52 protein-coding genes, 1 tRNA gene and 1 other RNA gene (1 of these 54 cut by a window edge) are annotated in these 56,113 nt (G+C 69.9%); 29 read left to right on the top strand and 25 right to left on the bottom strand.

The features are described from left to right. The 7 genes from GT007_RS14535 to GT007_RS14505 form a co-directional block, all read left to right on the top strand. Positions 1-276 carry the 3' end of an efflux transporter outer membrane subunit gene (locus GT007_RS14535; RefSeq protein WP_160122353.1) on the top strand. The gene continues 1,119 nt to the left of window position 1, outside the view, so only the last 276 of its 1,395 coding nucleotides appear in the window; the start codon falls outside the window, past its left edge; the stop codon is at positions 274-276. A 17-nt stretch (positions 277-293) separates the two neighbouring features. Then, entirely contained in the window at positions 294-1,574 is a 1,281-nt protein-coding gene (locus GT007_RS14530; protein ID WP_160122348.1) for an efflux RND transporter periplasmic adaptor subunit, read from the top strand. After that, complete coding sequence (locus GT007_RS14525; protein ID WP_160122347.1) at positions 1,571-4,741, top strand: efflux RND transporter permease subunit; 3,171 nt, start codon at positions 1,571-1,573, stop codon at positions 4,739-4,741. Before GT007_RS14530 ends, GT007_RS14525 begins: the two co-directional genes overlap by 4 nt. 1 nt (position 4,742) lies before the next feature. After that, on the top strand, positions 4,743-7,847 hold the full coding sequence (locus GT007_RS14520) for an efflux RND transporter permease subunit (protein WP_160122346.1): 3,105 nt from the start codon (positions 4,743-4,745) through the stop codon (positions 7,845-7,847). Between the two features lie 158 nt (positions 7,848-8,005). Next, positions 8,006-8,386: a hypothetical protein gene (locus GT007_RS22215; protein WP_201451926.1), complete on the top strand. Its 381-nt coding sequence runs from the start codon at positions 8,006-8,008 to the stop codon at positions 8,384-8,386. Positions 8,387-8,711: 325 nt separating this feature from the next. Then, positions 8,712-10,667 carry an acetate--CoA ligase gene (acs, locus tag GT007_RS14510; RefSeq protein WP_160122345.1) on the top strand — a complete coding sequence of 652 codons (1,956 nt, stop codon included), beginning with the start codon at positions 8,712-8,714 and terminating at the stop codon, positions 10,665-10,667. A gap of 230 nt (positions 10,668-10,897) precedes the next feature. Further along, on the top strand, positions 10,898-11,680 hold the full coding sequence (locus GT007_RS14505) for a GNAT family N-acetyltransferase (RefSeq protein ID WP_236571672.1): 783 nt from the start codon (positions 10,898-10,900) through the stop codon (positions 11,678-11,680). 315 nt (positions 11,681-11,995) lie between these two features. On the opposite strand, the gene GT007_RS14500 is transcribed toward GT007_RS14505, so the two are convergent. Both GT007_RS14500 and lysA read right to left on the bottom strand, forming a co-directional pair. Next, positions 11,996-14,536 carry a DUF4175 domain-containing protein gene (locus GT007_RS14500; RefSeq protein ID WP_160122344.1) on the bottom strand — a complete coding sequence of 847 codons (2,541 nt, stop codon included), beginning with the start codon at positions 14,534-14,536 and terminating at the stop codon, positions 11,996-11,998. After that, on the bottom strand, positions 14,533-15,873 hold the full coding sequence (lysA, locus tag GT007_RS14495; RefSeq protein WP_160122343.1) for a diaminopimelate decarboxylase: 1,341 nt from the start codon (positions 15,871-15,873) through the stop codon (positions 14,533-14,535). Before lysA ends, GT007_RS14500 begins: the two co-directional genes overlap by 4 nt. Positions 15,874-15,920: 47 nt before the next feature. Here lysA and GT007_RS14490 point away from each other — a divergent pair, with 47 nt between their 5' ends. Then, positions 15,921-16,751, top strand: coding sequence for a GNAT family N-acetyltransferase (locus GT007_RS14490; RefSeq protein ID WP_160122342.1), 831 nt, complete (start codon positions 15,921-15,923; stop codon positions 16,749-16,751). On the opposite strand, the gene GT007_RS14485 is transcribed toward GT007_RS14490, so the two are convergent. Next, a complete protein-coding gene (locus tag GT007_RS14485; RefSeq protein WP_160122341.1) occupies positions 16,748-17,461 on the bottom strand; it encodes a SapC family protein in 714 nt (237 codons plus the stop codon). The two genes, GT007_RS14490 and GT007_RS14485, sit on opposite strands and share 4 nt — an antisense overlap. A 312-nt stretch (positions 17,462-17,773) precedes the next feature. Here GT007_RS14485 and GT007_RS14480 point away from each other — a divergent pair, with 312 nt between their 5' ends. The 4 genes from GT007_RS14480 (at position 17,774) to GT007_RS14465 (ending at position 20,670) form a co-directional block, all read left to right on the top strand. Next, positions 17,774-18,211, top strand: a complete 438-nt coding sequence (locus tag GT007_RS14480; RefSeq protein ID WP_160122340.1) for a hypothetical protein — start codon at positions 17,774-17,776, stop codon at positions 18,209-18,211. 116 nt (positions 18,212-18,327) lie between these two features. Further along, the gene (locus GT007_RS14475) at positions 18,328-18,807 is read left to right on the top strand and encodes a hypothetical protein (protein ID WP_160122339.1); all 480 of its coding nucleotides are present in this window, start codon (positions 18,328-18,330) and stop codon (positions 18,805-18,807) included. A gap of 4 nt (positions 18,808-18,811) precedes the next feature. After that, positions 18,812-20,011, top strand: a complete 1,200-nt coding sequence (locus GT007_RS14470; protein ID WP_160122338.1) for a cupin domain-containing protein — start codon at positions 18,812-18,814, stop codon at positions 20,009-20,011. A gap of 89 nt (positions 20,012-20,100) precedes the next feature. After that, positions 20,101-20,670, top strand: a complete 570-nt coding sequence (locus GT007_RS14465; RefSeq protein WP_160122337.1) for a class I SAM-dependent methyltransferase — start codon at positions 20,101-20,103, stop codon at positions 20,668-20,670. A 197-nt stretch (positions 20,671-20,867) separates the two neighbouring features. Here GT007_RS14465 and ssrA read toward each other — a convergent pair. Together ssrA and GT007_RS14455 are read right to left on the bottom strand one after the other, a co-directional pair. Continuing rightward, positions 20,868-21,191, bottom strand: a transfer-messenger RNA (tmRNA) gene (gene ssrA / locus GT007_RS14460). A gap of 36 nt (positions 21,192-21,227) precedes the next feature. Next, positions 21,228-22,307: a YeeE/YedE thiosulfate transporter family protein gene (locus GT007_RS14455; RefSeq protein ID WP_160122336.1), complete on the bottom strand. Its 1,080-nt coding sequence runs from the start codon at positions 22,305-22,307 to the stop codon at positions 21,228-21,230. 107 nt (positions 22,308-22,414) lie between these two features. On the opposite strand from GT007_RS14455, the gene thyX reads away from it, so the two are divergent. The 3 genes from thyX to GT007_RS14440 are packed head-to-tail and all read left to right on the top strand — an operon-like array spanning position 22,415 to position 24,745. Next, on the top strand, positions 22,415-23,350 hold the full coding sequence (thyX, locus tag GT007_RS14450) for an FAD-dependent thymidylate synthase (protein WP_160122335.1): 936 nt from the start codon (positions 22,415-22,417) through the stop codon (positions 23,348-23,350). Then, entirely contained in the window at positions 23,343-23,915 is a 573-nt protein-coding gene (locus tag GT007_RS14445; RefSeq protein WP_160122334.1) for an HD domain-containing protein, read from the top strand. Before thyX ends, GT007_RS14445 begins: the two co-directional genes overlap by 8 nt. Then, positions 23,912-24,745, top strand: a complete 834-nt coding sequence (locus GT007_RS14440) for a ribokinase (RefSeq protein WP_160122333.1) — start codon at positions 23,912-23,914, stop codon at positions 24,743-24,745. The genes GT007_RS14445 and GT007_RS14440 overlap by 4 nt, the downstream gene beginning before the upstream one ends. Here the strand turns inward: GT007_RS14440 and GT007_RS14435 are convergent. Continuing rightward, positions 24,742-25,209: a hypothetical protein gene (locus tag GT007_RS14435; RefSeq protein WP_160122332.1), complete on the bottom strand. Its 468-nt coding sequence runs from the start codon at positions 25,207-25,209 to the stop codon at positions 24,742-24,744. The two genes, GT007_RS14440 and GT007_RS14435, sit on opposite strands and share 4 nt — an antisense overlap. Before the next feature lie 5 nt (positions 25,210-25,214). Beyond that, a complete protein-coding gene (locus tag GT007_RS22890; protein ID WP_160122331.1) occupies positions 25,215-25,997 on the bottom strand; it encodes a hypothetical protein in 783 nt (260 codons plus the stop codon). Between the two features lie 276 nt (positions 25,998-26,273). Here GT007_RS22890 and GT007_RS14425 point away from each other — a divergent pair, with 276 nt between their 5' ends. Further along, the gene (locus GT007_RS14425; protein ID WP_160122330.1) at positions 26,274-27,614 is read left to right on the top strand and encodes an MFS transporter; all 1,341 of its coding nucleotides are present in this window, start codon (positions 26,274-26,276) and stop codon (positions 27,612-27,614) included. A 60-nt stretch (positions 27,615-27,674) separates the two neighbouring features. Then, positions 27,675-28,385, top strand: a complete 711-nt coding sequence (locus GT007_RS14420; protein WP_160122329.1) for a BglII/BstYI family type II restriction endonuclease — start codon at positions 27,675-27,677, stop codon at positions 28,383-28,385. A gap of 6 nt (positions 28,386-28,391) precedes the next feature. Here GT007_RS14420 and GT007_RS14415 read toward each other — a convergent pair whose 3' ends face one another. The 4 genes from GT007_RS14415 to GT007_RS14400 form a co-directional block, all read right to left on the bottom strand. Next, positions 28,392-29,051: an MT-A70 family methyltransferase gene (locus tag GT007_RS14415; RefSeq protein ID WP_160122328.1), complete on the bottom strand. Its 660-nt coding sequence runs from the start codon at positions 29,049-29,051 to the stop codon at positions 28,392-28,394. A 264-nt stretch (positions 29,052-29,315) separates the two neighbouring features. After that, positions 29,316-30,176 carry an HpcH/HpaI aldolase/citrate lyase family protein gene (locus GT007_RS14410; protein WP_201451925.1) on the bottom strand — a complete coding sequence of 287 codons (861 nt, stop codon included), beginning with the start codon at positions 30,174-30,176 and terminating at the stop codon, positions 29,316-29,318. Continuing rightward, positions 30,173-31,051, bottom strand: a complete 879-nt coding sequence (locus GT007_RS14405) for a polysaccharide deacetylase family protein (protein WP_160122326.1) — start codon at positions 31,049-31,051, stop codon at positions 30,173-30,175. Before GT007_RS14405 ends, GT007_RS14410 begins: the two co-directional genes overlap by 4 nt. Further along, entirely contained in the window at positions 31,048-31,941 is an 894-nt protein-coding gene (locus GT007_RS14400; protein WP_160122325.1) for a polysaccharide deacetylase family protein, read from the bottom strand. The genes GT007_RS14405 and GT007_RS14400 overlap by 4 nt, the downstream gene beginning before the upstream one ends. A gap of 147 nt (positions 31,942-32,088) precedes the next feature. Here GT007_RS14400 and GT007_RS14395 point away from each other — a divergent pair, with 147 nt between their 5' ends. The 3 genes from GT007_RS14395 to GT007_RS14385 all read left to right on the top strand — a co-directional run bounded on the left by GT007_RS14395 (position 32,089) and on the right by GT007_RS14385 (position 34,899). Further along, positions 32,089-33,291: an aspartate aminotransferase family protein gene (locus GT007_RS14395; RefSeq protein WP_201451924.1), complete on the top strand. Its 1,203-nt coding sequence runs from the start codon at positions 32,089-32,091 to the stop codon at positions 33,289-33,291. A gap of 73 nt (positions 33,292-33,364) precedes the next feature. Beyond that, the gene (gene argF / locus GT007_RS14390; RefSeq protein ID WP_160122324.1) at positions 33,365-34,318 is read left to right on the top strand and encodes an ornithine carbamoyltransferase; all 954 of its coding nucleotides are present in this window, start codon (positions 33,365-33,367) and stop codon (positions 34,316-34,318) included. Between the two features lie 5 nt (positions 34,319-34,323). After that, entirely contained in the window at positions 34,324-34,899 is a 576-nt protein-coding gene (locus GT007_RS14385; protein WP_160122323.1) for an HDIG domain-containing metalloprotein, read from the top strand. Here GT007_RS14385 and GT007_RS14380 read toward each other — a convergent pair. Genes GT007_RS14380 through GT007_RS14370 form a run of 3 tightly spaced genes read right to left on the bottom strand, consistent with a single transcriptional unit; the run spans position 34,887 to position 37,882 of the window. Beyond that, a complete protein-coding gene (locus GT007_RS14380) occupies positions 34,887-35,393 on the bottom strand; it encodes a L,D-transpeptidase family protein (RefSeq protein ID WP_201451927.1) in 507 nt (168 codons plus the stop codon). The two genes, GT007_RS14385 and GT007_RS14380, sit on opposite strands and share 13 nt — an antisense overlap. 5 nt (positions 35,394-35,398) lie before the next feature. Beyond that, positions 35,399-35,863 carry a hypothetical protein gene (locus GT007_RS14375; RefSeq protein WP_160122321.1) on the bottom strand — a complete coding sequence of 155 codons (465 nt, stop codon included), beginning with the start codon at positions 35,861-35,863 and terminating at the stop codon, positions 35,399-35,401. Between the two features lie 33 nt (positions 35,864-35,896). After that, positions 35,897-37,882, bottom strand: a complete 1,986-nt coding sequence (locus GT007_RS14370; RefSeq protein ID WP_160122320.1) for a TonB-dependent receptor domain-containing protein — start codon at positions 37,880-37,882, stop codon at positions 35,897-35,899. A gap of 351 nt (positions 37,883-38,233) precedes the next feature. Between GT007_RS14370 and GT007_RS14365 the strand changes: the two genes are divergently transcribed. Then, positions 38,234-38,479: a DUF3297 family protein gene (locus tag GT007_RS14365; RefSeq protein ID WP_160122319.1), complete on the top strand. Its 246-nt coding sequence runs from the start codon at positions 38,234-38,236 to the stop codon at positions 38,477-38,479. 91 nt (positions 38,480-38,570) lie between these two features. On the opposite strand, the gene cysE is transcribed toward GT007_RS14365, so the two are convergent. Genes cysE through GT007_RS14350 form a run of 3 tightly spaced genes read right to left on the bottom strand, consistent with a single transcriptional unit; the run spans position 38,571 to position 41,187 of the window. Then, on the bottom strand, positions 38,571-39,215 hold the full coding sequence (cysE, locus tag GT007_RS14360; protein ID WP_160122318.1) for a serine O-acetyltransferase: 645 nt from the start codon (positions 39,213-39,215) through the stop codon (positions 38,571-38,573). Continuing rightward, positions 39,215-40,189, bottom strand: coding sequence for a cysteine synthase A (gene cysK / locus GT007_RS14355; RefSeq protein ID WP_160122317.1), 975 nt, complete (start codon positions 40,187-40,189; stop codon positions 39,215-39,217). Before cysK ends, cysE begins: the two co-directional genes overlap by 1 nt. Then, positions 40,177-41,187 (bottom strand): cysteine synthase A, encoded by a 1,011-nt coding sequence (locus GT007_RS14350; protein WP_160122316.1) that lies wholly within the window; start codon positions 41,185-41,187, stop codon positions 40,177-40,179. The genes cysK and GT007_RS14350 overlap by 13 nt, the downstream gene beginning before the upstream one ends. Positions 41,188-41,265: 78 nt before the next feature. Here GT007_RS14350 and GT007_RS14345 point away from each other — a divergent pair, with 78 nt between their 5' ends. Further along, a complete protein-coding gene (locus GT007_RS14345; protein WP_160122315.1) occupies positions 41,266-41,709 on the top strand; it encodes an RrF2 family transcriptional regulator in 444 nt (147 codons plus the stop codon). Between the two features lie 15 nt (positions 41,710-41,724). Here the strand turns inward: GT007_RS14345 and GT007_RS14340 are convergent, their stop codons facing one another. Continuing rightward, positions 41,725-42,354 carry a peroxiredoxin gene (locus GT007_RS14340; protein WP_160122314.1) on the bottom strand — a complete coding sequence of 210 codons (630 nt, stop codon included), beginning with the start codon at positions 42,352-42,354 and terminating at the stop codon, positions 41,725-41,727. Between the two features lie 99 nt (positions 42,355-42,453). Here GT007_RS14340 and GT007_RS14335 point away from each other — a divergent pair, with 99 nt between their 5' ends. After that, the gene (locus GT007_RS14335; protein WP_160122313.1) at positions 42,454-43,413 is read left to right on the top strand and encodes a Bug family tripartite tricarboxylate transporter substrate binding protein; all 960 of its coding nucleotides are present in this window, start codon (positions 42,454-42,456) and stop codon (positions 43,411-43,413) included. Here the strand turns inward: GT007_RS14335 and GT007_RS14330 are convergent. After that, a complete protein-coding gene (locus GT007_RS14330; protein WP_160122312.1) occupies positions 43,410-44,156 on the bottom strand; it encodes a sulfite exporter TauE/SafE family protein in 747 nt (248 codons plus the stop codon). The two genes, GT007_RS14335 and GT007_RS14330, sit on opposite strands and share 4 nt — an antisense overlap. 81 nt (positions 44,157-44,237) lie before the next feature. On the opposite strand from GT007_RS14330, the gene GT007_RS14325 reads away from it, so the two are divergent. After that, entirely contained in the window at positions 44,238-45,167 is a 930-nt protein-coding gene (locus tag GT007_RS14325; protein WP_160122311.1) for a LysR substrate-binding domain-containing protein, read from the top strand. 36 nt (positions 45,168-45,203) lie between these two features. On the opposite strand, the gene GT007_RS14320 is transcribed toward GT007_RS14325, so the two are convergent. Beyond that, complete coding sequence (locus GT007_RS14320; RefSeq protein WP_160122310.1) at positions 45,204-45,941, bottom strand: aspartate/glutamate racemase family protein; 738 nt, start codon at positions 45,939-45,941, stop codon at positions 45,204-45,206. A gap of 45 nt (positions 45,942-45,986) precedes the next feature. On the opposite strand from GT007_RS14320, the gene GT007_RS14315 reads away from it, so the two are divergent. Continuing rightward, positions 45,987-47,126: a M20/M25/M40 family metallo-hydrolase gene (locus GT007_RS14315; RefSeq protein ID WP_160122309.1), complete on the top strand. Its 1,140-nt coding sequence runs from the start codon at positions 45,987-45,989 to the stop codon at positions 47,124-47,126. Between the two features lie 22 nt (positions 47,127-47,148). Here the strand turns inward: GT007_RS14315 and arsC are convergent, their stop codons facing one another. Beyond that, a complete protein-coding gene (gene arsC, locus GT007_RS14310) occupies positions 47,149-47,493 on the bottom strand; it encodes an arsenate reductase (glutaredoxin) (protein WP_160122308.1) in 345 nt (114 codons plus the stop codon). Next, positions 47,490-48,185, bottom strand: coding sequence for a lipoyl(octanoyl) transferase LipB (lipB, locus tag GT007_RS14305; protein ID WP_160122307.1), 696 nt, complete (start codon positions 48,183-48,185; stop codon positions 47,490-47,492). Before lipB ends, arsC begins: the two co-directional genes overlap by 4 nt. Before the next feature lie 73 nt (positions 48,186-48,258). Between lipB and GT007_RS14300 the strand changes: the two genes are divergently transcribed. Together GT007_RS14300 and GT007_RS14295 are read left to right on the top strand one after the other, a co-directional pair. Continuing rightward, positions 48,259-48,341, top strand: a tRNA-Leu gene (locus GT007_RS14300). Between the two features lie 294 nt (positions 48,342-48,635). Continuing rightward, positions 48,636-50,915, top strand: a complete 2,280-nt coding sequence (locus GT007_RS14295; protein ID WP_160122306.1) for an NADP-dependent malic enzyme — start codon at positions 48,636-48,638, stop codon at positions 50,913-50,915. A 249-nt stretch (positions 50,916-51,164) separates the two neighbouring features. On the opposite strand, the gene holA is transcribed toward GT007_RS14295, so the two are convergent. The 3 genes from holA to leuS are packed head-to-tail and all read right to left on the bottom strand — an operon-like array spanning position 51,165 to position 55,268. Beyond that, positions 51,165-52,178, bottom strand: coding sequence for a DNA polymerase III subunit delta (gene holA / locus GT007_RS14290; RefSeq protein ID WP_160122305.1), 1,014 nt, complete (start codon positions 52,176-52,178; stop codon positions 51,165-51,167). Then, positions 52,165-52,683, bottom strand: a complete 519-nt coding sequence (gene lptE, locus GT007_RS14285) for an LPS assembly lipoprotein LptE (protein WP_160122304.1) — start codon at positions 52,681-52,683, stop codon at positions 52,165-52,167. Before lptE ends, holA begins: the two co-directional genes overlap by 14 nt. 2 nt (positions 52,684-52,685) lie before the next feature. Then, complete coding sequence (leuS, locus tag GT007_RS14280; RefSeq protein ID WP_160122303.1) at positions 52,686-55,268, bottom strand: leucine--tRNA ligase; 2,583 nt, start codon at positions 55,266-55,268, stop codon at positions 52,686-52,688. A 124-nt stretch (positions 55,269-55,392) separates the two neighbouring features. Between leuS and GT007_RS14275 the strand changes: the two genes are divergently transcribed. Together GT007_RS14275 and GT007_RS22210 are read left to right on the top strand one after the other, a co-directional pair. Further along, positions 55,393-55,860, top strand: a complete 468-nt coding sequence (locus GT007_RS14275; RefSeq protein WP_236571671.1) for a hypothetical protein — start codon at positions 55,393-55,395, stop codon at positions 55,858-55,860. A gap of 32 nt (positions 55,861-55,892) precedes the next feature. Continuing rightward, positions 55,893-56,113 (top strand): hypothetical protein (locus tag GT007_RS22210; protein WP_201451923.1); only part of this gene is annotated, 221 nt, incomplete at its 3' end.

Here is a 56,113-nt window from a genome sequence, read left to right as displayed (position 1 = left end):
GCCATCGTCGCCGCGCTGGTGGATACCGAGAACGCGATCGTCGCCCTGCGCGAAACCACGGACCAGGAAAGCCTGCAGGCCGCCGCCACCCGCAGCGCCCAGGCCGCGCAGACCATCGCGGAAAACCAGTTCCGCGTCGGCACCGTGCCGCTGATCAATGTGCTGAACACGCAGCAGACCCTGTTCTCGGCCAGGAACCAGCTGGTGCAGGTGCGGCTGGCGCGCTTCCAGGCGGCGGTGGGCCTGTTCCGCGCCCTGGGTGGAGGATGGTCGTAATGCCCGGAGATTCCCCGATGAGCGAAACCCCCGGCATGGCCGCCCCCCCGCCCCGCCGGAAGCGCCGCGCCTGGCCCTGGCTGCTGCTGATCCTGCTGGCGGCCGGCGGGGCCGGGGGCTGGTATTACTGGACACGGCTCGCCCAGCCCACCGCCGAGACCGCCCGGCGCGGCCAGGGCCGCCCGCCCATCCCCGTCGCCGCCGTGGCCGCCGCCCCGCGGGACATCCCCATCCGGCTGGCGGCGCTGGGCACGGTGCAGGCGCTGAACGCCGTCACCCTGCGCGCCCAGGTGGATGGCGTGCTGCTGGAAGTGGCCGTGACCGAGGGGCAGGAGGTGCGGGCCGGCACCGTGGTGGCGCGCATCGACCCGCGCACCTACGCCGCCGCCCTGGCCCAGGCCGAGGCCAAGCGCGCCCAGGACCAGGCCCTGCTGGCCAATGCCCGCATCGACCTGCAACGCTATGCCGAGCTCTCGCGCAGCGCCGGTGCCTCCCGCCAGCAGCTGGATACCCAGCGCGCCCTGGTCCAGCAGTATGAGGCGCAGATCCAGGCCGATGAGGCCGCCATCTCCTCCGCCCGCACGCAGCTGGATTTCACCACCATCCGCTCCCCGGTGGATGGCCGGGTGGGCCTCAGGCAGGTGGACCCGGGCAATGTGGTCCGGTCCTCCGACAGCACGGGCATCATGGTGGTGAACCAGATGCGGCCGATCACCGTGGCCTTCACCTTGCCGCAGCAGCAGCTGCGCCAGGTGCTGTCGGCGATGCAGCGCGGGCCGGTGGCGGTGCAGGTGGTGGGCCGCGACGGCGCCACCCAGGCCGAGGGCACGCTGCTGACCCCCGACAACCAGGTGGACACCACCACCGGCACGGTGCGCTTCAAGGCGACCTTCCCGAACGATGACGGATTGTTGTGGCCGGGTGCCTTCGTGAATGTGCGCCTTTCCGTGGGCCTGCTGCGCCAGGTGCTGACCATCCCGGTCGAGGCGGTGCAGCGCGGCCCGCAGGGGGCCTTCGCCTTCGTGCTGCAACCGGACAGCACGGTGCAGCAGCGCCCGTTGACGCTGGGCCTGCTGACGGAACGCCTGGCGGTGGTGGAGGACGGCTTGCAGGCGGGCGAGCAGGTCATCACCTCCGGCGCGTTGCGGCTGGATGCGGGCACGCGGGTGATCGTCAGCCCGCCCGCCGGGCAGAACCCGGGGCCGCGCGGCGGCGCCGCCCCGGACGGCGCGCCCCAGCCCGGCCAGGGCAGGCGGGAACGGCGCGGCGCCCCCAGCGCGCCCGCTCCCAGCCCGTGAACGTCTCCGCCCCCTTCATCGCCCGGCCTGTCGCCACCACGCTGCTGGCCATCGCCATGCTGCTGGGCGGCGTGCTGGGCTATATGCAGCTGCCGGTCTCCGCCCTGCCGGAGGTCGATTTCCCCACCATCGAGGTCACCACCCAGCTCCCCGGCGCCTCGCCGGAGACAGCGGCGGTGCAGATCACCGCCTCCCTGGAGCGCCAGCTGGGCCAGATCGCGGGGCTGACCTCGATGATCTCCTCCTCCGGGCCGGGCGTGTCGCGCATCACGCTGCAATTCGACCTGGGGCGGGACATCGACGACGCGGCGCAGGATGTGCAGGCGGCCATCAACGCGGCGCGCGGCACCCTGCCGCTGAACCTTCCCTATCCGCCCGTCTATTCCAAGGTGAACCCGGCGGACCCGCCGATCCTGACCCTGGCGCTGACATCGGACACGCTGCCGATCCATCGCCTGTCCGATGTGGCGGATACGCTGCTGGCGCAAAGGCTCAGCCAGGTATCGGGCGTGGGGCGGGTGTCGGTGCAGGGCAACATGCGCCCCGCCGTGCGCATCCAGGCGGACCCGCAGCGCCTGGCGGCCTATGGCCTGTCGATGGAGGATATCCGCAGCGCCGTGGTGGCCGCCAACCAGGCCGGCCCCAAGGGATCGCTGGACGGCGCGCGGCAGGCCAGCACCGTCATGGCCAACGACCAGATCACGGCGCCCGCCGATTTCGCCCATGTCATCATCGCCTGGCGCGGCGGCGCGCCAGTGCGGCTGTCCGATGTCGCCAATGTGATGGACGGGCTGGAGAACACGCTGAACGCCGCCTGGCTGGACGGCAACCGCGCCGTGCTGCTGGACGTGCAGCGCCAGCCCGGCGCCAACATCGTGGCCACCGTGGACCGGCTGCAGGACCAGCTGGCCACCCTGCAGAACGCCCTGCCCCCCGGCGTGCGCCTGACCGTGGTGGCCGACCGGACGGAGACCATCCGCGCCTCGGTGCATGAGGTGCAGTTCACCCTGGTGCTGTCGGTCGTGCTGGTGGTGATGGTGATCTACCTGTTCCTGCACAGCGCCCGTGCCACGCTGGTGCCCGCCGTGGCCCTGCCGCTGTCCATCATCGGCACCTTCGGCGTGATGTGGCTGTGCGGCTTCTCGATGGACAACCTGTCCCTGATGGCGCTCACCATCGCGACGGGCTTCATCGTGGACGACGCGATCGTGATGATCGAGAACATCGTCCGCCTGATCGAGAAGGGCGAGAAGCCGCTCGCCGCCGCCTTCAAGGGTGCCGCGCAGATCGGCTTCACTGTGGTGTCGCTGACCGTCTCGCTGATCGCGGTGTTCATCCCGCTGCTGTTCATGACGGGCGTGGTGGGGCGGCTGTTCCGCGAATTCGCGCTGACGCTCACCATTTCCGTCCTCGTTTCCATGGTGGTGTCGCTGACGCTGACGCCGATGATGACGGGGCTGCTGCTGCGCCCCTCGGCCGAGATGAAGCCCGGCCTGCTGCCCCGCATCGCGGAGCGCGGCTTCGACTGGCTGCGCGACCGCTACGCCACCACGCTCGACTTCGCGCTGCGCCACCAGGCGATGATGCTGCTGCTCACCTTCCTCACGCTCGGCGGCACGGTGTGGCTGTATGTGGCGATGCCCAAGGGCTTCCTGCCGGCGCAGGATACCGGCCTGCTGACCGTGACGACGGAGGTGGCGCAGGATGCCTCCTTCGCGCGCCTGATGGAGCGCCAGCAGGAGGTCGCGCGCATCGTGGGCCAGGACCCGGATGTGGTGCGCGTGACGGCGGTGGCGGGGGCGGGCGGCATCAACGCCGCGCAGAATCTCGGCAGCCTGACCGCCGTGCTGCGCCCGCGCGCGGAACGCACCGCCAACGCCCAGCAGATCGCGGACCGCCTCTCCGCGCGGCTGGCCGCCATCCCGGACATTTCGGCGCAGATCCAGTCCGTGCCAGACATCCGCATCGGCGCGCGGGCCAGCGGCACCGCCTTCCAGTACACGCTGAGCGATTCAGACCCCGCCCGGCTGGCCGAATGGACCCCGCGCCTGGTGGCCCGCCTGCATGAGGCGCCGGAGCTGCGCAACGTGTCGAGCGACCTGCGCGACCGCGGGCTGCGCCTGTCGGTGCAGGTGGACCGCGACCAGGCGGCGCGGCTGGGCGTGACCATGCAGGCGGTGGACGACGTGCTGTACGACAGCTTCGGCCAGCGCCAGATCTCCACCATCTATGGCCAGGCCAACCAGTACCGCGTGGTGCTGGAGGTGGACCCCGCCCTGCGGGACGACCCGGCGCTGATCGGCCTGCTGCGCGTGCCCGGTGCCGTCAGCGGCGCGGGCGGCGGGGCGGCGGCCACCACCGTCACGGCGGGTGCGACGGTCGCGGCCACCTCGGCCAGTTCCAGCGGCAACTACCAGGTGCCGCTGTCGGGCATCGCCACCATCACCCGCCAGGCGGGGCCGCTGACCGTGACGCGGCAGGACCAGTTCCCGGCCGTGACCCTGGGCTTCGACCTGGCGCCGGGCGTGTCGCTCAGCCACGCGGTGGCGGCGATCGAGCGCGCGGGCGCGGCACTGGGCATGCCCGAGACGATGAGCGGCGAATTCTCGGGCGATGCCGCGGAATTCGCGCGGTCGCTCGCCAGCGAGCCCTATCTGATCCTGGCGGCGGTGGTGGTGATCTATCTCGTGCTCGGCATGCTGTACGAAAGCGCGATCCATCCCATCACCATCCTCTCCACCTTGCCCTCGGCGGGCATCGGCGCGCTGCTGGCGCTGTGGTGGATGGGGCTCGACCTGTCGGTGGTGGGGCTGATCGGCATCGTGCTGCTGATGGGCATCGTGAAGAAGAACGCGATCATGATGATCGACTTCGCGCTGGAGGCGCAGCGCGACGAGGGCATGACCGCCTTCGACGCGATCCGCGAGGCCTGCGTGCTGCGCTTCCGCCCCATCATGATGACGACCATGGCCGCCCTGCTGGGCGCGGTGCCGCTGGTGCTGGGCAGCGGCCCGGGCAGCGAGCTGCGCCTGCCGCTGGGGGTCTCCGTCATCGGCGGGCTGCTGCTGAGCCAGATCATCACGCTGTACACCACGCCCGTGATCTATCTGGCGCTGGAACGGCTGCGGCCGGCACCGCGCCGCGCCCCGGTCCCGCGCGAGGGCTGAGATGTCCATCTCGGCCCCCTTCATCCTGCGGCCGGTGGCGACGACGATGCTGGCGATCGGCCTGGCGCTGCTGGGCATCGTCGCCTGGTTCGCCCTGCCGGTGGCGCCGCTGCCGCGCGTCGATCTGCCCACCATCGTGGTCAATGCCAGCCAGCCGGGGGCGGACCCGGCGGTGATGGCGGCCTCCGTCGCCGCACCGCTGGAACGGCGGCTGGGGGCCATCGCGGGGGTGACGGAACTCACCTCCACCTCATCGCTCGGCAGCACCTCCATCGTCGTGCAGTTCGACCTGAACCGCCCGGTGGCGGAGGCCGCGAAGGACGTGATGGCCGCGATCAACGCGGCGGGCACCGACCTGCCGGCGGGGCTGCCCAACCCGCCCACCTTCCGCCGCGCCAACCCGGCCGACGCGCCGGTGCTGATCATGGCCATCACCTCCGACCGGATGGAATCCTCGGCGGTCTATGACGCGGTGGACAGCATCGTCTCCCCGCGCATCGCCCGCGTGCCGGGCGTGGCCCAGGTGGTGGTGACGGGGGCCGAGCAGCCCGCCGTGCGCGTGCAGGTGGACCCGGCGGCGGCGGCCTCGGCCGGGGTGTCGCTGGAAAACATCCGCGCCACCATCGTGGGCGCCAATGTCACCCAGCCCGCCGGCCTGTTCGAGACCAGCACCCAGGGCGGCGCCATAACGGTGAACGACCGCCTGGACCGGCCGGAGGATTACGCCAGCCTGATCCTGCGGGCCTCCAACGGCGCCATCCTGCGGCTGTCGGATGTGGCGCGGGTGGGGCCGGGCGTGCGCGACCGCCGCCAGGGCGGCAACTACAACGGCCGCCCCGCCGTGTTGATGATCGTGTTCAAGCAGCCGGACGCCAATGTGATCGAGGTGGTGGACGGCATCCGCGAGATACTGCCCACCCTGCAACGCTGGATCCCGGCGGGCATCGACATCAACATCATCCGAGACCGCACCGAGACCATCCGCGCCAGCGTGACCGATGTGCAGCACACGCTCACCATCTCCATCGTCCTGGTGGTGCTGGTGGTGGCGGTGTTCCTGCGGCGGCTGTCGGCGATGCTGGCGGCGGCCATCGCGGTGCCGCTCTCGCTGCTGGGCACGCTGGCGGCGATGTGGCTGATCGGCGCCTCGCTCGACAACCTCTCGCTGATGGCGCTGACCATCTCGGTGGGCTTCGTGGTGGACGACGCCATCGTGATGATCGAGACGATGATCCGCCTGCGGGAACGCGGCATGCCCGCCCTGCAGGCGGCGCTGGAGGGTGCCAGGCGCATCGGCTTCACCGTGGTGTCCATCACGGTCTCGCTGATCGCGGTGTTCATCCCGCTGCTGTTCATGCCGGGGGTGGTGGGGCGGCTGTTCCGCGAATTCTCCATCGTGCTGGCGGTGGCGGTGGCGCTGTCGGCCGTCATCTCATTGACCGTGACGCCCATGGTGGCCGGGCGGCTGGGCGCGGGGGCGGACAAACCCCCCGGCCGCTTCGGCCGCGTCTTCGAGCGCTGCATGGATGCGGTGATCGAGGCCTATATGCGCAGCCTGGCGGTGGTGCTGCGCTGGTCGCGGCTGGCGCTGCTGTTCACCGTGGCGCTGGTGGGGGTCACGGTGTGGCTCTATGTCATCGTGCCCAAGGATTTTTTTCCGCAGCAGGATACCGGGCTCATTTTCGGCGCGGTGCAGTCGGCGCCCGATACCTCCTTCCAGGCCATGATGCGGCTGCAGGCGCAGGCGAGCCAGATCATCATGAACGACCCGGCGGTGGCCGCCGTGGGCGGTTCCGTCGGCGGGGGCAATGGGCGGGCCGGGGCCAGCTCGGCCAGCCTGTTCATCTCCCTCAAGCCCGCGGCGGAACGCCCGGGGGTGACGGCCGACATGGTGATCAACCGCCTGCGCATGCCGCTGGCGCGCATCGCCGGCACCCAGACCTTCCTGCGCGCGGTGCAGGACATCAATGTGGGCGGGCGCTCGGGCAACGCGCAGTTCCAATACGCGCTGCTGGCCGCCGACCTCGATGAATTGCAGAACTGGTCGGAGGTGCTGGTGCGCCGCCTGAAGGAGATCCCGCAATTGCAGGATGTCTCCTCCGACCAGCAGCGGGCGGGGCTGATCAGCCGGCTGGTGGTGGACCGGGACGCGGCGGCGCGGATGGGGCTGACGGTGCAGGGCATCAACGCGGTGCTGAACGACGCGTTTTCCCAACGGCAGGTCAGCGTGATCTATCGCACGCGCAACCAGTACCGCGTGGTGATGGAGATCGACCCGGCGCTGACCGAGGACCCGAACCAGCTGATGCGCATCTTCCTGCCGGGGCCGAACGGCACGCATATCCCGCTGGGCGCCGTGGCGCGGTTGGAACGCGCCAGCGCGCCGCTGGCCATCATGCACCAGGGGCAGTTCCCGGCCTCCACCATCACCTTCAACCTGGCCCCGGGTGTGGCGCTGGGGGAGGCCTCGGCGCTGCTGGAACAGGCGCAGCGCGACATCGGCATGCCGCCCAGCGTGCGGGGCGAATTCGCGGGCAATGCGCGGGTGTTCCGCTCGGTGCAGAGCGGCCAGGGCCTGCTGGTGCTGGCGGCGGTGCTGTGCATCTACCTGGTGCTGGGCGTGCTGTATGAGGACCCCTGGCACCCCATCACCATCATCTCCACCCTGCCCACGGCCGGGATCGGCGCGCTGCTGGCGCTGCTGGCCACCGGTACGCCCTTCACCGTCATCGCGCTGATCGGCGTGATCCTGCTGATGGGCATCGTGAAGAAGAACGCCATCATGATGGTGGATTTCGCGCTGGAGCATGAGCGCGAGGAAGGCGCGACCCCCGCCGCCGCCATCCTGGCCGCCTGCCGGGAACGCTTCCGGCCCATCCTGATGACCACGCTGGCGGCGCTGCTGGGCGCCGTGCCGCTGGCGATCGGAACGGGGGCGGGCAGCGAGCTGCGCCGGCCGCTGGGCATCGCCATCATCGGCGGGCTGATGCTGTCCCAGGTGCTGACGCTGTACACCACCCCCGTGGTCTATCTGGCGCTGGAGCGCCTGAAAGGCCGCATCACTCGGGCTTCACGCCCGGTGATTTCAACAAAATCAATAGGATGAGAGCGACAAGGTAACGCTTCTGTTGCCCGAATATGGCGCCCGGCCATCATCGCCACGCCATGGCCGCACCTGCCACCACATCACCCCGGGCGCGCCGTATCCGTGCCCCTGGTGCCGGTGAATATCCTCCTCGCACACCAAACTCATAGGAGGATACGGTGCTCAAGACCTTCTCTCGCTACTCTCTCGCCACTGCGCTGCTGATGGGTACGGCCCTTCCGGCCTTCGCCCAGGGCGGCACGAGCGGGAGCACCAGCCCGGCCCCCACCGCCCGCCCGGCGGTGACCAGCCAGGCGCCCGCCGTGACGCCGGCCACGCCGGCGACCCCGGCGGTGCCCGCCACCCAGGCCCAGCGCCCGGCCACGCCCGCCACCCCGGCGGTGCCGTCCAGCCAGGCGGCGCGCCCCGCCACCCCGGCGGTGCCCGGCGGCAGCGTCAGCGGCCAGGCCACCACCCGGCCGGCCCACGCGGTGCCCAGCCAGGCGGCCCGCCCGGCCCAGCCCGCCCACGGCGCCACCCAGGCGCCCCGGGTGAACTGAACCAGGCCAACCCGTTTCCCTCCCCGCCCATGGCATCCGGCGGCGGGGAGGGAAGGCGGCCGGCGCACCTCAGGGAATTGTCCCATGGGGCCCTCACCCCGAGCGCGCCGGTTGCCTTTCCCTCGCCGATGCCCATCCGGGCCGTGTCCGGCCCAGCATCTCCCGGTTCCGATCTCGATCCCGGAACCGGTTGACTAGCCTTATTATTCTCCCGGACTGACGAAACTTGGCCCCGTGGAACCCTTCCACGGGGTAATTTTTTGCCTGTTGACGCAGTGCCGCGCAGGCTCGGATAACCTCCCCAACAAAGGGAGGATCGGGGTCCATGGACACCCATTTGCATGCGCAGCATGAGGAGCTGATCGGCATCAAGGCCGATGCGGCGGCGAACACCCATGTCTCCGTGGCGCAGCGCGAGGCGATGGTGGCCGAGGCCGCGGCCGATCCCGACACCTTCTGGCGCCGCGAATCCGCCCGGCTGGACTGGATGGTGCGCCCCACCCGCATCAAGAACACCAGCTTCGAGGGCAATGTCTCGATCAAGTGGTTCGAGGATGGGGTGCTGAACGCCTCCGTCTCCTGCCTCGACCGCCACATCGCGGCCGGGCATGGCGACCGCGTGGCCATCCTGTGGGAAGGCGACGACCCCATGATGGATGAGCGCGTGACCTATCGCGAGCTGTACAACCGCGTCTGCCGCCTGGGTTCGGCCATGCGCAAGCTGGGCATCGGCAAGGGCGACGTCGTCACCATCTACATGCCGATGATCGTGGATGCCGCCGTGGCCATGCTGGCCTGCGCGCGCATCGGCGCCATCCATTCCGTGGTGTTCGGCGGCTTCAGCCCCGACAGCCTGGCCAGCCGCATCCAGGATGGCAATTCCGTGGCCCTCATCACCGCCGACGAGGGCCGGCGCGGCGGCCGCTCCGTGCCGCTGAAGGCCAACGCGGATGAGGCGCTGCTGGAATGCCCCTCCATCAAGCACGTGATCGTGGCGCGCAACACCGATGCGCCGGTCAACATGCAGCCGGGTCGCGACCACTGGTGGGCCACCGTCGCCCGCCATGCCAGCCCCGAATGCCCGCCCGAGCCGATGAACGCCGAGGACCCGCTGTTCATCCTCTACACCAGCGGCTCCACCGGAAAGCCCAAGGGCGTGCTGCACACCACCGGCGGCTACATGGTGTGGGCCAGCTTCACGCATGAGGTGGTGTTCGACTACCGCGAGGGCGAGGTCTACTGGTGCACGGCCGATGTCGGCTGGGTCACGGGGCACACCTATATCGTCTATGGCCCGCTGGCGAACGGCGCCACCACGCTGATGTTCGAGGGCGTGCCGAACTACCCGGACGTGTCCCGCTTCTGGCAGGTGGTGGACAAGCACCAGGTCAACATCTTCTACACCGCGCCCACCGCCATCCGCGCCCTGATGCGCGAAGGCGAGAACCCGGTGAAGAAGTGGCAGCGCAAATCCCTGCGCCTGCTGGGCAGCGTGGGCGAGCCGATCAACCCCGAGGCCTGGCTGTGGTACTACCGCGTGGTCGGCGAGGAGCGCTGCCCGGTGGTGGACACCTGGTGGCAGACCGAAACCGGCGGCATCCTGATCTCTCCGCTGCCGGGTTCCGTGGCGCAGAAGCCCGGTTCCGCCACCCTCGCCCTGCCGGGCGTGAAGCCCGCCCTGGTGGACAATGAAGGCAAGCTGCTGGAAGGCGCGACCGAGGGCAACCTGGTCATCACCGACAGCTGGCCCGGCCAGATGCGCAGCGTCTATGGCGACCATGAGCGCTTCATCCAGACCTATTTCTCCACCTTCAAGGGGATGTATTTCACCGGCGACGGCGCCCGGCGGGATGAGGACGGCTATTACTGGATCACCGGCCGCGTGGACGATGTGATCAACGTGGCCGGCCACCGCATGGGCACCGCCGAGATCGAAAGCGCCCTGGTCGCCCACCCCAAGGTGGCGGAGGCCGCCGTCGTCGGCATGCCGCACGACATCAAGGGCCAGGGCATCTACTGCTACGTCACCCTCAACGCCGGCGAGGAGCCCAGCGAGAACCTGCGCACCGAACTGCGCAACTGGGTGCGGCGGGAGATCGGGCCGATCGCCACGCCGGACGCCATCCAATGGGCGCCCGGCCTGCCGAAGACGCGCTCGGGCAAGATCATGCGCCGTATCTTGCGCAAGATCGCGGCCAATGAGGTGGATGCGCTGGGCGATATCTCCACCCTGGCCGACCCGGCGGTGGTGGAGGATCTGGTGGCGCAGCGGGTGACGTAATCCATTCGACGATTCCCGCCGCTACATGTATCGGATGTAACGGCCAACCAGGGGTTGGTCGCGGGCCAGCAATGTCCATCCCTTGAATGAGTGATGCGCCAGGGCTTTGACTTGGCGCATCATTCGGAAATGTTGGGACAGGATTTCCAAGTGCGGGCAGTGCGGGCTTTGTGCATTTTCTTCATGCGGCCCGCCCACCCGCATGCCGGTGCACGGACCAGGCCCGCCCGGTGATCGAGGATTTCGCCTCCACCCTGTGGTCCACCCCCGGCGCGCCGCCGGACCTGCGTGCGCTGGAGCAGGCCTGCCTGAACGCGGTGCCCGCGCCCTATCAGGCCTTCGACGGGCCGCTGCTGTTCCGGGCCTTTCTGGGCGGCACCGGCCGGGCCAACTCCATCGTCTCCCTTAACCCGGACCCGGACGCGGCCCTGCTGCCGCGCATCGCCCGCATGGAATCGCGGGCGGCCGCGCGCGGCATCCCCTGCCGCTTCCGCTCCACCCCGCTGGACCCGCCGGGGCTGGCCGGGCTGCTGCACGCCCGCGGCTACACCGAACAGGATGAGACCCTGGTGCTGCTGGGCTCGCTGGGCGCCATGGTGCGGCCGGACGCCGCCGTGCGCGTGCTGGCCGGCCCGGAGCCCGACTGGATGGCCGTGGTCGCCACCGCCGAATACCAGCTGGAAGCCCGCCGCGCCGAGAAAGCCCGCATGCCCGAGCTGCTGGCCATCCCCGCCGCCTGGCTGGTGCTGGAAGTACAAGGCACCCCCGCCGCCAGCCTGTTCGTGGTGGCGGACGGCATGCTGTGCGGCATGTTCGACCTGGCCGTGCGGCCGGAATTCCGCCGCCAAGGCCTGGCCGCGCGCATCATGGGCGCCGGCGCCGCCTGGGCCGCGCAACGCGGGGCGATCTGGAAATGGAGCCAGGTCTCGGCCGGGAACGTGGCATCGCTGGCACTGAACGCGCGGATGGGAATGGGGGAAATGTACCGGTACCGGTATCTGCGGAAAGGGTGAGGGGGCCAGGCCATGGGGCTCCGCCCCCTGGAACCCCCGGCAAGGGGCGCCGCCCCTTGCATCCCCGCAAAGGGTTGTAGCAACCCTTTGGACCCATGAGTTTGGCGCTTCATCCTGGCAGGCGGGACGCCAATTATATTATAAATATCAATGGGAAAGACGCTGGCAGGACCAGCGCCAAACTGATGGGGTCCAGGGGCCTTTCGGCTCCTGGCGGGGAGCCCGAGGGGCGGCGCCCCTCGGTCTTTACGCCCTTTGGGGGCAGAGCCCCTCGGCCTTTACGCCCTTTGGGGGCAGCGCCCCTCGGAGCCTTCCTCAAAACCTCGGCATCAGCCTCTCGATATAATCCAGTTCTTCCCGGGGCCTGTCCCGTTCCGCGCCGCGCCGGCGCAGTTCTTCCAGGATCTGCCGGCTGCGCAGCAGTTCGGCTTCATCGGGCACTTTGGTATCGCTGCCCTGGTCGGCGTTGCCACCCACTTCGCGGGTGCGGCGGCCCAGCGGGTCGCGCCCGTCGCCCTGGTCGCGGCTGGTGCCGTCGCCTTGGCCGCCTTCGGCCGGGTTGCCGGCCATGTCGGATTCCTCGCCCTCGCCTTCGCCGTCCGAGGGATCGCGCCCGAATTGCCGCTGCAATTGCTGCGACATCTGCCGCCCGCCTTCCTGCAGGGCGCGGATGGCGCGGTTCTGCGCGTCCCGCGCGTCCTGGTTGCCGGAGAGCGCTTCCTGGGCCTCCCGCATCGCCTGGTCGGCGCGGCCTAGGGGTTCGGGCACTTCGCCGGTCAGGTCGCCGAATTGCTGCATCAGCTCGCCCAGGGCGCGGCGCAGGGCGCGCTGGCGGCGGGCGTCGGCGGCGGGGTCGGGGGCGGTGGCTTGGGGGGCTGCCGCCCCGGGTGTTTGGGGCGCGCCGAAGGGCCGGGCGTTGCGGCGGGCGTCGCGCTCGCGCTGCTCGGCGGTTTCGGCGCGGCGCTGGGCGCTGTCCAGCATCTCGCCCTCACGCCGCACCATGTCCTGCACCACGCCCACCTGCTGGCGGCCGCGCTCGCGGCGCTGCTGGCGCTCGGCGTTCTCGCCACGGGGCGGGCGGCCCTGCTCCATGTTGCGCAGCATCTCCTCCAGCTCGGCGAGTTCGCGCTGGGCGTCGCGCATGCGGTTTTCGCGCGTCGCCTCGCGCATGCGTTCGGTGCGGCGTTGCAGCTCGCGCTGCTCGGGGCCGCGGTTGCGCGGGTTTTCGGGCATCGCCTCGGCGTTCTCGCGCTGCAGGCGCTCGGCCATGGCTTCCAGGTGCTGGCGGATCGCCTCGCGCAGTTCCTCGATGCGGCGTTGCACCTCGGTGCGTTCCTGCTCGTTCTGGTCGCCCTGGCGCTCGGCTTCCTCCATGGATTCGCGCAGCGCCTGCTCGGCGTCGCGCAGGGCGCGGGCGGTGCGGGCGTCGCGGCCTTCCTCCAGCGCCAGGGCCATGTCCCACATCAGTTCCTGGGCTTCCTCGATCGCGCCGGGGATGCGCGCGAACAGCCGGTTGCGCGCCACCCGCAGGCCGAGCGCCGTGGTCGTGTCCTGCTCGAAGGCGTCGGGCTGGGCGGCCAGCGCCTCCAGCCCGCGCCGGGCATTGTCCCGCGCCAGCGGGTTGCGCGACAGGTCGCGGCGGATCGCCACCAGCTGTTGCGCGACGGGGTGGTTGAAGCTGCGCTCCGGCAGGGTCAGCTCGACTTCCTCGGAGGTGCCTTCCTGCTCCGCGCCATCGCGCGCCACCAGGCGCAGCCGCACCGCCAGCCCCGCCCAGGGATGCGCCGACAGGTCCGGCTGGGCCACGCCCTGGGCATCCCGCGGCTGGCCGGCGGGCAGGGGGATGTCCTGTTCCAGCGGCGCGGCCTCGGGCCGTTCCATCAGCCGGGCGGAGAATCGCAGCGACACCACGCCCCAATCGTCCACCGCCCGCCAGGGGATGCGGATGGCCAGGCCCCGCTGCCCGCGCGCGGGCGGCTCGGGATAGCTGGCGCGGGGTGGGGCGTCCTGCTGCACCTCCAGCCGCCATTGGGCCACGGGGCGGCCCTCGCGCGCCAGGGTCAGGGCGCCGCTGTGGTCCAGCGCGGCCTCGGTGGAGAAATTGGTGCTGTCCAGCTGCCGCAGCGCGCGGCTTTCCACCGCGCCCGACAGTTCCGGCGCCGGGCCCGGCGGGCCGGAGAAGGAGAGGTTCAGCCGGCTGCCGGCGGGGGCGTGCAGCGTGCCGCCCTTCAGCGTCAGGAAGATGGGGGCCGCGCCAGTATAGGCGGGGGGCGTGATCCAGGCCTCGATGCGGGCGGGCAGGGGCGGGCTGCCGGCTTCCAGCCGGGGCAGCAGGCCGCGCCACAGCCGGCCCTCCAGGTCGTCGCCCGCGATGAACACGCCCGCGACCAGCCCCACCAGCAGGGCCGCGCGCAGGGCGCGGGGGTCGCGCGCCGCCAGCCCCGGGCGGGGCAGCCCCACCCGCAGCCGCGTCAGCTGCGCCAGCGCCCGTTGCTGATGCCGCGCCCACAGGGCCCGGGAGACCTCGTCCCCGCCCTCCGCCTGATGCCGCAGGGCGGCCAGCGGGCGGTGGGACAGGCCGGAGGCACGTTCCAGCCGGCGTTCGGCGGCGTCCTCGGCGGGCCAGGCGGCGCGGCGGATGGCGCGGGCCAGCAGGCCCAGCACCGTCAGCGCGAAGACCGCCAGCAGGGCGGCGTGCAGCCAGCCGGGCAGCAGCGCCGGGCCATCCAGCAGGCTGAACAGCACCCACACGCCCACGACCCCCAGGATGGGCCAGGCACCGGGCCAAAACGCCTCCCACCCCAGCGCGACCCGCGCGAGGAGGATGCGGCGTTCCAGGCCCGGCGGCACCATCATGCAGGCGCCAGCCAGTCGGGCCGGCGCTGGCCGGCCAGCAGGGCCTCGAAGCCCTGGCGGTCACGCACCACGGCCCATTTGTCGCCCTCGACCAGCACCTCGGCGGCCAGGGGGCGCGCGTTGTAGGTGCTGCTCATGGAGGCGCCATAGGCGCCCGCGTCCAGCAGCGCCACCAGCTCCCCGGGCGGCAGGGCCGGCAGGGGGCGCGCGGTGGCGAAGGTGTCGGAGCTTTCGCAGACCGGGCCCACCACATCGGCGGGGGTGACGGCGCCGCGATAGGCCACCGGCGAGACCGGCAGAATGCCGTGCCAGGCGCCATACATGGCCGGGCGCGCCAAGTCGTTCATCCCGGCGTCCAGGATGACGAAGCGGCGGCCGGGGGCATGCTTTTCGATCACGACCTGGGACAGCAGCATGCCGGCCGGGCCCACCAGCCAGCGCCCGGGCTCCACCATCAATTGCAGGCCGAGATTGCCCAGCCCCTCATGGATCGCGCCCGCCAGCGCGGCGGGGGAGGCGGGCTGCTCGTCGCGATAGGCGATGCCGAGCCCGCCGCCGCAATCCACCCGCGGCACGGCCAGCCCCTGGGCCCGCAACGCCGAGACGAGTTCGCCGAGGCGGCGATAGGCCGCGACATAGGGCCGCACGCCGCCGGTGATCTGGCTGCCGATATGCACGGCCAGCCCCATCACCTCCAGCCCCGGCATCGCGCACAGCCGGGCATAGAGGGCGGGGGCTTCCTCGATCGCCACGCCGAACTTGTTCTCGGCCTTGCCGGTGGTGATCTTCTCATGCGTGCCGGCATCGACATCCGGGTTCACGCGCAGCGCCACGCGCATGCGCCGGCCCAGCGATTCCGCCAGCGCCGAGAGCATCACGGCTTCCTCGGCGGATTCCAGGTTGATCTGGTGGATGTCCTCGGCGATGGCCAGGCGCATCTCGCGTTCGGTCTTGCCGACGCCGGAGAAGACGATGTGGTGCCCGGGGATGCCCGCCGCCCGGGCCAGCCGCAGCTCACCCTCGCTGACGACATCCGCGCCGCAGCCCTCGGCCGCGAGCAGGGAGAGGATGGCGAGGTTGGGGTTGGCCTTGACGGCGAAATGCACCTCGGCGGGCAGGGCCGCGTCCTTCAGCGCGCCGATCAGCGCGCGGGCGCGGGCGCGCAGCGTGGTGGCGGAATAGACCCAGGTCGGCGTGCCCACGGCGGCGGCGATGCGCGCCAGCGGCACCTCCTCCATCAGCAGGCCGGCGGAGGGGTCCATGCGGAGCATCGGGCGTTCGGCCAGAAGCTCGGGCAGGGCGGGATCGGGGGTGGTGTATGCTGCGTCGAGAGCCATTTGCGCCCACCATATAGGAAGCCCGCGCGGGATGGTATGATGCAGCCATGCCGAATATCCGTCCGCATATCCACTCCCTGGCCGATATCGCCCTGCCGATGGAATGGGCCGCGCGGGAGGGCTGGAACCCCGGCCTGAACGACGCCCCGGCCTTCCTGGCCGAGGACCCGGGCGCCTTTCTGATGCTGGAGGAAGCGGGCGTGCCGCGCAGCTGCATCAGCGCCGTGCGCTATGGGAAGGGGTTCGGCTTCATCGGCTTCTACATCGCGGACCCCGCCGCCCGTGGCCAGGGCCATGGGCTGGCGCTGTGGCGGGCGGCCATGGCGCGGCTGGCCGGGCGCGTCATCGGGCTGGATGGGGTGGTGGCGCAGCAGGCGAACTACCGCAAATCCGGTTTCGCGCTGGCCTGGAACAATGCGCGCTACACGGTGGCGGCGCCCGCGCTGCCACCTGCCCCTGGCGGCGTGGTGCCGGCGGCCAGCGTGGATTTCGCGGCGCTGGTGGCACTCGATGCCGCCTGTTTCGGCACGCCGCGCCCGGCCTTCCTGCGCGCCTGGATCGACACGCCGGGCCATGCGGCGGTGGCGCTGCCGGGCGGCGCGGGGCTGGCCGTGCTGCGCCCCTGCCGGGAGGGCCACAAGATCGGCCCGCTGCTGGCCCCGGATGCCGAGGGCGCCCGCGCGCTGTTCCTGGCCCTGGCCGCCCGGGTGCCTGGCCCCCTGACGCTGGACGTGCCGGAGGACCACCCGGAAGCCGTGGCGCTCGCGCGCGCGGCCGGGATGGAGAAGGTGTTCGAGACGGCGCGGATGTATGCCGGCCCCGCCCCGGCGATCGACCGGGCGCGGCTGTTCGGCGTGGCGAGTTTCGAGCTGGGTTAGCCCTTCGCCGCCATCTCCGGCAGGCCGCCCACCGAGAACAAATGCGCGTAGATCGCCTCCAGGTATCCCTGGTCGCGCAGGGTAGCCAGCTGTGCGCCGTCCAGCCTGTCGAAGGCCGCGCGCTCCACGGCGCGGAAGCCGTCGATCTTCAGCGGCTTGCCGTCGCGCTGGAACTGCACGGCGGCGGGCTGCAGCAGGCCGAGGCCCGTCAGCGCCTCGCTCATCCGCCGGGTTTTCTGCAGCGCCAGCTCCAGGTCGCGGGTGAAGGCGAAGGCGCGGTCCAGTGCGGGGGCGGGCTTGCCGTCGATGAACAGGGGTTCGCCTTCCTCGCCCAGCTGGGGGGCGGAGGTGTCGATGCACAGGGCCATCTCCTCCGCCCCGTCGCGCAGGCGCGCCAGGAAGAAGGGGTAGCGGCGCAGATAGGCCGGCAGGTACAGCCCGGCGGGCCAGCGGCCATCGGCGCCCACATGCGGGTTGTGCCCGGCCTCAAGCCCCATGATGGCGACCGGCATGAAGGGCGCCTCAGCCGAGAACACGATGGGGTGGTGGCGGCCGGCGATGGCCATTTCCTCCATCGCGACCGGCACGGCGGCCACGCCGGCGGCGAAGCCATAGCCCGCGTCGCGCAGGCGCAGCGCGCCGTGGCGGTCCGCCCGCAGCGGCTCCAGCCCTCGGTACAGGGGCGGAAAGAGCGAAGTAGTGTCGGTCATGAGGGCACTCCCGGATCGCATCTGTTGTGCGATGGCGGCGCGGCCGAGGGCAAGGGGCAGAACTTCGCAACCGCGAGACTGCGTCGCATGTGCGGTGTTGCGGCGGTGCATCATGCGAGCCAATCAAAACATCATCGGAATTCTGTATGCCGACGCAATTTCATTCCGTCCGGACGTCGATTTGGGTGGTTTCCTGCCACAGTGCTGCCGCAAGTTTTTGGAAACACTTGTCAGCGAGCCTCCGCTGGTGGAGATTCCGCAGCAACTCAATCACGCCGGTGCCATCCAGGCAGACCAGACAGGGACCACCCAATGGCCGAAGAAGAGAAAAAGACACCCGCGCTGGGCAGGCGCCTGCTGGTGGTTCGCGGTGTCGCGGCCATGGGGGCCGCGACCGCCGCCGCCAGCGCCCTGGCCCCCTCCGCCGCCGAGGCCCAGCCCTATACCGGCCTGACCGACAATGACCCGTCCGACGGCCCGGGCCGTGGGCGCGGCCGCCGTGGCACCGGCATCACCGACAGCGACCCCAGCGACGGCCCTGGCAACGGGCGCGGCGGCCGGCGCGGCACTGGCCTGACCGACAACGATCCGAATGACGGCGCCGGCAACGGCCGTGGCGGCCGGCGCGGCGGCGTGACGGACAATGACCCCAATGACGGCGCGGGCCGTGGGCGGGGCGGTGGCGGCTATCGCACCGGCATCACCGACAACGACCCGTCGGACGGCGCGGGCCGCGGCCGCGGCCGCTGAGGCCGGCCCGCCGGTCGGGCGGGCCTATTGATTTGAGCCATGGACGGCGGGCGCCGCCCATGGCCACACTCGTTTGACGATCCCACCCAATCCAAGACAAGGCAGGACGCGCGCCCATGAGCGACCAGAACAACGAAGACAAGCCTCGCCTGGGCCGCCGCAGCATGGTTCTGCGCCTGGGCGTGCTGGGTGCCGCCGGCACCACCGCCGCCTGCGTGCCGCCGCCCGGCGCCTATGCCCCCGCCCCGGCCTATCGCGGCACCGGCATCACCGATGCGGACCCGAATGACGGGCCGGGCAATGGCCGTGGCGGGTATCGCCGTGGCACCGGCATCACGGACGCTGACCCGAACGATGGCCCCGGCAATGGCCGTGGCGGCTATCGCGGCGGCTATCGCACCGGCATCACGGATTCCGACCCCAGCGACGGGCCGGGCAATGGCCGTGGCGGGTATCGCCGTGGCACCGGCATCACGGACGCTGACCCGAACGATGGCCCCGGCAATGGCCGTGGCGGCTATCGCGGCGGCTACCGCACCGGCCTGACCGACAGCGACCCGAGCGACGGCCCCGGCCGTGGCCGCCGGGGTTACTGAGCCCATGCCGCATGATGCCCCCCAATCCGGGCCCGATCTGTCCCTGACGGAGGAGGCGGTCGCCCTCGGCTTCGGCGGCATGGCGCCGGAGGCGGTGCTGGCCCTGCGTGAGGGCACGGGATGGCATCATTTCCCCTCCAGGGGGGCGCAGCGTTTCGCGCATCTGCTGTCGCTGGCCGATGTGGATGCGTATCTGCGCACCGACGGTGCGCGCAACCCGCGCGTGGCCATGGCCGATGACAGCCGCCAGGGCAGCGCCGCCGTGCCGCTGGAGGAATACGCCCTGCCCGACGGGCGGGTGGACCTGCCGCGCCTGTTCCACCGCTTCGACAAGGGCGCGTCGCTGGTGCTGTCCCAGTTCCAGGACACGCACCCGCCGCTGGCGCGCTTCTGCCGGGGGCTGGAGAAATTCTTCCTGCACGGGCTGCAGACCAACATCTATCTGACGCCGCCGGGCGCGCAGGGCTTCCGCACCCATTACGACACGCATGACGTGCTGGTGATGCAGGTCTCCGGCCGCAAGCGCTGGCGGGTGTGGGACAAGCCGGGGATGGAATATCCCACCCGCAACACCCCCTGGCCGGGCGACCTGGCCGCCGAGGGCGAGCCGCACACCTTCATTCTGGAGCCGGGGGCGGCGCTGTATATCCCGCGCGGCATCATGCACGACGCGGCGACGGAGCCGGGCGAGCATTCCCTGCACATCACCCTGGGCTTCATGGAGATCTGCTGGGCCGACATGCTGCGCCAGCTGCTGACGGCCGAGGAAGCGGAGAATGTGGCCCTGCGCCATGCCGTGCCCACCTGGCGGCTCGGCGGGCCCGATGGCGTGGCCCTGCTGCTGGAACAGATGGCGGAGCGGCTGCGCGGCGTGGCGGGCCAGGCGCAGGCGGAACGTGTCTCGGTGATGCTGCTGGACCAGTTGAACGAGGACCGGCAGCCCCTGCCGGCGCGCGGGCTGTTCCTGGCGCCGCTGGACCCTGCCCAGCGGCTGCGGCTGGCGGACGGCATGCACCACCATGTGGCCATCACCCCCGATGGGCTGGCCGCCCTGCACTGGACCGGCGGCCACATCCCGCTGACCGAGGCGCAGCTGGGCTGGCTGGAGGCGCTGACCGAGGGTGCCACCGCCGCCGAGCTGGGCGAGGGCGCGCCGGAGTTCCTGGACCGGCTGCGGCGGGACGGGTTGCTGGAAGCCGCCTGATCTTCACGATCGCGCGGGTGTCACCCGATCGGGCGATGCGGGCGGGGGCGTGGGTTCCCTAGGCTGTATTGCCAGGAGAGGGAACGGCCATGTCCAGCGGTTTCGGCGGCGCGGGGGTGTTCAACCCGGCCTCGCCTTCCAGCCATGACAGCACGGTGGCGTTGGTGGTGCGGGATTATATTCCGCCCGGGGCGCGGGTGCTGGACATCGGCGGCACGGCGCGCGGGTTCAAGGCGCGGGCGGTGCTGCCGGCGGGCGCCAGCATCACCATCGTGAACCCGGAGCCGGGGGTGGGCGCGGATGTGGCCGACATCAGCCAGTTGCCGCTGACGGAGCCGCCCTTTCACCTGGCCATGCTGTTCGGCGTGATGATGTACATCCCGCGGGAGGCGTTGGTGGCGCTGCTGGGCACGGCCAAGCAGCGGCTGCGGGCGGGCGGGGTGCTGCTGGTGGCGGAGCCGGACCCGGAGGGCTTCGTGGGGGCGGCGGAGGTGTGGCTGAAGCGGATCTTCACCCCCCACAAGACCTTTCACCACTACAGCGCGGCCGAGGCGCGGGAGATGCTGCGCGGCGTGGGCTTCACGCGGTTCCAGGACCGGCCGGACCTGCGGCCGAAATACCGCCAGCCGCCCTATTACATCCTGGCCGCCGGCTTCTGAGCCGTCCGGCTGCTTCCCGGCCGCACGGCGGCCGGCGGCGCCCACCAGGCTTTCCGGCCTGGCGCGGCTGTGGCGCGCCGTAAGCCAAGGCGGCGGATGCCGCCGCCCGGCGTCTGAGGGCACCAAATAAGGCCACGCCCGGCGTCTGAGGGCACAAAACAACCACTCTCCAAGCCCGCCTTCCGGCGGGCTTGGAGAGTGGGGGGATTCTGTTGCCCGGTTCCCCCCGGACCGCGCTTACCTATTCCTAGGCAGCGAGCGCCACAGCCTCACGGCTGTTATCGTTGGCACTTGTGATTTAGCCCGATGACGGCGGTACAATGCCGGGCAAAAACCGTGTCTTTACCGCGCACGTCGAAGCTGTTTCGTCCCCACACGCACCCCCGATATGGGCGGATGAATGGTGGAGACGCCGGGCACTGCCCCCGGGTCCGTAACGCTTATTCCACACGGCGTTTATCGCCATAGTCCCCGAAGGTGACGGACGGTATATAGCGTGCCGGCCCGCCGAAATCGAGGGGGAGGCCGCAGGAAGTCCAAATCCGCGCGCCGGGGCCTCAGCCCAGGCCGAAGCGCGGCCGCAGCCGCATGCCCAGCCAGCAGCCCGGCAACACCGCCACGAACCACACGAAGCCATGCAGGCTGCCGGAGGACACGCCCCCCACGAAGGCCCCCACATTGCAGCCGAAGCCCAGCCGCGCGCCCACCCCCATCAGCAGCCCGCCCAGCGCCGCCCCCAGCGTGCCGCGCCAGCGCAGCGGTGTGCCCCAGCGCAGCCCGCCGCCCCAGGCCGCCGCCAGCAGGGACCCCAGCAGCAGCCCGGCATCGGTCAGGGAGGCGGTGAAGCCCAACACCGGGCCCGCCAGCGCCTCGGCCGCCCAGGGCACGGACCAGAACTCGCTGCCCGCCAGCGGCAGCCCCGCTGCCTGCGCCAGCTTCGCGCCCCACAGCGTCAGCCCCATGGTGATGCCCCAGGGCTCACCCGACAGCAGGAACAGCAGCGCCGCCAGCGCGCCAATGATGGCCCCGGCCCGCAGCCGCGCGGGCTCCGGCCGGGCGCCTCGCAGCACCACCAGCGCCATGGCCAGCAACAGGGCCTCGGCCGCCAGCAGCGCGCCCCAGGGGCCCAGCGCCTCCGCCAGGTCGATCGCGCCGAGTTCCGGCCAGCGCAGCGCGGTGGGCAGGGCCAGGCTGCCCAGCACCCCGCCCAGGCAGAAGAAGGGCAGGGCTACCCCCATCCGCCGCGAACCCTGCCCCGCCGCGACCAGCGTGCCGGAGCCGCAGCCATTGGCCAGTTGCATGCCCACCCCGAACATCGCCGCCCCCAGCAGCAGGGAAAGCCCGACCGGGGCGATGAAGCGGCCGTGCCCCGGCAGCAGTACGCCGCCCGGCAGCACCACCAGCGCCGCCACGGCGGGCACGATGAAGGCCGCTCCCAGCGCCCGCCCATCGCCCTGGCCCAGAAAGGCGCGGAAGCCGCCCGTGAAGCCGAAATCCAGCCATACGAAGGCCGCCCCGGTCAGCATCGCGGCCAGCAGCGTCGGGATCTGGCCGGGCCCGGGCAGGGCGGCCAGCACCGCCGCCGTGCCCAGCGCCCCCAGCAGCAGCCCCGCCCGGTTCGCGCCCTCATGCCGCATGGATCGTCCTTTCCGCCTGTGCGGCCCGGCTTCGCCGCGGGCGGGCTCCAGGTTACCAAACGGCGCGAGAGGCGATACACAGACGCGATATTCGAAAGGGCCCCGCCATGGCACTGACCGACGAACAGAAAGCCGAAATGGCCGAGGCCGCCGCCCAGCGCACGCCCACGGCGCGCCCGGTCTCGGCCGGGCTGGAGGCGATGCTGGCCCAGGCCATCCCCATCCTGGACCACGGCTTCGTGCGCGTGGTGGATTACATGGGCGACGACGCGGCGGTGGTGCAGGCCGCCCGTGTCTCCTACGGGCGGGGCACCAAGGCGGCGAATGAGGACCGGGGGTTGATCCGCTATCTGATGCGGCACCGCCATTCCACGCCCTTCGAAATGTGCGAGATCAAGTACCACATCAAGCTGCCCATCTTCGTGGCGCGGCAGTGGATCCGGCATCGCACGGCCAATGTGAACGAGTATTCGGCGCGCTATTCCGTGCTGGACAAGGAATTCTACATCCCCGCCCCGGCGCAGCTGGCCGCGCAAAGCGCCGTGAACCGCCAGGGCCGCGGCGACGTGCTGGAGGGCGAGGAAGCCGCCCACGTCCTGCGCCTGCTGCGCGACGACGCCGGGCGCAACTACGACCACTATATCGAGATGCTGAACGAGGATGAGACGGGCGCGACGCTGAGCGCCGAACGCTCCGGCCTGGCGCGCGAACTGGCGCGGATGAACCTCACCCTCAACACCTATACCCAGTGGTATTGGAAGACGGATCTGCACAATCTGCTGCATTTCCTGTCCCTGCGGGCGGACGCGCATGCCCAGTACGAGATCCGCGTCTATGCCGAGGCGATGATCGACACGGTGAAGGCCTGGGTGCCGCATTGCTATGAGGCGTTCCGCGATTACCGCATGGGCGCCGTCACGCTGTCGGCGCAGATGCTGTCGGTGGTGAAGCGCCTGCTGGCGGGTGAGGCGGTGGAGCAGCCGGCCTCCGGCCTGTCCAAGCGCGAATGGCGCGAGCTGATGGAGACCCTCGGGCGTGAGTGAGGCGCTGCTGGGCTTCTTCAGCCTGGCGAGCCGCCTGAAACACGTCCACCGCGCCGCCTTCACCGAAGGGCGGCCGGAAAACAGCGCCGAGCACGCCTGGCACGTCGCCCTGATCGCCGTGCTGTTGCACCCGGAGGTGACGCCCGCGCCGGACCTCGGCCAGGTGCTGTCCCTGATCGCGGTGCATGACGTGGTGGAGATCGAGGCGGGCGACACCTTCGCCTTCGATGAGCAGGGGCTGCAAACCCAGGCCGCCCGCGAACAGGCCGCTGCCGAGCGGCTGTTCGCCACGCTGCCGCCCGCGCAATCGGCCCGCATGCACGCGCTGTGGCGGGAATTCGAAGCCTGCGAGACGCCCGAGGCCCGCTTCGCCATGGGCTGCGACCGGTTGCAGGGCTTTCTGCAACAGGTGGATTGCGGCGCCCCCGCCTGGGCCGAGGTCGGCCTGACCAAGGCCCGCAGCCTGAAGCGCATGCAGCCCGCCATCGACCTGGGCGCGCCCTTCGCGCCGATGATCGAGGCGCTGTATGAGCGCGCGCTGGAACTGGGGCTGATGCGGCCGTGACGGTGGTGGTGTTCGGCTCGGCCAATGCCGATCTGATCTTTCGTGCCGCCGCCTTGCCCGCCCCCGGCGAGACCATCCTGGCCCAGGACAGCGCCGTGGCGCCCGGCGGCAAGGGGCTGAACCAGGCGGTGGCGGCCGCGCGGGCCGGCGCGCGGGTGGCGTTCCATGGTGCGGTCGGGCGGGATGCGAATGGCGCCATGCTGCGCGCCGCGCTGGAAACCGCCGGCGTGGCCACGCATCTGGCCGAGGTGGAGGCGCCGACCGGCATGGCCGCGATCGTGGTCGATGCGGCGGGGCGCAACCAGATCACGGTGGCGCCCGGCGCCAACCTTCTGGCCCGCGCGCCGGAAGACGTGCCGCCGGGCGCGCTGGTGATGTTGCAGATGGAAGTGCCGCCCGAGCAGAATGCCGCGCTGATCCGCCGCGCGCGCTGCATGCTGAACCTGGCGCCCGCCGCCGCGCAACCGGAGCTGGCCGCGCTAAGCTGGCTGGTGGTGAATGAGCCGGAGGCCGCCTGGCTGGCCGCGCAGCTGGGCACGGTGCCGGAGGCATTGTCGGAGACGCTGGGCATCGGCGTCGCGCGCACGCTGGGCGAGCGCGGCGCGGCCTATGCCGGGCCGGAGGGGCGGTTCGACGTCCCGGCCTTTCCCGTGGCGGTCACGGACAGCGTGGGCGCGGGCGATGCCTGGTGCGGGGCCTGGGCGGCGGCACTGGATGCACGCATGCCCATGGGGCTGGCGCTGCGGCGGGCCAACGCCGCCGGGGCGCTGGCCTGCACGCGGCCGGGCGCCTGGGCGCCGACCGCCGTCGAGATCGAAGACCTGCTTTAACGCCCCCCGTTCGCGCGGCTGCATTCCTGCAGGCGGCTCACCGCCGCGCCCACATCGCGGTCGAACATCACGGTGCCGCTGCGGATCCGGCCGTCCACCATCGCGCGCCACTGATAGCCACCGGCCCGGACAATCCGGCCGATCTGGTCCTTATCGACCGGAAGGACGAAGCGCTGCCCGTCCGAGACGGCATCCACCGGCTCTGTCGCGCCGCCGGCGATGAGGGTGGATTCACGATAAGGGCCGCGCGGAATGCCATTGGCGGGCACCGAGACATACATCTCGCCATCGCCGGTGCGGCCGACGATGTTCTCCGACCCCGCGAAGGCCCGGCAGATCACTCGGGTCTGGTGCGGCGCCTGGGAGAACCGCCAGGCGCCGATGTTCTGGCCGAAGGGCTCCTGCTGGGCCTGGGCGGTGCCGGCCCAGCCAAGCAGGGCGGCGATGATCAGGATGGGTTTCATGGGTCTCAGCCTCGGGACAGGATGAACTTGGTGGCGGTGGCGGCGCAGGGGGCGACGTTCACGGTGTAGGGGAAGGGCGTCTCGGGGCGCGCCATGGCCGGGATGGTCAGGCACATGCCCTCGGAGGAGCGGACCACGGCTTCCTCGGTGGAGGTGGCCTGGCTGGTCCAGCGGGGGGAGTTGGCGGCGCAGGGCTCGGCGATCAGCTCCGCCGGGCGGCCCATGCCCGGGGCCTCGATGCCGAGGCACAGGTTGCTGGAGAGGGTCAGCGCGCCGTCGGGGCCGCGCTGAACCAGCAGATCAGCCGGGACACGGCAGTTGCGCAGCACCATGCGGGTGCCTGCGGCAAGCGCGCCCTGCGGGCCGATGCAGGCCGTCAGGCCCGGGGTGATGGGCCACAGGGCGAAGCCGTCGGGTTGGGCGGCCTGGGCGGTGCGCAGGGCCTCCGGCGGCAAAGCCCGGGCGCAGATGCGGGCATTGGCGCCGACCCAGCAGGCACCCTGGCGGCGGACCTCTCCGATGCGGGTATGGGCGTGGGTGGAGGCGGGGTCCGCGTTCCAGCTGGCATCCGCAACGCCGGGGGCGGTGACGTTGACGGTGGCGAAGTAGTCCTGGCCGTTGACGCGGAAGCTGCCATCGGCCTCGGCGTCGAACTGGCATTGGCCGCGGATATAGGTGCGGCCGTTCACCGTCAGCTCGCAGTCGGCGGGGCGGGGCGCGGCCCCGGCGTCGTGACTTCGCAGGGCGAAAGCCGCAACCGCAGCGAGCAAAGCAACGGCAAGGCGCATCGGGCTCTCCAACCTCGGAATACTGGTAACGTTCCAGTGAACGGGGGTGAAAACAAGGCGGGGCGGTGATGTTTTCGGGCCTGCGTCGGGGGCGGGGCTGCCCAGCGCGGCCCGCGCTGGCCGCATGACATTTCAGCGACTAGCCTCGGCGGAACATTGCTGCGGGGCGCGTTGGCGCGACCGGAAATGTCGGCGGGCCCTGCCTGCCCGCAGCAATGCAACGGGAACGCGACAAGACAGGCCAGCGAGGGCACGCCCCGCACCGAAAGAGCCACTATGTCCGCCACCACCATCGATGCCGCGCCGGCCAATCCGCGATCGCGCGTGATCCTGGCCAGCCTGGTCGGCACGACCATCGAATTCTACGATTTCTACGTCTATGCCACCGCCGCGGTGCTGGTGTTCCCGCACCTGTTCTTCCCGGCGGGGAATGAGACGGCGGCGCTGCTCGCTTCCTTCGCCATCTTCGGCGCGGCGATGGTGGCCCGGCCGCTGGGCGCCATCGTGTTCGGGCATATCGGCGACAAGCGCGGCCGCAAGGTGACGCTGGTGGGCGCGCTGCTGACCATGGGCATCGCCACCTTCCTGATCGGCCTGCTGCCGACCTGGGAGATGGCGGGCTGGATCGCCCCCGCGTTGCTGGTGCTGCTGCGGCTGGCGCAGGGCTTCGCGCTGGGGGGCGAATGGTCCGGCGCGGCGCTGGTGGCGACCGAGAACGCGCCGCCGGGCAAGCGCGCCATCTATGGCACCTTTCCGCAGCTGGGCGCGCCCATCGGCTTCATCATCGCCAATGGGCTGTTTTTGATCATCGCGGCGCTCATGCCCTCTGGCGATCCGTCCCGGCCCTCGGCCGAGTTCATGAGCTGGGGGTGGCGGGTGCCGTTCCTGTTCTCTGTCGTGATGGTCGTGGTGGGGATGTGGGTGCGGCTGCACCTGGTGGAGAGCCAGGCCTTCCAGAAGACCGTGGACGACGGGCGGGTGCACAAGCTGCCGCTGGCCGCCGCCGCCACCACCTATTGGAAGGAGCTGGTGCTGGGCACCTTCTATATGCTGGCCACCTATGTGCTGTTCTATCTGATGACCACCTTCTCCCTCAGCTACGGGCGGGCGGGCGTGACGGCGGCGCTGCCGGGGCTGGGGTACGATTACCGCAGCTTCGTGCTGATGATGATCGTGGGCGTGGTGTTCTTCGGCGTGTTCACCCTGGTTTCCGGCCCCTGGGCAGACCGGTGGGGGCGGCGCAAGACCATGATCTGGATCACGCTGGCCATCGCGGTGTTCGGGCTGGTGTGGGTGCCGATGCTGGCCGGCGGCTTCGTGGGGGTGATGGCGTGGCTGGTGCTGGGCTTTTCGCTGATGGGGCTGACGTTCGGGCCGATGGGCGCGCTGCTGCCGGAACTGTTCCCGGCCAGCGTGCGGTACACGGGGTCCGGCATTTCCTACAACGTGTCGTCCATTCTGGGGGCGGCGGTGGCACCGTTCATCGCGGTGGCGCTGTGGAGCTATGGCGCCGGGAGCCCGTTCTGGGTGGGGGTGTATTTGAGCGCGATGGCGGTGCTGACGCTGGTGGCGTTGGTGTTGGGGCCTGAGACCAAGGATGTGGATATGGAGGGGTGAATACTGCTGACGTTCAGTCAACGCTCTAGCTTCCGATCGCTGACCGAGGCACGATGGGGCGTGTCCACAGAACATCTTGTCCCCGAAGACCTCCGCACCCTTTATAAAGTCCGCGAGTGGCGGAATGCCACCGGCGTCCTACAGACCGCATGCCCGGACGAATGGCAGGACATCATCGAGATCCTTCGAGCCTTCCGCCTCAAGAAGTCGGAAGTGCTATTGGCTGGCGGCGGCCTCTCGCCAATCTCCCAGCAGATCAACGGAGCCTTTAGCTCTCGAGGTTGGAAAGAGAAGAAGTTTGAGACAAAGATCGTGGTCGATGAGAAGGAGTATGTCAGCCCGACTCATCTTGTTGATTGTTTTAAAGGACGCGTCGCGCTTGAACTTGAATGGAACAATAAAGACCCATTTTTTGATCGGGACCTTAACAATTTTCGCCTATTGTTCGACCTCCGTGCGATCGACGTTGGGGTCATCCTGACGCGCGCTTCGGAACTCCAAGGCCTTTTCGACAAGCTTGGAAAGGGCCAGAGCTACGGCAACAGTACGACCCACCATACCAAGCTTTGGCCGCGACTGGACGGTGGAGGTGGCGGCGGTTGCCCTATCTTGACCTTCGCGATTACGCCGGAACTCTTTATTGATGATGGAGACGAAGCGCTCCAAGCAGCGATAGAAGCAAAGACTGCGCGGGATGCCAAACGCAAAATTCGGTCAAAGGTGCCAACTGGCGTTTCTCCTACCGCTGGAAGCGATAATGAGGAGCGTTAGGCACAGCTACTCGGCCGCAAAGAGCCTCCGCTGAGCAGCCGAATTGTGAGAATAGGTTGCCCAGGTCGGCTGGTAGCTTTCGTCCGCTTGGTTGCCCCAGGACGTCCAGCCTGGCAGCACACCACGCGCGAATAGCTCGATGCGCGGACCAGGGCTGCAAGCCTCAATGATGTTGTAAATCTCATCGGGCTTGCGTGAGTGCTCCCTCTTTCGAGTTTCAAGATAGTTCACTTGTGTGCGGCCGGGCTGGAGTGTGCGCGCATTTTTTCCACGTGTCCCGAACAGCAACAACTCGGTCACATTGCGGAAGTAAAAGCCGACGCCCCGCCCATCGCTTCCGCCATCCTTGCGGATCTTCCGCCAAACGATATTCGCCTTGTAGGTAAAGCCCCAGGCCTTCATGGTCTGTAGCCCATCCGGCAGAAGCGCGTTTGGTACCCAAAGATAGAGGTGCGCGGTCGGCGCGGCGATGTTCTGGACGGGTAGGGCACAGATGGCGGACAGATCCATCGTGCCGTACCGATTCAATCGACGATGCTCGGGGGCGACCTTCCCGGTTCGGTTCATGAACTGCCACGGCGGATCTGCCAAAATCGTGCTAAAGCGCTCGGCGCCAGCGGCGGCAAGCAGGCTCTCGGCAGGCCCGATCTCTTCGGCTTTCGTCATTGGGTGTCCTCACGCGAGGCAACGCCCGCTGTTCTCTCGTAGTGATCCCAAACCTCCACGAACAATTCGTTAGGCTCAAGGCCACGCATCGCGGCTGTTGCCTTGAAGCGTCGCTTCACACTGGATGGGATCCTGACCTGAAGTGGCTCTTTCGGCTCTGCGAAGAGCTGTAGCTCTACGGCGCCAATTGGAGAACGTGACATACACGCATGGTTGCATGCACGCATGCAACCATGCAAGGTGCAAAACCCAACGTTACCAAAATCAAACTCTCCTCACCAACCGCCGCGCCCTCTCCACCACCGGCAAATCAATCATCTGCCCCTCAAAACTCACCGCCCCCAGCCCCTGCCCCAACGCCACCTCAAACGCCGCGATCATCCGCTTCGCCCGGGCCAGCTCTTCCTCGCTGGCCCCATACTCCTCATTGATGATCGCCACCTGAGACGGATGCACGCAGCTCGCGCAGGCAAACCCGATGGCCCGCGACCGCCGCAGCATCGCCCGGTACCCCTCCAGGTCGCTCAACCCCGCCACGGTCCCGATGAACCCCAGCGGCAGCACCCCCGCCGCCCGGGCTGCCAGCACCCCCAGCCGCTTCGGCAAATCCAGCGCATCCGGCGTCGCCTCCGCGCCCAGATCCGTCGCCAGATCCTCCCCGCCGATCCCCAGCGCCACGATGCGCGGGTGCGCGCGCGCGATCTCCTCCGCCCGCAGCACCCCCGCCGCATCCTCCGCCAGCACCACCATCCCGGTCTGGCCGATCTCCATCCCGCGCGCGGCCTCGGCGCTCTCGATCAGTTCCGCCAGCAGCTTCACATGGTCCGCACCCATGATCTTGGTGCAGATCAGCGCCCGCACCCCGGGCATCACCGCGGCCTGGATATCCTGCACCGCCAGCTCCAGCGGGCGGTTCAGCCGCACCACCACATCCGCGCCATTGGCCGAAACCCGAGGCACCGCACCCGCCAGCGCCGCGCGCGCCGCGGGTTTTTCCGCCGGCGCGATGCTGTCCTCCAGGTCCAGGATGATGGCGTCCGCCCCGCGCTCATGGGCCTTGGCGATGAATTTCTCCCGCGCCGCCGGCACGTACAGCAGGGATCTCCAGTGCGGCAGGTTCTTCACGGCGGGTGTTCCTTCTCCCAATGCCGCGCGATATCCACGCGCCGGCAGACCCAGATATCGGGCATGGCCTTCACCCGGTCCAGAATGCGTTTCAGCCCGATGGCCCGCGCCGGGTGGCCGATGATGCGGTTGTGCAGCCCGACCGAAAGCATGCGCGACCCCGGCTCATGCAGCGCCATCTCGATGGCGCCCATGATATAGCGTTCGAATTCCTCGCCGGTGGTCAGCGCCGCGCGCTGGAAGCGCAAATCGTTGTTCACCAGCGTATAGGGCACCACCAGCCGCGGCTTGCCGATCGAGCGGTCCCAATAGGGCAGCTCATCGTCATAGGCGTCGCTGTCGTACAGATAGCCGAGTTCGCCCAGCAGCCGCCGCGTGTTCAGGCTGGGCGCGTAGCGGCAATACCAGCCGAGCGGCCTTTGCCCCGTCGTGTCCTCGATGATGCGCGTGGCCTCGGTCAGCGCCTGGCGCTCCGTCGCCTCATCCATGTCGGCGTGGCCGACCCAGCGCAGGCCGTGGCCCGCCACGTCCCACCCGGCCTCGCGGATCGCGGCGGCGGCCTGGGGCGTGCGTTGCAGGCTGCGCGCCACGGCGAAGACGGTGCAGGGCAGGCCGGCGGCCTGGAACAGCCGCCACAGCCGCCAGAACCCCACCCGGCTGCCGTACTGGAACATGGATTCCGCGCCCAGGTCGCGCCCCTGGGGCGGGATGGTGCTGCCCTCGGTCAGCGCGGCCTCGGTGGCGGGGTCGCCGTCGGGCACGCTGCGCTCGCCGCCTTCCTCATGGTTGATGACGAAGTTCAGCGCCAGCCGCGCGCCGCCGGGCCAGCGGGCCTCGGGCGGGTTGCGGCCATAGCCCTCGAAATCCCGGGTCACGGGACGGTGCCTGCCGGCAGGCCGGCGACGTAGTCCGCCAGCTCTCCGGGGCGGGTCACCCACAGGCGGTCGCGCTGGGCCATGATGTGGCGCAGCGCCTGGCGCAGCGGCCGCAGCCGGTGCGGCTGGCCCATGATGAAGGGGTGCAGCACCACGCTCATCACCAGGGGGCGCTTTTCGCTCTGGATCAGCATTTCCTCGAACTGGTCCACGATCATGTCGGCGAATTCGCGGCCCGTGTGGTGGCGGGCGACCATGGCCGGGCTGTCGTTCAGCTCGACGGAGTAGGGGACGGACAGGATGCGCCCGCCATCGCGCGTGTTCATCCAGATCGGCTGGTCGTCCACCGGCCAGTCCATGACATAGGTGAAGCCCGCTTCCTTCAGCAGGTCGAGCGTCACGGCCGATTGCGCGATATAGGGGCCGAGCCAGCCGCGCGGCTGGCGGCCGCCATTGTGCCGCGCCAGCACGTCGCGCGATTCCAGGATCAGCCGGCGCTCGTCCTCCTCCCACATGCCGTCCTGGCGTTCGGCGTTGGTGCGGCCGTGGCCGATGATCTCGTCGCCGCGCGCGAGCAGCGCGGGCGCGATTTCCGGGCAATGGTCCAGCACGGCGGAGTTGCAGTTGTGCCCGGCCGGGATCGCCAGCTCATCCAGCATATCCAGCAGGTTCCACAGGCCCACGCGGTTGCCGTAGTCCCGCCAGGCATAGGGGCGCTGGTTCTGCACCGGGTTCAGGCCGGTACTGTCGCTGCCCATGCCGGCGCGGAAGGCGAAATGCTCGATGTTGTTGACGACGAGCAAGGCTAGGTTGGTGCCATTCGCCCAGGAATAGGGCGCGCGGTGGATGATCGCGCTGTGCGCGTAGCGGGAATGGGCCGGGAGCTTCATGGGAATGATGCTCGCCCGCGAAACGTCATACCGCAAGTCGGAGTGGTATCCTTTACGGATGGGGGATTTTCCTCCACTCTCGGCCGCTTCCCGCCCCGAAGCAGCGACACCCGCCCTTCGCGCGGGATGCTTCGGGAGAAGCCAGACGTGATCCCCGCTTTGATGCCGACCTACAACCGTGCCGACCTCGCTTTCGTGCGGGGCCAGGGGGCGCAGCTGTGGACGGAGGATGGGCGACGATTCCTGGACTTCGGCTCGGGCATTGCCACCACCTCCATCGGTCATGCCCATCCGCATCTGGTGCAGGCCATCCAGGAACAGGCGGCGCGTGTGATGCACGTGTCCAACCTGTACCGGGTGCCGCAGGCGGAACAGCTGGCCGCGCGCCATGTGGCGAATTCCTTCGCCGACAGCGTGTTCTTCTGCAACTCGGGCGCCGAGGCGAATGAGGGCATGGTGAAAGCCGTGCGCAAATATTACGCCGAGAACGGCCAGCCCGAGCGCTTCGGCATGATCTGCTTCGAGGGCGCCTTCCACGGCCGCACCCTGGCCATGCTGTCCGCCACCGGCAACGAGAAGTATCTGGCGGGTTTCGGCCCGCCGGTGCAGGGCTTCAGCCATGTGCCCTTCGGCAACATGAACGCCGTCCGCGCCGCCATCACGGCGGAAACGGCCGGCATCATGATCGAGCCGATCCAGGGCGAGGGCGGCGTGCGCCCGGCCGATCTCGGCTTCCTGCGCGACCTGCGCAAGGTGTGCGACGAGTTCGGCCTGCTGCTGGCGATCGACGAGGTGCAGACCGGCATGGGCCGTTCCGGCAAGCTGTGGGCCCACCAGTGGGCCGGCATCGAGCCGGACGTGATGTCGGCGGCCAAGGGGATCGGCGGCGGCTTCCCGCTCGGCGCCGTCTTCGCCAAGGAAGCCGTGGCGAAGTATCTCAAGCCCGGCACCCATGGCACCACCTATGGCGGCGGGCCGCTGGCCTGCGCGGCGGGCAACGCCGTGCTGGATGTGATCCTGGCCGAGGGCTTCCTGCCCGAGGTGGACCGCATCGCCCGCAAGCTGTGGGACGGGCTGCTGGACCTTGCCGCGAAGCACCCCACGGTGATCGCGGGCATCCAGGGTGCCGGCCTGCTGCTGGGCATGAAGCTGCAGCCCGAGGTCAACAACGGCGACGCCCAGGCGGCCGCCGTGGCCGAGGGGCTGCTGACCGTCTCGGCGGGGATGAACGTGCTGCGTCTCGCCCCGTCCCTGATCGTGCGGGATGCCGAGGTGGAGGAGGCGCTGTCGCTGCTCGACCGCACCTGCCGCCGCCTGACGCCCAGCGAGGCAAAGGTCGCCGCGAAGTGATGGCGCATAGGGTTGGTGTGGCGGCTATGCGCCACGAGGCAAAGGATGCCTGCCGCCCGCTAGGGAGGCAGGCATGAGTGCTGCACTGAAGCAGGATACGACTGTCGGGGGGCCCAGCGCCCCCCGGCACTTTCTGGAGCTGATGGACATCGACAGTGGCACGCTGCGCCACATGATCGACCTGGCCAAGCGCACCAAGAAGGGCGAGTTCGCCGACAAGCCGCTGGCCGGCAAGACCATCGCGCTGATCTTCGAGATCCCCTCCACCCGCACCCGTGTCAGCTTCGAGGTGGGCATCCGCCAGCTGGGCGGCGAGCCCATCATCCTGACCACCCGCGACATGCAGCTGGGCCGTGGCGAGACCCCGGCCGACACCGCCCGCGTGCTGTCCCGCTTCGTCGATGCGATCATGCTGCGCACCACGGATGTGGAGAAGATCCGCGAACTGGCGGCCTATGCCACCGTGCCGGTGATCAACGGCCTGACCAATGTCAGCCACCCCTGCCAGCTGATGGCCGATGTGCTGACCTTCGAGGAGCATCTGGGCTCCATCGAGAACCAGGTGATCGCCTGGACCGGCGACGGCAACAATGTGGCCCAGAGCTTCATCCAGGCCGCCGCGCGCTTCAACTTCATCCTGCGCATCGCCACCCCGCCGGAGCTGGCCCCGCCGCAGGAGCTGATCGACTGGGCCCGTGGCCAGGGCGCGCGCATCGAGCTGACGAACGACCCCGTCGCCGCCGCGCGCGGCGCGAAATGCCTGGTGACGGACACCTGGGTGTCCATGAGCGACGAGAAGGAAGGCGAGATCAGCCGCCACAACCTGCTCAAGCCCTATCAGCTGAACGCGGCGCTGCTGAAGCACGCGGCGCCGGACGCCATCGTGATGCACTGCCTGCCCGCCCATCGCGGCGAGGAGATCACCGATGAGGTGATCGACGGCCCGCAGAGCGTGGTGTTCGACGAGGCCGAGAACCGGCTGCATGCCCAGAAGGGCGTGCTGTTGTGGGCGCTGGGGCTGGCCTGACCGCCATGTACCGCGTCACCCAGGGCAGCAACGCCCAACGCGCCGCGGTGCATGACTGGCTGGCGGGGCTCGATGCCCTGCCGCCCGAAACCGCCGATCGCGTCGTCACCGCCTGGGTCACCAGTTGGACGTCCTCCGAATGGGCGGAGCTGGGGGAGATTCCCTTCTCCGCCAAGGCGCCCGGCTATCCGCTGGCCAAGCATGTGAACGAGGTGACGCGCGCCGGCCAGGCGCTGATCCCGCGCGCGGAGGCCGATTGGGGCGTCGCGCTGGACCCCGCGATCATCCTGCCCATCCTGATCCTGCATGATGTGGACAAGCCCCTGCTGGCCGCGCGCGACGCGGAGGGCAAGGTGGTGAAATCCTCGCTAGCGGGGCGCATGCCGCATGGGGTGATCGGCGCGATGCTGCTGCGGGAGCTGGGTTTCGACCAGCGCGTGGTGGAAACCGTGGCGACCCACGCCACCGACGCGCCCTTCCACAATGACAGCGCCGAGGCCCATGTGCTGCATTACGCGGACCTGTTCGCGGCCGACCACGCCCTGCGGGCGCAGGGGCTGGTGCCGTTCTACCGGCGCTGATCCACGAACAGGCCCTTCAGCCCCCGCGCCAGCACATCCCGCAGCACCGGCAGTTCCAGCGCCACGCAGCCCTCGGTGGGCGCGAAATGCGGCCTGGCCACATGCAGGAAGATCGCGCTGCCCCGGTGCGGCACCACCGGCGCCATGTTCCAGTCCAGCACGCCGATCACGTCATACACCGCGTCCTCGCGCCACAGCCGCTCATGGCTGGCATCGTGGGGCAGGGGCACGGGGCGGTTGTAGTCGCGGTGGGTGGCGGCGTCGCACCAGCCATCCTCGGGCCCGATGGGTTCCACCGGCACGGCGCTGACCGGCCGCGCCACCCGGTCCGCCCGGTACAGCACGCGCAGCAGCCGCAGCGGGCCGGCGGGGGTGGCGCCGTCGCCCTCGCTCTTGTCCGGGCGCACGCCGCCCTGGCCCAGGGCGCAGCGCCAGGTCTGCCCCTGGAAACGGAACAGCCCCTCGGGCGAGACCTGCGCGATATCGGGCGTCATCTGGTTCATGCCACAGCGGTATTGTCACCTGGGGCGGCTGTCCAGCGGCGATAGGCGGCCATCGCCTGCTCCGGGCTGGTGGCATAGGCCAGCGCGGTGCCACTCATGCCGGGGCTCAGCAGCGGGTCCGGCTGGCCGGCCAGATGGGCGCGCATGCGCGCCACCGGCTGGAACTGCTCCACCGCCGCGCTGGCGGCCGCGCTCATCATGCCCGGCACGCCGCCGAACAGCGCGCCCCCCAGCACCCGGAAGGCGGGCTGGATCTCATCCCCGGTCACCGCGCGGTAAATGCTGCCGACCACGGGAATATGCTGCAGCGGGTTCAGCGCGCGCAGCATTTCGTCGAAGGTGGTGTGGCCCTGGATGGGCATCGCCGCGTCGTCATTCAGCGGCGGCCCGCCATCCGGCATGGGCGTGTCCCGCCACACATGGGCCGAGGCGATGCTGAGGCGGACGGGATCGGAGATCATGCGGCCTGCCCAGCAAGCCGCATGCCAGTGCGCTCAGAACCGGATCTGCGTCGCCAGGTAGAAGGTGCGCCCCTGCCCGGTGCCGGTGGTGCTGAGGAAGGGGGTATAGGCCTCGTTCAGCAGATTGGTGATGCGGAAGCTGACGTCCCAGTCATCCGTGATGCGATAGTTCGAGAACAGGTTGACGATGTTGTACGGCTTGCCCCCCTGGCTGGCGACGCCGGCCGTGAAGCTGCTGTTGGTGCCGGCCACCGTGCCGCCCGAGACGTAATTGTACCGCGCGCCCACCGTCAGGCGCTCCCGCAGGAAGCGTGCGCCGGCATCCACGCTCAGCACATGGTCGGGCATGTACTGGCTGGCGCCCAGGCCTGGGATCTGGCTGGGCAGGTTGGAATGCATGTTGGTGTAGCTGACGCCGCCGAAGGCCAGGCCCGCATCGTAGCGCGCCTCCAGCTCGAACCCGTTCACCTGGGTGCTGCCGGCGATGTTGCTGAAACGGTATGCGCGCGACGCCGCGACATAGCTGGCGGCGATATAGTCCTCGACGTTTTTGATGAAGTAGTTGGCGCGGAAACGCAGGCTGTCGCGCTCCGTCAGCAGGGCCTGGCGGCGCATGTTCACGCCGAATTCCCACCCCTGGGAGACCTCGGGCCGCAGATTGGGGTTGGGCAGGTAGCTGCCGGAGACGGTGCCCGGATGGCTGCCGCCCAGCATCGTCTCCTGCACCGTGGGCGCGCGCATGGAGCGGCCCCAGCTGACATAGGGCTGCAGCCAGTTGGTGACGTTCACCGCCAGCGTCACCTTGGGGTCCACCGCGCCGGTGGAGGTGTTGACGCTGTAGGAACCGGCCCTGGTGCTGGTCACGCCCGACCCGTTCAGCCAGTAATGATCGTAGCGCAGCCCGGCGGTCAGATCGACGATGCCGTAGCTGAAGGTGGTGTTGGTGAACACGCCCAGCAGCGCGCTGGTGCCGCTGGCCGGGTTCACGCCGCCATTGGTGCCGCTGACATCGTCGTGGAAATACTCCACGCCATTCACGCTGCGCACCGCGATGCGGCCCAGATGCCCGCGTGAGGTGTTGGAGATGTCGAAGCCCACGCCATCGTCCTGGATCTCCCGGCCCAGGGCGCTGGTGCTGCTGCCGCCCGTGTAGCGCATGCCCAGCTGGTTGTAGTAGGCGTTGACCCTGAGATCGACCAGCTCATGCCCCGGATTGTAGCGGTAATTGGCCGAGACGGTGCGGTTGGTCACGTCCTGCCAATAGGAATTGGCGTAGAAATAGTTGTCGTAGAACACCGACCCGATCGAGAGGCTGTGCGCCCCGTTGGTGAAGTTGGCCCGCACCAGGCCCGAGAGCAGATCCTGGCTGGTGCCGGCCACCGCATGGCCATAGCCGTCGTGATACAGGTTGGAGTTGCGCTTGCTGATGGCGCCGACGAAGCCGACATGTTCCGTGCGCACGCCGGCCGCCAGCATGTTGCTGAACAGCGTGCCATTGGTGCCCCAGGACAGCCGGGCCAGCCCGCCATAGGTCTGGCCCGGGCGCACCACGTCATCCACGTTCAGGGTGCGGAAATTCACCGAACCGGCCAGCGCGCCGCCGCCGACACCCGTCACCTCGCCACGGGTGATGTCGATGCCGGCGAGCAGGTTGGGGTCGATATAGGTGAAGCCGCCGGCCTCATGGCTGGTGAAGCGGAAGCTCTGCCGCACGCCGTCGATCGACATGTTCACGCGGCCGGACCCCTCGAAGCCACGGATGTTCACGGCGACACCCGGCTGCTGCGCGTTTTCCCGCGTGAAGGTGCCGGGGATGGTGCGCAGCACGTCATCCAGCCTGCCGCTGCCTTCGAGGTTGAGGCGGGCGCTGTCCACGGTGGTGGTGTCGGTGGGCGCCTGGGCCTCGACCAGCACGGGGTTGAGCTGGACGCCGGTTTGGGCGCCCGCTGGCGCGGCGAGGGCCATGGCCAACACCGACCCGCCGGTGAGGAGGGTATGGCGGAAAGTCTTTTCGGTCACTGGATTGAGCCTCAATGCGTGATTGATGAGATCACACACCAGAAGGGCAAGCGGAAGCATGTTCAGAATCCAGTAAAGGAAACGAACGACCATCGTTACTGCAACTTCTGATCTGCGATATGCCCCGATTTTTATTTATGAATGCGCAATGATTCGGTCAATGGGAATTATTGCGGCCAGAATACTCTATTCGTTACATGTGGGCGCGAAGGCGCACCCAGGGTTTCCGCTGCCCGGCTTCGGCATGGAGTGGTTTATCGCTAATGAGAGTCATTTGCAATAACTGCGGGGCGAGGCGCTTGCGCCGATCCACCCCTTGCATCCGGCGCGGCAACGCGGCACCAACCGCGCATGAGCGACAACACCCTGCCGGACCGCCTCTCGGTCGATCCCTCCAGCCCCTTCCACAACGCGGAACTGCTGCAAAGCGGCGTGGGCATCCGATTCAACGGCGTCGAAAAAACCAACGTCGAGGAATACTGTGTCTCCGAAGGTTGGGTGCGCGTCAGCCTGGGCAAAACCGTGGACCGCCGCGGCAAACCGCTGACCCAACTCCTCAAAGGCAAGGTGGAGCCGTTCCTGAAGCCGGAAGGCTGATCAGGACAGGATGCGCCGGGCGGGGCGGTCGGACGTGAGAGGGGCTTTGCCCCCCTCACGTCCGACCGCCCCGTCCAGCGCACCCCTGGCCTTACCGGCCCACCGCTTTCAGGGGCTGTTCCATCCGGGCCTTGAGGGCGTTCAGTTCGGCCCGGATTTGCGCGATTTCCTCGCCCAGCGGGTCGGCGTCCGTGTGGCGTGGCATGCCGTAGCCCACGGTGGGCTCGTCGCAGCGTTGGGGTGAGCGGGCGGGGATGCCCACCACGGTCACGCCTTCGGGCACGTCTTCCACCACCACGGCGTTGGCGCCCACGCGGGCCTGGCGGCCCACGGTGATGGGGCCCAGCACATGGGCGCCCGCGCCGATGACCGCGCCGTCCAGCACGTCCGGGTGGCGTTTGCCGGGTTTCAGGCTGAGCCCGCCGAGAGTGACGCCCTGGTAGATCGTCACGTCATCCCCGATGATGGCGGTGCCGCCGACCACCACGCCCATGCCGTGGTCGATGAACAGCCGCCGGCCGACCTGGGCGGCGGGGTGGATTTCGATGCCGGTCAGGAAGCGCGCGAAGTGCGAGGTGAAGCGCGCCGCCCCCGGCAGGCCCCACTGGTGCAGCCGGTGGGCCAGCCGGTGCCACAGCACGGCATGGACCCCGGGATAGCTGAAGATGACCTCGAACCAGGTAGGCCGCGCCGGGTCTCTCTCCCGGATCGATCGGCCGAGTTCGATAAGCTCCATCACTCCAATCCTTGGAACAGTGCTGTCGAGAGGTAGCGTTCCGCGAAGGAGGGGGTGATACAGACGATGCGCTTGCCGGCGTTCTCCGGCAGGGCCGCCAGGCGCAGCCCCACCGCCAGGCAGGCGCCGGAGCTGATGCCGACGGCGAGGCCTTCGGTGCGGGCGGCGCGGCGGGCGGTGGCGATGGCCTCGCGCTCGGTGGCGGTTTCCACGCCGTCGAGCAGCTCCAGCTCCAGCACCTTCGGCTTGAAGCCGGGGCCGATGCCCTGGATGCCGTGCGGGCCGGGGTCGTCGCCGTGCAGGATGGCGCTTTCGGCGGGTTCGATGCCCAGCACCTGCAGCCCGGCGCGGCGTGGCTTCAGGGCGCGGGCGATGCCGGTCATGGTGCCGCCGGTGCCCATGCCGCCCAGGATGATGTCCACATTCCCCGCCGTGTCGGCCCAGATCTCCTCGGCCGTGGTGGCGGCGTGGATGTCCGGGTTGGCGGGGTTGTCGAACTGGCGGGCGATCCAGGCGTGAGGGGTGGCGGCCGCGATTTCCTCGGCGCGGGCGATGGCGCCCGCCATGCCCTTGGCCGAGGGGGTGAGGATGAGCTCCGCCCCCATCAGCCGCATCATGCGCCGGCGCTCGATGGACGCGCCCTCGGGCATCGTCACGATCACGCGGTAGCCCAGCGCGGCGCCGACGAAGGCGAGGCCAATGCCGGTGTTGCCGGAGGTCGGCTCGATGATGACGGAGCGGCCGGGCTGGATGGTGCCGTCGGCCTCCGCCGCGCGGACCATGGCCAGCGCGATGCGGTCCTTCACGGAACCGGCCGGGTTGAAGAATTCCAGCTTCAGCAGCAGCTCGGCCTTCAGCCCGTCCTCCGCCGTCAGGCGCGGCACGCGCACCAGGGGGGTGGCCCCGATCGTGTCCAGCACGCTGTCATAGATGCGGTTGCGGAAGGTCGCGGAGGGGGGCGTCAGAGCATCCATGGCGGCACCGGCAGGTTCTTGGAACGAAGGAATTCCGGGTTGAAGAGCTTCGATTGATAGCGCGCGCCGCCGTCGCACAGGATGGTCACCACACGGTGCCCCGGCCCCAGCCGCTTCGCCACCTTGATCGCGGCCGCCACATTGATGCCGGCGCTGCCGCCAATGCAAATGCCTTCGTGCTGGGTCAGGTCGAACACTTGCGCCAGGGCTTCCTCGTCCGTCACCTGCAGCGCGTCGTCGATCGGCGCGCCTTCCAGGTTGGCGGGCACGCGGCCCTGGCCGATGCCCTCGGTGATGGAGCTGCCGGACATTTCCAGCGTGCCGTGGGTCTTCCAGGAATACAGCACGCTGCCCATCGGGTCCGCCAGGGTGACGCGGATGGACGGGTCGCGTTCCTTCAGCGCCATGGCGATGCCGGCCAGCGTGCCGCCGGTGCCGCAGCTGGTGGTGAAGGCGTCGATCCGGCCGCCGGCCTGTTCCCAGATCTCGGGGCCGGTGGTCAGGCGGTGGCCTTCGCGGTTCGCCAGGTTGTCGAACTGGTTGGCCCAGGTCCAGCCATTCTCCTCCGCCAGCCGGCGGGAGACATGGACGTAATTGCCCGGGTCCTTGTAGGGCTTGGCGGGCACCAGGCGCAGGTCGGCGCCGATCATGCGCAGGAAGTCGATCTTTTCCTGGCTCTGGGTTTCCGGCATCACGATCACGCTGCGGATGCCCAGCGCGTTGGCCACCAGGGTGATGCCGATGCCGGTGTTGCCGGCCGTGCCCTCCACCACCGTGCCGCCGGGGGCGAGGCGTCCCTGGGCGATGGCGTCCTGGATGATGGCCAGGCCCGCGCGGTCTTTCACGCTGCCCCCGGGGTTCATGAACTCGGCCTTGCCGAGTATGTCACAGCCGGTGGCCGCGCTGGCGCGTTCCAGCCGGATCAGCGGCGTGTTGCCGATGGCGCCGAGCAATCCGGCCGCGATCGGGGATTTTTTGGTTTCGACTGGCGTATCCACCGGCGGTTCTCCCTTATCACGAACCGAGAGAGTGTATTATGGGTGGAAATCGAGGCGTTTCACAGAGGGGGTTCAGGAATGCTGCTGCAGAGCAGACCGGCGCTGGCGATTGCGGTCGTGGTGGATGTGGCCCTGCATGGCGGGCGCGGCACCGTTTCCGCCGCTGATATCGCGGAACGCCTGGGCCTGGCCCGGCGCGGGCTGGAGCCCATCCTGCAACCGCTGTCGCGGGCGGGGGTGCTGAATTCCACGCGCGGCCCTTCGGGTGGCTATCGCCTGGCGCGGCCGCGGCGGGGCATTTCGGTGGGGGAGATCATCCGCGCCGTGCTGCCCGCGAAGGAGGAAGAGGCCGAGGGCGAGAGCAGCGCGCTGTTCACCCAGGTGGTGGCGCCGTTCTGGAGCGAGATGGAGGAGGAGACGCTGGCGCGCTTCGACGCCATCACGCTGGACAAGCTGGTGCGCCGGGCGGTGGGCGCGGGGCTGACCCCCGCGCCGAGTGAGCCGATCAGCTTCGTGATCTGAGGGGGCGGCGCCCCCTCACTTCACATCCACATAGCGCAGATAGGGCTTCACGGCCTCCCAGCCCTGGGGGAACAGGGTCTTCGCGTCCGCGTCCGACACGCTGGGCACGATGATGGCGCGCTGGCCGGGCTGCCAGTTCACCGGGGTGGCCAGCTTCGCGCGGTCCGTCAGCTGCAGGCTGTCGATCACGCGCAAAATCTCCTGGAAGTTCCGGCCGGTGGAGGGCGGGTACAGCAGGCTGAGGCGCAGCTTCCGGTTCGGGTCGATCACATACACCGCGCGCACCGTCACCGACGGGTCGGCGTCCGGGTGGATCATGTTGTAGAGGGTGGCGACCTTCTTGTCGGAATCCGCGATGATCGGGAAATTCACGGCGTGGCCCTGGGTTTCCGCGATGTCGGCTTCCCAGCCCGCATGGCGGTCCAGCGTATCGACCGACAGGCCGATGACCTGCACGCCGCGCTTGTCGAATTCGGGCTTCAGGCGGGCCGTCTCACCCAGCTCGGTCGTGCAGACCGGCGTGTAATCCTTGGGATGGCTGAACAGGACGGCCCATTTGCCGCCCAGCCATTCGTGGAAACGGATGGGGCCCGTGGTGGTCTCGGCCTCGAAATCGGGCACGATCTGGCCCAGCTGAAGGGACATGGGGGGCACTCCGGCCGTGTGATGGTTTTTCCTCGGCTGGCACTGTGCCTGAATTCAAATAACGTTGACAAGTCGTTTTTACGGACTAATTACACGGTCATGTTCCGCCGCTCCCTCATCGCCGCTTCCGCCGCCGCATTGGCGGCCCCTCGCCTGGCCCGCGCGCAGGGCTATCCGGAAAAGCCGGTGCGCCTGCTGGTGCCGGTGGCCCCGGGCGGCAGCCAGGATATCGTGGCGCGGCTGTTCGCCCGCCATCTGGGCCCGGTGCTGGGGCAGAACATCGTGGTGGAAAACCTGCCCGGCGCTGGCTCCAACATCGGGTATGAGGCCGTGGTGCGCGCCCGTCCGGATGGCTATGTGCTGGGTGCCGGCAGCGACAGCCTGTCCGTCAACAAGGGCCTGTTCCGCCGCCTGAGCTTCGACCCGGTGGAGGATATCGCCCCGGTGGCCGAGGCCACGCGCGTGCCGCAGATCCTGGTGGCGGCGGCGAACAGCCCGGCCAATACACTGGCGGAATTCGTGGAACTGGCGAAGAGCCAGCCCGTGGCCGTCGGCACCCCGGGCAATGGCAGCCTGTCCCACCTGTTGCAGCAGCAGTTGCAGGATGCGTCGGAGGTCCGCTGGACCCACGCGCCCTATCGCGGCGGCGCTCTGGCGGTGCAGGATTTGATGGGCGGTTCCCTGCAAGGCGTGATGATCAACATCGGCGCCGTGACCGACCATGTGAAGGGCGGGCGGCTGAAGGGCATCGTCGTGTCCTCTCCCACCCGCACCGCGGCGCTGCCGGATGTGCCCACCTTCGCCGAGGCCGGTTTGACCAACGCCGACGCGGTGGGCTGGCACGGCTTCTTCGCGCCGCGCGGCACGCCGGAGGAGGTGGTGGCCAAGCTCAACACCGCCCTGCGCCAGGTGCTGCGGAATGAGGAAGTGGCCGGCCGGCTGAACGCGCTGGGCATCGAGCCCTCGGACACCGGGCCGGAATATCTGGGCCAGCGGCTGCGGGCGGATGCCACCCGCTGGGCCGCGGTGATCGAGCGCGCGCGGCTCTCCCCAGACTAAAGCCCCCGCCACAGAATTTCCGCCCCCAGCACCGCCAGCCCGATGAAGAAGCCGCGCCGGAACACCTCTGGCCGCACTCGCGCGCGCAAGGCCCCGCCCAGGGCCATGCCCAGCAGGGCGGGCGCCAGCGCCAGCAGCGACACCCCCAGCAGTGATGCCCCCTGTGGCCCCGCCAGCGCCCCATGCCAAGCCAGCCCCAGCCCCAGCGCGAGGGTGGAGGTGGTGAAGGACAGGCCCAGCGCCTGCACCAGCTCGTCGCGCTCCAGCCCCAGCGCGGCCAGATAGGGCACGGCCGGGATCACCAGCACGCCGGTGGCCCCCGTCACGGCGCCGGTGGCCAGCCCCACCAGCGGCCCGGCCCAGCCCTGGATGCCCGGCGCCACCCGCAGCCCGGGCCTGGCCAGCCCGATCGCGGCATAGGCCAGCAGCGCCGCCCCCAGCCCGGCCGTGGCCAGCCCCGCCGCCCCGCCCGCGATCAGGCCCGAGCACGCCCAGGTGCCAACCCCGATCCCCAGCATCATCCCCCACAGCCGCCGCAGCAGCGGCAGGAAGCGCGGCCCGGCGAACAACTGCCAGATGTTCGTCACGAACGAAGGCACCAGTAGCAGGGCGGCGGCCTGGGCGGGCGGCATGGCGGCGCCCAGCAGCCCCATCGCCACCGTGGGCAGCCCGAGGCCGATCACGCCCTTCACCAAGCCGGCCAGCAGGAAGGTGAGGGCGATCAGAAGGATATGCTCGGTCATGCGGGAAAACTTGCCCCGGCGCGCGCCCCGCGCACAATGCGGCTTTGGCGAAGCCAGGATTCGTCCTGACCGAAGGCACACATGCACCTCGACCTGACCGACCTGCGCCTGTTCCTGCTGGTGAACGAGGCCGGGAGCATCACCGCCGGCGCCGCCCGGGCGGGGCTGGCGCTCGCCTCGGCCAGCGCGCGGCTGCGCGGGCTGGAGGAACAGGCGGGCGTGCCCCTGCTGGAGCGCGGGCGGCGCGGCGTGCTGCCCACCCCGGCGGGGCTGGCGCTGCTGGCCCATGCGCGGGCCATGCTGGGGCAGCTCGACGCCCTGCGGGGCGAGATGGGCGAATACGCCGCCGGGCTGCGCGGCCATGTGCGGATGCTGGCCAACACCGCCGCCGCCAGCGAGATCCTGCCGGACCTCCTCGCCGGGTTCCTGGCCGCCCATCCCAGCCTGGACGTGGAGCTGGACGACCGCCCCAGCACCGCCGTGGCCCAGGCGGTGGCGGAGGGGCTGGCCGAGCTGGGCATCGCCGCCGACCACGCCGACCTGTCGGGGCTGGAAAGCCACCCCTTCCGCGACGACCGGCTGGTGCTGGTCACCCCGCCCGGCCATGCGCTGGCGGGGGGCGGGGCGCTGGGCTTCGCGCAATGCCTGGGGGCGGAGTTCATCGGCCTGGCGGGGGACAGCGCCCTGCACCAGCATATCCTGGGCCATGCCCGCCGCGCCGGGCGCCCCATGCGCCTGCGCGCCCGGGTGCATGGGCTGGGGGCGGTGTGCCGGATGGTGGCGCTCGGCGCCGGGGTGGCGGTGGTGCCGGAACGCACCGCCCGGCGCTGGCCCGGCCTGCCCATGCTGCGCCTGACGGATGAGTGGGCCGCGCGCCGCCTGCGGCTGGTGATGCGCCCGGGCCTGCCGGCGCCCGCGCGGAGATTGGCGGACTACTTGTTGGCCAGATCATCATCCGATCAGATGGAATCATCTGATCGGGTAAAGATGATCGTGAAAACAAATAGCTAGAGCGGTTGCCGTGAGCCGGCGCGAACGGAAACCGCTCTAGCCCTGAAGCGCCCGCTCCAGCGCCGCCCCCAGCCCCTGGCTGACACGCCCGCTGACCGGCACCAGGCTGCCCGCCGCGGGCCTCGGCAGGCCCAGCCCCGCCAGCCCTTCCAGCAGACGCACGCCGCAGGCGATGCCATCCAGCAGCGGCACGGGGCTTTCCAGCCGCGCGCCCATCCCGGCCAGGGCGGCGCCGCCCAGGATGATGCTCTCGGCGCCCTGGGCCACCAGCGTCACGATCGCCGCATTCACCTTGGCCGCGACGCCGCCCGGGTCCGCCAGCGCATCCTGCGGCGTCGCCGCCACGCCCAGCAGCCCGGCCAGCCGCCCCGAGAAACCATGATGCGCGATCAGCTCCCGGTACATCTCCACACCGCCGAAGGTGACCAGGCCGAAGCGCCGGCCGGTGGTCATGGCCACCAGGCACGCGGCCTCCGTCATGCCCAGCACGGGGCAGGGCATCAGCTGGCGCGCCGCCTCCAGCGCCGTGTCGTAGCTGACGGCCAGCAGCACGCCATCCACCGTTTCCCCCTTTGGGCCGGCGTAGGGGGCCATCGCCTCCAGCATGCCGTGGGCCGCGATGGCGTTCTCCAGCCGGCTGGAAATCACGGCCGGGCCCAGGGCGGGGGTCAGGGGCACCACCTCCGTGCCCGGTGACGCGGCGGCCCGCCCGGCGGCCGCGCAGAGTTCGGTGATCGCGGCCGTGGTGTTGCCGTTGAGGAGAAGAATGCGCATGGCCACCAGCTTGCAGAGCGGCCGCACCCACCGCAAGCTTCCCCCATGACACCCGACACCGCCGCCCTCGACCTGCCCTTCGATTCCGACCGCATGCTGGATGGCCTGCGCCCCTGGATCGAAACCGAAAGCCCCACTTTCGACGCCGCCGCCGTCAACCGGATGATGGGCGTCGCCGCCCGCGACCTGGCGCTGGCCGGCGCGACGGTGGAGACCATCCCCGGCCGCATGAACCTGGGCGACTGCGTGCGCGCCAAGTTCGACCACCCGTCGAAGGAGAAGGGCATCCTGGTGCTGGGCCACCTGGATACGGTCCACCCGATGGGCACCATCAACGGCCAGCTGAACTTCCGGCGTGAGGGCAACAAGGCCTATGGCCCCGGCATCCAGGACATGAAGGGCGGCAACTACATCGCGCTGGAGGCCGTGAAGCAGCTGCGCGCCGCCGGCATCCAGACCTCCCGCCCCGTGACCTTCCTGTTCACCTCCGACGAGGAAATCGGCAGCCCCGCCACCCGTGACCTGATCGAGGCCGAGGCCGCCCGCCATGCCGTGGTGCTGGTGCCCGAGCCCGCGCGGCCCGATGGCGGCGTCGTGACCGGCCGCTATGCCATCGCGCGCTTCAACATGCGCGCCACCGGCCGCCCCAGCCATGCTGGCGCACGTTTGGCCGAAGGCCGCAGCGCCATCAAGGAGATGTGCAAGCAGATCCTGGCGATCGAGGACATGACGACCGAGGCCTGCACCTTCTCGGTCGGCGTGCTGCAGGGCGGCACCTGGGTGAACTGCGTGACCACCCATTGCGATGCCGAGGCCCTGTCCATGGCCAAGCGCCAGGAGGATCTGGACGCGGCGGTGGAGAAGATGCTGGCCCTGCGCGCCAGCGGCAACGACGTGTCCTTCGAGGTGAAGCGCGGCGTGACCCGCCCGGTGTGGGAACCCAATGACGGCGTGATGCTGCTGCACAGCAAGGCGCAGGCGCTGGCCGAGCGCCTCGGCTTCAACGTGCCCTCGCAATCGGCCGGCGGCGGCTCGGACGGCAACTTCACGGGGGCGATGGGCATCCCCACGCTGGACGGGCTGGGCGTGCGCGGCGCGCTGGCCCACACGCTGGAGGAACACATCTTCATCGACAGCCTGGCCGAGCGCGGCAAGCTGTTCGCGGGGCTGTTGCAGGTGGTGTGATGGAGGGGGCGGGAGGTCGCCGTTACAGCACCTCCCGCACCGCCTCCACCGGCCGGCCGATCCGCGCGCCTTTGTCCGTGATCACCACCGGGCGTTCGATCAGCACCGGGTGGGCGGCCATCGCGTCCAGCGCCTGGTCGTCCGTCAGGTTCGGGTCATCCAGCCCCAGCTCCTGATAGGGCGGGGCCTTCTTGCGCAGCAGGCCGCGCGCGGGGATGCCCAGCTGCTTCACCACCGCCGCGATCTCCGCCCGGCTGGGCGGGGTCTTCAGGTATTCGACGATGCGGGGTGCGTGCCCTTCGGCGCGCAGCAGGTCCAGCACCTTGCGGGAGGTGGAGCAGCCGGTGTTGTGCCAAATGGTGATCATCCGAAAACCTCGTCCCAGGCGGACATCAGCGCGCTGTCCAGCTCTTCCATCGTGATCAGCACCCCCAGCGCGTGCAGGGAGGTGACGCCGTGTTCCGCGATGCCGCAGGGCACGATGCCGCCGAAATGGCTCAGATCCGGTTCCAGGTTCAGCGCCAGCCCGTGCCAGGAGACCCAGCGGGTGACGCGCACGCCGATGGCGCCGATCTTTTCCTCCGCGCCGCCGGGGCGCACCACCCAGATGCCCACGCGGCCTTCCCGCCGCTCACCGCGGATGTTGAAGCGCCACAGGGCGCGGATCATCCATTCCTCCAGCGCGTGGACATAGGCGCGGATATCGCGCGCGGGCACGGGGCCGTGCGGGCGTGTCAGGTCCAGCATGGCATAGGCCACGCGCTGGCCGGGGCCGTGATAGGTCCATTTCCCGCCCCGGCCGGCGGGCACGGCGGGGAAGCGGGCATCCTTCAGGTCCTCCGGCTTCGCGCTGGTGCCGGCGGTGTAGGTGGGGGGGTGTTCCACCAGCCAGACGCATTCGCCTGCCGTGCCGTCATGGATGGCGTGGGCGCGGGCCTCCATCGCGGCGATGGCGGGGGTGTAGGGGGTCAGCCCTTCGGAGACGCTCCATTCCACCCCCGCGCGCGGCGTGCCGGCGGGGATGAGGAGCGGCGGAACGGACAGGAGGCTTTCAGGCATGATGCCCGCATTATGGTATGGCGGCCCCCCGGTTGTAAGCCGCCGCCGCATGCGGTAGAAGCCCGCCACGTTTGCGGTCGTGGCGGAATGGTAGACGCGTCAGCTTGAGGTGCTGGTGGGGGAAACCCCGTGGAAGTTCGAATCTTCTCGACCGCATATTTTTATTGTGTCCTCAAACGTCGTGCCGCAGGCACGCCTTCGGCGTGACGCGCCGCCTCCGGCGGCTTGGCTTACGGCGCGCCGCGGGCATCTCCTCGCATCACTGCCTGATGGGCGCCGCCCGGCGCTGTGCGCCGGGATTCGTCTGGCGGGACAGCTCTTGCATGCAAGATAGCCCCCCACTTCCATGCAAGCCAAGCTTCCATTTCCCCCACGCATACCGCATCGCACCCCAGCAAGGTTGCCTCGGCCCCTCTCCGGCCGCATTCTGTGCGGGACTGGGGGACCCCGATGGACGAAGACTTCCGTAAAGCCGCGCTCGACTACCACCGCCTGCCGCGGCCCGGTAAGCTCGCCATCGAGCCGACGAAGCGCATGGCCACCCAGCGCGACCTGGGCCTGGCCTACTCTCCCGGCGTCGCCGCCGCCTGCGAGGAAATCGCCAAGAACCCCGAGGCCGCCTGGGACTACACCACCCGCGGCAACATGGTCGCCGTCATCACCAACGGCACCGCCGTGCTGGGGCTCGGCGCCATCGGGGCGCTCGCCTCCAAGCCCGTGATGGAAGGCAAGGCCGTCCTCTTCAAGAAATTCGCGGGCATCGACTCCATCGACATCGAGGTCGAGGAACGCGACCCCGCCTTGTTCGTCCAGACCGTCTCCAGGCTCGAAGCCAGCTTCGGCGCCATCAACCTGGAAGACATCAAGGCCCCGGAATGCTTCGAGATCGAGCGCGAACTGCGCGCGAAGATGAACATCCCGGTCTTCCATGACGACCAGCACGGCACCGCCATCATCGTCGCCGCCGCCATCCGCAACGGCCTGCTGCTGCAAGGCAAGAACCTGGCCGATGTGAAGCTGGTGAACACCGGCGGCGGCGCTGCGGCGCTGGCCTGCCTCAACCTGCTGGTCACCATGGGCCTGAAGCGGGAAAACGTGTGGGTCTGCGACGTGGACGGCCTCGTCTACAAGGGCCGCAACACGATGGACCCCTACAAGGCCCAATACGCGCAGGACACCGACCTGCGCACGCTGGAGGACGTGCTGGATGGCGCCGACGTGTTCCTCGGCCTGTCCGCGCCGCGCGTGCTGAAGCCCGAATGGCTGGGCAAGCTGGCGCCCAAGCCGCTGGTCCTGGCGCTGGCCAACCCCGAACCCGAAATCCTGCCCGAGGCCGTGCGCGCCGCCCGCCCGGACGCGATCGTGGCCACCGGCCGCAGCGACTATCCGAACCAGGTCAACAACGTCCTCTGCTTCCCCTTCATCTTCCGCGGCGCGCTGGATGTGGGCGCGACCACGATCAACGAGGAAATGAAGGTCGCGACCGTCGAGGCCATCGCCGCCCTGGCCCGCATGGAGGCCAGCGAAGTCGTGGCCGCCGCCTATGGCGGCCAGGCCCCGGTCTTCGGCCCCGACTACATCATCCCCAAGCCCTTCGACCCGCGGCTGATCCTTGAAATCTCCCCGGCCGTGGCGCGCGCCGCCATGGACAGCGGCGTGGCCCGCCGCCCGATCAAGGATTTCGACGCCTATCAGCGGGAGCTGGAACGCTTCGTCTTCCGCTCCGGCAACCTGATGCGCCCGATGTTCGAGGCCGCCCGCAAGGCCCCCCGCCGCGTGGTGTATTCCGAGGGCGAGGACGAGCGCACCCTGCGCGCCGTGCAGACCATCCTGGATGACGGCATCGCCGAACCCATCCTGATCGGCCGGCGCGACGTGATCGCGGCGCGCGTCGCCTCCATGGGCCTGCGCATGGACCTGGACCGCTCCGTGCGCGTGCTGGACCCGATGAAGGACGAGGCCGTCTTCGGCCCGCTCGAAGCCGTCTATACCCGCAAGGTCGGCCGGCGCGGCGTGCCGCCCGACAATGCCGGCCGGCGCGTCTATACCCGCCCCACGGTCGCTGCCAGCCTGCTGCTGGAAACCGGCCAGGCGGATGCCGCCATCGTCGGCGGCAATGGCGACTGGATGCGCCACTGGCACCACGCGCTGGACGTGATCGGCAAAAGCCCCGCTGTCTCCCGCGTGTATGCCGTCACAGCCGTGCTGGTGCCCAATGGCGCGCTGTTCTTCGTGGACACGCACCTGCTGCTGGAACCCAGCGCCGAGCAGATCGCGGAAATGACGCATCTGGCCGCCGCCCAGATCCGCCGCTTCGGCCTGACGCCGCGCGCGGCGCTGCTGTCGCACTCCTCCTTCGGCTCCTCCCAGGCGCCCAGCGCCCGGCGCATGCGCGCGGCCCTGAAACTGATCCAGGCCGCCGAACCCGGGCTGGAAGTGGACGGCGAAATGCACGCCGACGCCGCGCTGGTGTCGACCATCCTGGGCAAGTCCGTGCCGGATACGACCCTGACCGGCCCCGCCAACCTGCTGGTGATGCCGAACCTGGATGCCGCGAACATCGCCTTCAACCTGCTGAAAGCCGCCGCCGAAGGCCTGCAGGTGGGGCCGCTGCTGCTGGGCATGAACAAACCAGTGGAAGTGCTGGTGAACTCCGTGACCGCGCGCGGCATCGTGAACGTGACCGCCGCGGCGGTGGCGCATGCGAATGGCTGGAAAGGGCCGGGGTGAAGACGGCCGCGACCAAGGGGCTCCGCCCCCTGGACCCCCGCAAAGGGTTGTAGCAACCCTTTGAACCCATGAGTTTGGCGCCTTACCCTGGCAGGTTTGAGGTCAATTTTATTATAAAATTCAATGGGAAACACCTTCCCAGGACCAGCACCAAACTGCTGGGGTCCAGGGGCCTTTCGGCTCCCCGGGGTGCGGGGCTTCGCCCCGCGGTATGGGCGGGGTGCCCGAGGGGCGGCGCCCCTCGGCCTTCTACCTTCGTGCCGCGCCCCGCTGCGCGATCGCCAGCACGGCCTGCCGTGCCACTGCCTTATCCGGCATGCCTGTGGTCTTGGTGCGTTTTTCCGCTTCCAGCAGTGCGTTCGCCACCGCTTCCAGTGCCGGCATCCGCCAGTTCCGCAGCGCCCGTTCCATGATGGGCTTCGTGCGGAAGAACACCGGCGGCCGCAGCGCGCCCAGCGCCTCACCGGGAGAGGAGCCATCGGCCACCGCCATGCTGGCTTCCAGCAGCCGCTGGGTGTGGCGCAGGGCGGCGCGGATGATCTGCACCGGCACCGCCCCGTCGCTGATGGCCGAGGCCAAAGCCCGGTCGGCCGCCGGCACATCCCCGGCGAAGGCGGAATTCAGCGCTTCATCCAGGCTCAGCGTGTTGGCCTCGCCCACCACGGCCAGCACGTCTTCCTCGGTGGCGCGGCCGCCGGGGCCGACATACAGGGCCAGCTTTTCCAATTCGCGGCGCAGCAGCAGCCGGTCCTCGCCCTGGTTCTGCACCAGCCAGTCGATGGCGGGCCCATCGGCGCTGATGCCCAGCTCCTCCAGGATGCGCCGCGCGCTGGCGGCCAGCTCCGCGCCGCGTTCCCGCCAGCAGGCGATGACGGCGGCCTTGGGCGAGGCCTCCAGCAAGGTGCGCAGGCGGGAGCGCGCCTGGAGTTCAGGCCCCTCCATCACCACCAGCCCCGGGCCGGGGCCTTCGAGGGCCGCCTTGGCGGCGTTGGTGAAGGCGTCGGTGGCTTCGCGCACGCGCACCAGGCGGCGGCCGCCCAGCAGGGGGCGCGTCGCGGCCTCGGAGGCAAGCAGGGCGGTGTCCTTGGCGCCTTCGCGCGGGATGTCGGCCACGGCCAGCTCGTCACCGCCGGTGACGGCGCGGCTCAGCGCCTCCGCGCGTTCCCGCACCAGCCCGGCGTCGTCGCCGTGCAGCAGCACGACGCGGGTCTCGCCAGGGTCCTTGAGGAAAGCGTCGAGGCGCTTGGGATCAAGCTTCGCCACGCCGGCGCAGCTCCAGCGCGATGCGGCGGGCGATATCCTCGGCCAGTTCCTCCACCAGCCGGCGCTCCATCGCCTCGCGGCTGATGTCGGCGGCGAAGAATTGCAGGTCCGGCAGGTTGAAGGCGTCGAACTTGCGGCTGGTGCCGCGCATGACCTCCTCCTGCTCGGCGCCCAGGCGCACCAGCACGAAATCGGCGGTCATGGTCATGCGGATGCGGGTGATGCCGCCGTCGGAGCGATAGCCCTGCACATCGGCGTCTCCACGTGTGCCGGCCCGCAGCTCGAACTGCGCGGGGGTGCCGGGGCGCGTGTCCTCCAGCCGGTTCTGCAGGGCGCGGCGCAGCAGCTGCCCCTGGCGTTCGCCCATCCGCGCCACCCGGACGGAGGCAAGCTGGTCGGCCAGCGCCTCGCCGCCCGGCATGGCGCCGGGGCGGTGCAGCGGCCGGAAGCCGCAGGCGGCCAGCAGCAGGGGGGAAGCCAGCAGTAGCGCGCGCCGAGCGGTCATGCCTACACCACGAAATTGACGATGCGCCCGCGCACATGGATGCGCTTGCGGATCGGTTTGCCATCGATGGCGCGGGCCACATTCTCCTCGGCCAGCGCCGTGGTGAAGATGGTATCCTCGCTGGCGTCCAGCGCCACCTCGATATTCGCGCGCAGCTTGCCGTTCACCTGCACCGCCAGGGTCAGCGTATCCGCCTTCAGCAAGTCGGGGTCGGCCTCGGGCCAGGGCAGTTCGGCCACCAGATCCGTGGTGCCGGGGTGCAGGGCGGACCACAGCTCCTCGGCCAGATGCGGCATCATGGGCGCGGTCAGGCGCAGCAGGGCTTCCAGCGCCTCCAGCTTCGCGCCGGCGGCGTCGGCGGGTGCCTCCGCGATCGCGTTGGCGAATTCATGGATGCGCGCGACCGCCACGTTGAAGGCGAAGGTTTCCAGCGCCGTGGTCACGGCGGCGATGGAGCGGTGCGTCACCTGGCGCAGCTTGCGCCCAGCGGGAGTTTCGCCGGGGGTTTCGCTGGCGGGCGGCAGCGGCAGGCTGGTGGTCACCAGGCGCCACACGCGCTGCACGAAGCGCGCGGCGCCGGCCACGCCCGCCTCCGACCATTCCATATCGCGGTCGGGCGGGTTGTCGCTCAGGATGAACCAGCGCGCCGTGTCCGCGCCGTAGCGGTCGATGATCGCCCCGGGGTCCACGGTGTTGTTCTTCGACTTCGACATCTTCTCGCCGCGGCCGATGGCAACGACCGCGCCGGTCGCCTTTTCGGTGGCGACACCCTCGGCGTCCACCGCCACATCCTCCGGGTACAGCCAGCGGCCGTCGGCGGCGCGGTAGGAGGCGTGGGTGACCATGCCCTGGGTGAACAGGCCGGCGAAGGGTTCGGGCGTCGCCACCTTGCCCATGCCGCTCAGGGCGCGGGTGAAGAAGCGGGCATAGAGCAGGTGCAGGATCGCGTGCTCGATGCCGCCGATATACTGGTCCACCGGCAGCCAGGCATCGACGGCGGCCTTGGTCAGCGGCTCCGCTGCGCGGGGCGAGCAGAAGCGGGCGAAATACCAGCTGCTGTCGACGAAGGTGTCGAAGGTATCCGTCTCACGCACCGCAGCCCGGCCGCAGCTCGGGCAGTTCACGTGCTTCCAGGTGGGGTGGTGGTCCAGCGGGTTGCCGGGGCGGGAGAAATCCACATCCTCCGGCAGCTTCACCGGCAGCTGGTCCTTGGGCACCGGCACCACGCCGCAGGCATCGCAATGGATGACCGGGATGGGGCAGCCCCAATAGCGCTGGCGGGAGACACCCCAGTCGCGCAGGCGCCAGTTCACGATGCCGCGCCCGGCGCGCTTTTCCTCCAGCGCGGCGATGGCGGCCTTCTTCGCCTCCGGCACCGCCAGCCCGTTCAGGAAGCCGGAATTGTAGATGCGGCCGTCGTCGGTATAGGCGACATCGGCGATGCTGAAGGTGGCGGGGTCCGCATCGGGCGGCAGCACCACGGGCAGCACCGGCAGGCCGTATTTGCGCGCGAAGTCCAGGTCGCGCTGGTCACCGCTGGGGCAGCCGAAGATGGCGCCCGTGCCGTATTCCATCAGCACGAAATTCGCGATCCAGACCGGGTATTCCATCCCGTTGAACGGGTGCTTCACGAAGAAGCCGGTGTCGAAGCCGCGCTTCTCGGCCTGTTCGATCGCGGCCTCGCTGGTGCCCATGGCGCGGCATTCAGCGATGAACTCGGCGGCCTTGGGGTTGCGCGCGGCGGCGGCGGCGGCCAGCGGGTGCTCGGCGGCGACCGCCAGGAAGGACATGCCGAACAGCGTGTCGGGGCGGGTGGTGAACACCTCCACATCCGTCACGCCGTCCACGGCCTGGGCCAGCTCGAAGCGCACGCGCGCGCCTTCGCTGCGGCCGATCCAGTTGGCCTGCATCAGCTTCACGCGCTCGGGCCAGCGGTCCAGGCCGTTCAGGGCCTCCAGCAGGTCGGGCGCGGCCTCGGTGATCTTCAGGAACCACTGGCTCAGCAGTTTCTTCTCGACCGGCGCGCCGGAGCGCCAGCCGCGGCCGTCGATCACCTGCTCATTGGCCAGCACGGTGTTGTCCACCGGGTCCCAGTTGACCCAGCTTTCCTTGCGCTCGACGAAGCCGGCGGCCATCAGGTCCTGGAACAGGGCCTGCTGCTGGCCGTAGTATTCGGGGTCGCAGGTGGCGAATTCGCGCGACCAGTCCAGCGACAGGCCCATGCGCTTCAGCTCGGCGCGCATGTTGGCGATGTTGTTGTAGGTCCAGGCGCCGGGGTGCACGCCGCGGTCGCGCGCCGCGTTTTCCGCCGGCAGGCCGAAGGCGTCCCACCCCATCGGGTGCATCACCAGGTGGCCGGTCGCCCGCTTGTACCGTGCCACCACGTCGCCCAGCGTGTAGTTCCGCACATGCCCCATGTGGATCTTGCCGCTGGGGTAGGGGAACATCTCAAGCACGTAGTATTTCTTCGCGCCCTCGGGCGGCACATCGGGTGCCGCGAAGCTGGCGCGGTCGTTCCACGCGGCCTGCCAGCGCGGCTCGGCCGTGGTGAAATCATAACGGGCGGGTTCGGAAGCCTGGTCCATGACCGCGCGGAATAGCCCAGAAACCGGCGTTGTGCCATGCGGTGCTTGGCATAAATGGGTTGCGGCGGCCCGTTCCCTCGGGGGGCCATTTGGCGCGCGCCCCGGTTCAGGCTAACGAGGCGCCATGAGCACCACCGCGACCGACACCCCGGAACTGGCCCGCCTGCGAGAACTGCTGGCGGCGGAGCGCGTGAAGCTCGGCATCCATATCCGGCGCATGAACAGCCCCGGCAGCCCGGTCTATCGGATGACCGAGAATGTGTGGCCCGCCGCCACCATCCTGGTCACCAGCTTCCTGGGCACCTGGCTGGTGCATTTCTATCTGGGCGCCGCCATCCTGGCCGTGGGCTGCTGGTGGTGGCTGGCGAAGATGCTGCCGCGCATCAAGGATGGCGTGTTCGAGCGCGGCTCCGCCCTCGTGCTGCATGATGTGAAGCAGTTCGACTACTGGTGGGGCCAGGGCGTGCTGAGCCTGTATGCCAAGATGCCCGATGGCTCTGAACGCGCCGCGACCCGCAAGGATGACTGGCGGACCTTCGTGCGCGCCATGCCCGATGCGGAGGAGGGCGCCGACGCGGCGCCTGCCGCTTGACCCGGCGCGGCTTGGCTTGCCAATTCTGGCGCATGAAGCGCTGGCTGGCAGGCTCGGGTGTTGGGGGGGTGGTCTCGGCCGCCCTGCTGGCGGTTGCCGTGACCGGCGCCGGGCCTGGCCTGGCGCAATCCATGCTGGGCGCGCCCAGCACGCCCGCCGCTCCTGCGCCCGTCGCCCCCCGGGCGCCTGAGCCCCCGCGCGCGGCCGCGCCGCAACGCCCGGCCACGCCCGCGCCCGCGGCACCCGCCCGGCC

The sequence above is a fragment of the Rhodovarius lipocyclicus genome (assembly GCF_009900765.1).
Lineage (GTDB): Bacteria > Pseudomonadota > Alphaproteobacteria > Acetobacterales > Acetobacteraceae > Rhodovarius > Rhodovarius lipocyclicus.
The sequence above is the reverse complement of the archived record's forward strand: the minus strand, read 5'-3'. Positions and strand labels throughout refer to the sequence as shown.

What these genes read in the sequence shown, in the direction of transcription:
- GT007_RS14530 (WP_160122348.1), top strand. Translation starts at nt 294, where the DNA reads ATGAGCGAAACCCCCGGCATGGCCGCCCCCCCGCCCCGCCGGAAGCGC.
- GT007_RS14520 (WP_160122346.1), top strand. Translation starts at nt 4,743, where the DNA reads ATGTCCATCTCGGCCCCCTTCATCCTGCGGCCGGTGGCGACGACGATG.
- acs (WP_160122345.1), top strand. Translation starts at nt 8,712, where the DNA reads ATGGACACCCATTTGCATGCGCAGCATGAGGAGCTGATCGGCATCAAG.
- GT007_RS14500 (WP_160122344.1), bottom strand. Translation starts at nt 14,536, where the DNA reads ATGATGGTGCCGCCGGGCCTGGAACGCCGCATCCTCCTCGCGCGGGTC.
- lysA (WP_160122343.1), bottom strand. Translation starts at nt 15,873, where the DNA reads ATGGCTCTCGACGCAGCATACACCACCCCCGATCCCGCCCTGCCCGAG.
- GT007_RS14490 (WP_160122342.1), top strand. Translation starts at nt 15,921, where the DNA reads ATGCCGAATATCCGTCCGCATATCCACTCCCTGGCCGATATCGCCCTG.
- GT007_RS14485 (WP_160122341.1), bottom strand. Translation starts at nt 17,461, where the DNA reads ATGACCGACACTACTTCGCTCTTTCCGCCCCTGTACCGAGGGCTGGAG.
- GT007_RS14480 (WP_160122340.1), top strand. Translation starts at nt 17,774, where the DNA reads ATGGCCGAAGAAGAGAAAAAGACACCCGCGCTGGGCAGGCGCCTGCTG.
- GT007_RS14475 (WP_160122339.1), top strand. Translation starts at nt 18,328, where the DNA reads ATGAGCGACCAGAACAACGAAGACAAGCCTCGCCTGGGCCGCCGCAGC.
- GT007_RS14470 (WP_160122338.1), top strand. Translation starts at nt 18,812, where the DNA reads ATGCCGCATGATGCCCCCCAATCCGGGCCCGATCTGTCCCTGACGGAG.
- GT007_RS14465 (WP_160122337.1), top strand. Translation starts at nt 20,101, where the DNA reads ATGTCCAGCGGTTTCGGCGGCGCGGGGGTGTTCAACCCGGCCTCGCCT.
- GT007_RS14455 (WP_160122336.1), bottom strand. Translation starts at nt 22,307, where the DNA reads ATGCGGCATGAGGGCGCGAACCGGGCGGGGCTGCTGCTGGGGGCGCTG.
- thyX (WP_160122335.1), top strand. Translation starts at nt 22,415, where the DNA reads ATGGCACTGACCGACGAACAGAAAGCCGAAATGGCCGAGGCCGCCGCC.
- GT007_RS14435 (WP_160122332.1), bottom strand. Translation starts at nt 25,209, where the DNA reads ATGAAACCCATCCTGATCATCGCCGCCCTGCTTGGCTGGGCCGGCACC.
- GT007_RS22890 (WP_160122331.1), bottom strand. Translation starts at nt 25,997, where the DNA reads ATGCGCCTTGCCGTTGCTTTGCTCGCTGCGGTTGCGGCTTTCGCCCTG.
- GT007_RS14425 (WP_160122330.1), top strand. Translation starts at nt 26,274, where the DNA reads ATGTCCGCCACCACCATCGATGCCGCGCCGGCCAATCCGCGATCGCGC.
- GT007_RS14415 (WP_160122328.1), bottom strand. Translation starts at nt 29,051, where the DNA reads ATGACGAAAGCCGAAGAGATCGGGCCTGCCGAGAGCCTGCTTGCCGCC.
- GT007_RS14400 (WP_160122325.1), bottom strand. Translation starts at nt 31,941, where the DNA reads ATGAAGCTCCCGGCCCATTCCCGCTACGCGCACAGCGCGATCATCCAC.
- argF (WP_160122324.1), top strand. Translation starts at nt 33,365, where the DNA reads ATGAGTGCTGCACTGAAGCAGGATACGACTGTCGGGGGGCCCAGCGCC.
- GT007_RS14385 (WP_160122323.1), top strand. Translation starts at nt 34,324, where the DNA reads ATGTACCGCGTCACCCAGGGCAGCAACGCCCAACGCGCCGCGGTGCAT.
- GT007_RS14380 (WP_201451927.1), bottom strand. Translation starts at nt 35,393, where the DNA reads ATGACGCCCGATATCGCGCAGGTCTCGCCCGAGGGGCTGTTCCGTTTC.
- GT007_RS14375 (WP_160122321.1), bottom strand. Translation starts at nt 35,863, where the DNA reads ATGATCTCCGATCCCGTCCGCCTCAGCATCGCCTCGGCCCATGTGTGG.
- GT007_RS14365 (WP_160122319.1), top strand. Translation starts at nt 38,234, where the DNA reads ATGAGCGACAACACCCTGCCGGACCGCCTCTCGGTCGATCCCTCCAGC.
- cysE (WP_160122318.1), bottom strand. Translation starts at nt 39,215, where the DNA reads ATGGAGCTTATCGAACTCGGCCGATCGATCCGGGAGAGAGACCCGGCG.
- cysK (WP_160122317.1), bottom strand. Translation starts at nt 40,189, where the DNA reads ATGGATGCTCTGACGCCCCCCTCCGCGACCTTCCGCAACCGCATCTAT.
- GT007_RS14345 (WP_160122315.1), top strand. Translation starts at nt 41,266, where the DNA reads ATGCTGCTGCAGAGCAGACCGGCGCTGGCGATTGCGGTCGTGGTGGAT.
- GT007_RS14340 (WP_160122314.1), bottom strand. Translation starts at nt 42,354, where the DNA reads ATGTCCCTTCAGCTGGGCCAGATCGTGCCCGATTTCGAGGCCGAGACC.
- GT007_RS14335 (WP_160122313.1), top strand. Translation starts at nt 42,454, where the DNA reads ATGTTCCGCCGCTCCCTCATCGCCGCTTCCGCCGCCGCATTGGCGGCC.
- GT007_RS14330 (WP_160122312.1), bottom strand. Translation starts at nt 44,156, where the DNA reads ATGACCGAGCATATCCTTCTGATCGCCCTCACCTTCCTGCTGGCCGGC.
- GT007_RS14325 (WP_160122311.1), top strand. Translation starts at nt 44,238, where the DNA reads ATGCACCTCGACCTGACCGACCTGCGCCTGTTCCTGCTGGTGAACGAG.
- GT007_RS14320 (WP_160122310.1), bottom strand. Translation starts at nt 45,941, where the DNA reads ATGCGCATTCTTCTCCTCAACGGCAACACCACGGCCGCGATCACCGAA.
- GT007_RS14315 (WP_160122309.1), top strand. Translation starts at nt 45,987, where the DNA reads ATGACACCCGACACCGCCGCCCTCGACCTGCCCTTCGATTCCGACCGC.
- arsC (WP_160122308.1), bottom strand. Translation starts at nt 47,493, where the DNA reads ATGATCACCATTTGGCACAACACCGGCTGCTCCACCTCCCGCAAGGTG.
- lipB (WP_160122307.1), bottom strand. Translation starts at nt 48,185, where the DNA reads ATGCCTGAAAGCCTCCTGTCCGTTCCGCCGCTCCTCATCCCCGCCGGC.
- GT007_RS14295 (WP_160122306.1), top strand. Translation starts at nt 48,636, where the DNA reads ATGGACGAAGACTTCCGTAAAGCCGCGCTCGACTACCACCGCCTGCCG.
- lptE (WP_160122304.1), bottom strand. Translation starts at nt 52,683, where the DNA reads ATGACCGCTCGGCGCGCGCTACTGCTGGCTTCCCCCCTGCTGCTGGCC.
- leuS (WP_160122303.1), bottom strand. Translation starts at nt 55,268, where the DNA reads ATGGACCAGGCTTCCGAACCCGCCCGTTATGATTTCACCACGGCCGAG.
- GT007_RS14275 (WP_236571671.1), top strand. Translation starts at nt 55,393, where the DNA reads ATGAGCACCACCGCGACCGACACCCCGGAACTGGCCCGCCTGCGAGAA.